Annotated in this window: 29 protein-coding genes and 1 pseudogene; 11 read left to right on the forward strand and 19 right to left on the reverse strand. The window is 64.0% G+C overall.

Annotated features, from left to right (window positions below):
- The first annotated feature begins 324 nt into the window (after positions 1-324).
- A complete protein-coding gene (locus tag PSO31014_RS20810) occupies positions 325-465 on the forward strand; it encodes a DUF3563 family protein (protein WP_150553356.1) in 141 nt (46 codons plus the stop codon).
- Between the two features lie 242 nt (positions 466-707).
- On the opposite strand, the gene PSO31014_RS20815 is transcribed toward PSO31014_RS20810, so the two are convergent.
- The 4 genes from PSO31014_RS20815 to PSO31014_RS20830 all read right to left on the reverse strand — a co-directional run bounded on the left by PSO31014_RS20815 (position 708) and on the right by PSO31014_RS20830 (position 3,217).
- Positions 708-1,172, reverse strand: a complete 465-nt coding sequence (locus PSO31014_RS20815; RefSeq protein ID WP_150553357.1) for a DUF995 domain-containing protein — start codon at positions 1,170-1,172, stop codon at positions 708-710.
- A gap of 245 nt (positions 1,173-1,417) precedes the next feature.
- A complete protein-coding gene (locus PSO31014_RS20820; protein WP_130026529.1) occupies positions 1,418-2,083 on the reverse strand; it encodes a DUF799 domain-containing protein in 666 nt (221 codons plus the stop codon).
- Positions 2,080-2,451 carry a DUF4810 domain-containing protein gene (locus PSO31014_RS20825; protein WP_150553358.1) on the reverse strand — a complete coding sequence of 124 codons (372 nt, stop codon included), beginning with the start codon at positions 2,449-2,451 and terminating at the stop codon, positions 2,080-2,082. Before PSO31014_RS20825 ends, PSO31014_RS20820 begins: the two co-directional genes overlap by 4 nt.
- A 124-nt stretch (positions 2,452-2,575) precedes the next feature.
- Positions 2,576-3,217: a CsgG/HfaB family protein gene (locus PSO31014_RS20830; RefSeq protein WP_150553379.1), complete on the reverse strand. Its 642-nt coding sequence runs from the start codon at positions 3,215-3,217 to the stop codon at positions 2,576-2,578.
- A 295-nt stretch (positions 3,218-3,512) separates the two neighbouring features.
- On the opposite strand from PSO31014_RS20830, the gene PSO31014_RS20835 reads away from it, so the two are divergent.
- On the forward strand, positions 3,513-3,989 hold the full coding sequence (locus PSO31014_RS20835; RefSeq protein WP_150553359.1) for a nuclear transport factor 2 family protein: 477 nt from the start codon (positions 3,513-3,515) through the stop codon (positions 3,987-3,989).
- A gap of 58 nt (positions 3,990-4,047) precedes the next feature.
- Here the strand turns inward: PSO31014_RS20835 and PSO31014_RS20840 are convergent, their stop codons facing one another.
- On the reverse strand, positions 4,048-5,358 hold the full coding sequence (locus PSO31014_RS20840; protein WP_150553360.1) for an Nramp family divalent metal transporter: 1,311 nt from the start codon (positions 5,356-5,358) through the stop codon (positions 4,048-4,050).
- A 19-nt stretch (positions 5,359-5,377) separates the two neighbouring features.
- Here PSO31014_RS20840 and imuA point away from each other — a divergent pair, with 19 nt between their 5' ends.
- From imuA to PSO31014_RS20860, 4 genes and pseudogenes are all read left to right on the forward strand, one after another.
- On the forward strand, positions 5,378-6,385 hold the full coding sequence (imuA, locus tag PSO31014_RS20845; protein ID WP_174976608.1) for a translesion DNA synthesis-associated protein ImuA: 1,008 nt from the start codon (positions 5,378-5,380) through the stop codon (positions 6,383-6,385).
- Positions 6,315-7,853 carry a Y-family DNA polymerase gene (locus tag PSO31014_RS20850; protein ID WP_174976609.1) on the forward strand — a complete coding sequence of 513 codons (1,539 nt, stop codon included), beginning with the start codon at positions 6,315-6,317 and terminating at the stop codon, positions 7,851-7,853. Before imuA ends, PSO31014_RS20850 begins: the two co-directional genes overlap by 71 nt.
- A 21-nt stretch (positions 7,854-7,874) precedes the next feature.
- Positions 7,875-11,183, forward strand: coding sequence for an error-prone DNA polymerase (locus PSO31014_RS20855; protein WP_150553363.1), 3,309 nt, complete (start codon positions 7,875-7,877; stop codon positions 11,181-11,183).
- Between the two features lie 148 nt (positions 11,184-11,331).
- A pseudogene (locus tag PSO31014_RS20860) lies at positions 11,332-11,529 on the forward strand (HigA family addiction module antitoxin); the annotation flags it as partial.
- Between the two features lie 57 nt (positions 11,530-11,586).
- Here the strand turns inward: PSO31014_RS20860 and PSO31014_RS20865 are convergent.
- From PSO31014_RS20865 to PSO31014_RS20890, 6 genes are all read right to left on the reverse strand, one after another.
- Positions 11,587-12,957, reverse strand: coding sequence for a nucleobase:cation symporter-2 family protein (locus PSO31014_RS20865; RefSeq protein WP_150553364.1), 1,371 nt, complete (start codon positions 12,955-12,957; stop codon positions 11,587-11,589).
- Between the two features lie 430 nt (positions 12,958-13,387).
- Positions 13,388-14,896, reverse strand: a complete 1,509-nt coding sequence (locus tag PSO31014_RS20870) for an HDOD domain-containing protein (RefSeq protein ID WP_150553365.1) — start codon at positions 14,894-14,896, stop codon at positions 13,388-13,390.
- 17 nt (positions 14,897-14,913) lie between these two features.
- Positions 14,914-16,686: a putative bifunctional diguanylate cyclase/phosphodiesterase gene (locus tag PSO31014_RS20875; RefSeq protein WP_174976610.1), complete on the reverse strand. Its 1,773-nt coding sequence runs from the start codon at positions 16,684-16,686 to the stop codon at positions 14,914-14,916.
- A 303-nt stretch (positions 16,687-16,989) separates the two neighbouring features.
- Entirely contained in the window at positions 16,990-17,742 is a 753-nt protein-coding gene (gene cuyB, locus PSO31014_RS20880; protein WP_150553367.1) for a cysteate racemase, read from the reverse strand.
- A gap of 77 nt (positions 17,743-17,819) precedes the next feature.
- The gene (locus PSO31014_RS20885; protein ID WP_150553368.1) at positions 17,820-18,722 is read right to left on the reverse strand and encodes a transporter substrate-binding domain-containing protein; all 903 of its coding nucleotides are present in this window, start codon (positions 18,720-18,722) and stop codon (positions 17,820-17,822) included.
- 191 nt (positions 18,723-18,913) lie between these two features.
- The gene (locus PSO31014_RS20890) at positions 18,914-20,170 is read right to left on the reverse strand and encodes a D-amino acid dehydrogenase (RefSeq protein WP_150553369.1); all 1,257 of its coding nucleotides are present in this window, start codon (positions 20,168-20,170) and stop codon (positions 18,914-18,916) included.
- 220 nt (positions 20,171-20,390) lie between these two features.
- Here PSO31014_RS20890 and PSO31014_RS20895 point away from each other — a divergent pair, with 220 nt between their 5' ends.
- Positions 20,391-21,350, forward strand: coding sequence for a LysR family transcriptional regulator (locus tag PSO31014_RS20895; RefSeq protein ID WP_150553370.1), 960 nt, complete (start codon positions 20,391-20,393; stop codon positions 21,348-21,350).
- Positions 21,351-21,365: 15 nt separating this feature from the next.
- Here PSO31014_RS20895 and PSO31014_RS20900 read toward each other — a convergent pair whose 3' ends face one another.
- The gene (locus PSO31014_RS20900) at positions 21,366-21,977 is read right to left on the reverse strand and encodes a hypothetical protein (protein WP_017231799.1); all 612 of its coding nucleotides are present in this window, start codon (positions 21,975-21,977) and stop codon (positions 21,366-21,368) included.
- A 75-nt stretch (positions 21,978-22,052) separates the two neighbouring features.
- Entirely contained in the window at positions 22,053-23,465 is a 1,413-nt protein-coding gene (gene dbpA / locus PSO31014_RS20905) for an ATP-dependent RNA helicase DbpA (RefSeq protein WP_150553371.1), read from the reverse strand.
- A gap of 171 nt (positions 23,466-23,636) precedes the next feature.
- Here dbpA and PSO31014_RS20910 point away from each other — a divergent pair, with 171 nt between their 5' ends.
- Together PSO31014_RS20910 and PSO31014_RS20915 are read left to right on the forward strand one after the other, a co-directional pair.
- Positions 23,637-28,670: an NAD-glutamate dehydrogenase gene (locus tag PSO31014_RS20910; RefSeq protein WP_150553372.1), complete on the forward strand. Its 5,034-nt coding sequence runs from the start codon at positions 23,637-23,639 to the stop codon at positions 28,668-28,670.
- A 236-nt stretch (positions 28,671-28,906) separates the two neighbouring features.
- On the forward strand, positions 28,907-30,127 hold the full coding sequence (locus tag PSO31014_RS20915) for an MFS transporter (RefSeq protein WP_150553373.1): 1,221 nt from the start codon (positions 28,907-28,909) through the stop codon (positions 30,125-30,127).
- Positions 30,128-30,142: 15 nt separating this feature from the next.
- Here PSO31014_RS20915 and pdxR read toward each other — a convergent pair whose 3' ends face one another.
- A complete protein-coding gene (gene pdxR / locus PSO31014_RS20920; protein ID WP_246176930.1) occupies positions 30,143-31,753 on the reverse strand; it encodes a MocR-like pyridoxine biosynthesis transcription factor PdxR in 1,611 nt (536 codons plus the stop codon).
- 266 nt (positions 31,754-32,019) lie between these two features.
- Between pdxR and PSO31014_RS20925 the strand changes: the two genes are divergently transcribed.
- Entirely contained in the window at positions 32,020-32,754 is a 735-nt protein-coding gene (locus tag PSO31014_RS20925) for a GNAT family N-acetyltransferase (RefSeq protein ID WP_425494896.1), read from the forward strand.
- 186 nt (positions 32,755-32,940) lie between these two features.
- Here the strand turns inward: PSO31014_RS20925 and PSO31014_RS20930 are convergent, their stop codons facing one another.
- The 3 genes from PSO31014_RS20930 to PSO31014_RS20940 form a co-directional block, all read right to left on the reverse strand.
- Positions 32,941-34,233: an NCS2 family permease gene (locus PSO31014_RS20930; protein WP_150553374.1), complete on the reverse strand. Its 1,293-nt coding sequence runs from the start codon at positions 34,231-34,233 to the stop codon at positions 32,941-32,943.
- A 91-nt stretch (positions 34,234-34,324) separates the two neighbouring features.
- The gene (locus tag PSO31014_RS20935; RefSeq protein ID WP_150553375.1) at positions 34,325-35,365 is read right to left on the reverse strand and encodes a porin; all 1,041 of its coding nucleotides are present in this window, start codon (positions 35,363-35,365) and stop codon (positions 34,325-34,327) included.
- A gap of 1,116 nt (positions 35,366-36,481) precedes the next feature.
- Positions 36,482-37,321, reverse strand: a complete 840-nt coding sequence (locus tag PSO31014_RS20940) for a metal-dependent hydrolase (RefSeq protein ID WP_150553376.1) — start codon at positions 37,319-37,321, stop codon at positions 36,482-36,484.
- Positions 37,322-37,478: 157 nt separating this feature from the next.
- On the opposite strand from PSO31014_RS20940, the gene PSO31014_RS20945 reads away from it, so the two are divergent.
- Positions 37,479-38,129 (forward strand): TetR/AcrR family transcriptional regulator, encoded by a 651-nt coding sequence (locus PSO31014_RS20945; protein WP_246176932.1) that lies wholly within the window; start codon positions 37,479-37,481, stop codon positions 38,127-38,129.
- A 100-nt stretch (positions 38,130-38,229) separates the two neighbouring features.
- On the opposite strand, the gene PSO31014_RS20950 is transcribed toward PSO31014_RS20945, so the two are convergent.
- Both PSO31014_RS20950 and PSO31014_RS20955 read right to left on the reverse strand, forming a co-directional pair.
- Complete coding sequence (locus PSO31014_RS20950) at positions 38,230-40,470, reverse strand: NADP-dependent isocitrate dehydrogenase (protein WP_150553377.1); 2,241 nt, start codon at positions 40,468-40,470, stop codon at positions 38,230-38,232.
- A 735-nt stretch (positions 40,471-41,205) separates the two neighbouring features.
- Positions 41,206-42,324: a hypothetical protein gene (locus PSO31014_RS20955; RefSeq protein WP_150553378.1), complete on the reverse strand. Its 1,119-nt coding sequence runs from the start codon at positions 42,322-42,324 to the stop codon at positions 41,206-41,208.
- Positions 42,325-42,417: the final 93 nt, after the last annotated feature.

Raw genomic sequence — 42,417 nt, forward strand, 5'->3', positions numbered from 1 at the left:
GAGCCTATGGATACCGCGACGAGGAATACTTCTTCCTCAAAATCCGCGCGGCTTTCCCCGGTAATCCACGATGAACCTTTTTTTATTTCCAGAATTTTGATACGACCGCTGCGACCGCATGCCGCAGCGGGGTGTTGCGTCACGTCGACAGTTATATATGTGATTGATTTTAAATAAAATTTTCATGAATTGACTGTATTCGAAGTGAGCCTCTAGCAGATTTTTGATGTTTTTCGCAAATAGGGGCTAACCCTTAACGGGAAAACCCTATACAATGCGAAGCACTGCTGCGATGCAGCACACTAAATGAATTGGAGAAACATCATGGTTGCCGCCCTGTTTGAAGTCGTGAACACTTGGTTTGAAACGGCTGAGCGTCGTCGTCGCGAAGCGTTCCTGGCTGAGTCGAAGGACATCATTGAACTGGAACATCGTATCCGCGCGCTCGAAACCGCCGGTTACTAAGCAAGGTTGTTGTAAGTCTTTCTGGACGAACGGTCGTCGCTGGCGCAATCAGGCAAGTCGTCGTCACAGCGGGCGATCCCCGTCATCCATGCGATGGCGTGCGACGGCGCCCAACCGTGAGTCCGGATGCCAATCCCTGCGGTTTCGGGGTTGGCGAGTGCAAGCCCGCCACTTTGGCGGGCTTTGTCGTTAACGTCCTGCCCTTTCGTCCTTCGCTTTCGCCGTACCCCGGCGGAACGTGTCTATTTCTCGATCCTGAACTCGGTGGCGAGCGCCGCGCCGTTGGCGAGCGAGGTCACGCCGTAGTACTTGTCGCCGACCTTGAACATGAAGCGGCACCAGTTCTCGGTCATCGCGCGCCACTCGAGGTTCACGCAATACGATCCGTTGTCGTTGACCGACCACGTGCCGGTGGCGTGAGCGACCTGGTTCGCGCGGCTACCCGACCCGACGCTGCCCTTGTTGTCGCTCGTGGCATTGAGCGACCCATTGGTGTCGTTGATCCATTTGCGCGTACTGCCGTTGTTGGCGAGATTGGTGATGTGCGCGCCGGGCATGAGCGAACGCAATTCGTCGACACTGAGTTGCTGGCCGTTGGCGCTCTTGATATCGGAGAGATGCATCGGGTCCGCGTGGGCGAACGACGATAGTGCGAGCAGGCCGGTGGCAAGGAATGCCGTGGCGGGGGAAGTGAAGCGGCGGACCATGATGACTCCCGGACGAAGCCTGCCAATGTTGCGTGCAGGCCGACGGAGCACGCGCCGCGATCGGTCGTGCGTGCCGTCAGACGTTGTCGTCCCGCATTGAGACGCGGTGTCGCTATCGGTCCAGATGATGCGCTATTACTATAGGCGACAAGCGGGCGTCTGCACAGACGCGTGCCGCCCGGGGCGCGCGGTGAGCGACCCACCGCCTCGTCCCGGGGCGCATGAGGTGGCCTCAGTCGGTGGCCTCAGTCGGTGCCGTACTTCGGAGACCGTGGGCCATAGAGCAGCCCATTGGCATGCCCGGCCGACAGCAGACGCGCATTGGCGGTGCCCGCGACCGTGTAACCGGCGTTCGACACACTGTTCACGATCTGCTTGACCGCTGCCGTGATCAGCATGCCGATCAGACCGCCGCCGCTGTTGTTGTTCCCCTCGTTGTTCGACGCGCTGGCTACCCCGCTCCACAGCTTGGCACCGTTGCGTAGATCGATGAGGTCGGCCGAGACCGTCACCACCGTGGCGCTGTCGAGCACCATGTACTTCGTACCGTACTGCGTGATCTTGAGGTAGAGCGCGGCGTCGGCCCCGAAGATCTCGCGCAGCTTGGCCGGACTGACCTGATGGATGTCGCCGGCCACGGTCAGGCCGTTCTGGCGAAACGACTCGTCGACCAGGGCGACGGGCATCACATAGTAGCCAGCCTCACCCAGCGGCACCGTGACCTGCGAGAGCACACTGTAGGTTGCATCGATGTCGGGCGAGTCGTTCAGCGGCGGCAACACCAGAATCGACTTCGGGCGGCTTTCCTTGAACGCGGTGTAATCGTACGGTTTGGCTTGATGAACCGCACAACCGGTCATGAGGGCGGCCAGCGCCGCTACCGTCATCCATTGGCAGAGTCGAACGATCATTGCTTGGCCTCCGGGGTCTTGTGCTTGAGGAGAAAGTCGATGTAACCGGCCGACTCGGGGAACAATTGCTTCTCGGTCTGGAATTCCTCGACCATCTTGTCGGACTTGCCCACCGATGCGTAGAGCAGACCCAGGTGAGCGTGATAGCCCGGCGGCACGGCGCGATTGGCGGCCTTGATCTTCTCGAGATCGCGCTCGAGCGCGATGATCTGCGCTTCCTTCGATTCTCCCTTGAAGTATTCGTAGACCTGCGGCTGATAGCTTTCCCAGTCGTACAGGGGCTTGGGCGGCGTGACGCAGCCCGTGAGCAGCGCGCCACCGAGGATGGCCAGCGCGGCGGCACGGCTGGATGAGAACTTGCGATTCATGGCGATAGAGATCCTGACAGGCAGGCGGCGGGCGAAGGCATCGCGCCCCGCCTGCACGTGACGTGCGAGGCCCGGCGCATCGAGAACGATGCGCCGCGCAGGCGACAACCAAGGCGTTTCGGGTTTACTTGCCGGGCTTCCAGGCACCGCTCTCGATGCCTGCGACCAGGTTGTTGACGGCTTCGCGCATGGCGAGGTCGAGGACCTTGCCGTTGAGCGTCGAGTCGTAGCCCGCAGTGCCGCCGAAGCCGATCACTTCGCGATTGGACAGCGCGAATTCTCCCGCACCGCCGCTCGAGAAAACGACTTCCGAGGTGGCGATATCGACCACGTTCAGGTTGACCTTGGCGTAGGCGATCTGCTCGCGGCCCCGGCCGAGAATGCCGAAGAGTTGCTTGTCGCCCACTTCCTTGCGGCCGAATTCGACGACGTCGCCGGTGATCACGTAGTCGGCGCCCTTGAGCGTTTGCTGGGTCTTCTTGATGTCGGCTTCCTGACGAATCTCGGCCATGTTGTCGCGGTCGAGCACGTTGAAGCGGTGGGTCTGCTGCAGATGGGTGATCAGGATGGTCTTGGCCTGACTGCCGAGGCGGTCGACATTATCGGAAAAAACGCCACGCATGTACGCGGAACGGTTGTCGAACTTGCCGACGGCGATCGGTGTGCGCACCCCGACGTAGGGACGGCTGGCACTTTCGACCTTGGCGACTTGCAAGGTGCGCGAGCTTTCGGTGGCGCAACCGCCGAGCGCGCCGGCGGCGAGCATGACGGCGCTGAGCAGCGCAATGCTGGACTTGCTTTTCTGCACGGTGATACCCCTGTATGTATTGTTACCCGGCGGGCGAGGCGCGGTGGCATCGATCCGTGACGGGCATCTGGTTCCCTTGCCGCTCGGTTGGCTTTGCTTTTTTCGAATTTGGTAAGGGGTGCTGATCTTAGCATGCAGCATTGTCGTGTTAGTGCGCCGACGGAGGTGTGCGCGCCCCTGCGCCAAGCGCCAAGCGCAGCTTGGCGATACACTCGCACGGCTTTCCCCTCATACTTTCGATAGGAGTGTTGTCATGGCCGACAGTGAAGCCCGCCCGCCGTTTCCGCCATTCACGCGTGAGACTGCAATTCAGAAGATTCGTATGGCCGAGGACGGCTGGAACTCGCGCGATCCTGCGCGGGTTGCGTTGGCCTATACGGTCGACAGCCGCTGGCGCAATCGGGCCGAATTTCCGCGCGGCCGTGAGCAGATCGTCGAATTCCTGACGCGTAAATGGCAACGCGAACTCGACTACCGGCTGATCAAGGAACTGTGGGCGTTTACCGAGAATCGCATCGCGGTGCGGTTCGCTTACGAATGGCGAGACGATTCGGGCGGTTGGTTCCGTTCATATGGCAACGAAAACTGGGCGTTCGACGCGCAAGGGCTCATGGCCGAGCGCCATGCCAGCATCAACGACTCGCGCATCACCGAAGGCGAGCGCCTGTTCCATTGGCCGCAGGGACGCCGTCCCGACGATCATCCGGGATTGACCGAACTCGGGCTGTAAAGCCGGCGGGCATGGCGACGGTGACGCTGACGCGCGTCGCGTCCCCGTTTGCGCGACCTCAGTCCAGCCCGACGATGAGCAGCAGGTTGATGGCGGTGATGACCGCGAAGAGGCCCCACGCGAGCACCTGTGCGGGACGCCCGAGCGTGTTGCCGTTCATCACGCGCGGGTCGCTCACCGAGCGGATGAGCGGCCACATGGCGAACGGCAGTTGCAGACTGAGCAGCACCTGACTCCACACCAGTAGCTTGCCCACGGCGCCGTCGCCGAGCCACAGCACGCCGATCAGCGCGGGCACGAGCGCCAGCCCGCGCGTGATCAGACGACGCTGATAGCAGGGGATCCGGGCGTGCAGAAAGCCGTCCATGATGACCTGCCCGGCGATGGTCCCGGTGAGCGTGGAACTTTGTCCCGACGCAAGCAGGGCGATGCCGAACAGGAAGGCCGCGGCGCCGCCCGCAAGCGGTGTGATGAGCCGATATGCCTGCTCGATATCGGTGACGTTGGTCTGGCCGCTGGCGTGAAATGCCGAACCCGCCAGTATCAGAATGGCCGCATTCACGCACATGGCGAGCACGAGCGAGACCCATGTGTCGATGCGCACCAGCGCGAGGGTGTCGCGCACGTCGCCGCGTTTGCCGCCGACCACCCGCCGCGTCTGCACGACCGACGAATGCAGGTACAGATTGTGCGGCATGATCGTGGCGCCGACGATGCCGAGCGCCAGCACGAGGGCATCGTGCCGGTCGTGGCTGGGCGCACCCGGCATGAGACCGGCGGCCACCGCATGCCAATCGGGCGGCACCATGGCCACTTGCGCGACGAAGCACAGCGCCATCGTGCCGATCAAGCCGAAGACGATGGCTTCGATCTGACGGAAGCCTTTGCCCTGCAGGCCGAGCACGATCATCGTGTCGAGCGCGGTGAGGACGATCCCCCAGGCGATCGGCACCCCCAGCAACAGCTTGAAGGCGAGCGCACAGCCCAGGACTTCGGCGATATCGCAGGCGACGATCGAGATCTCGGCGGTGATCCACTGGACGAGTCGTCCCGCCCGCCCGTAGCGCTCGTAGCTCGCCTGCGCGAGGTCGCGCCCGGCGACCAGTCCCAGCCGGGCAGCGAGCATCTGGAGAAAGATGGCGGCAAGGCTGGAGAGCGCCACCACCCAGAGCAGTGAATAGCCGAATTGCGATCCGGCCTGGATATCCGTCGCCCAGTTGCCGGGGTCCATATAGCCGATGGCGACGAGCAGGCCCGGGCCGGCAAAACGCTTGAGTTTGATCCAGCGGGGTTCGCGCGCGTCGATGACGATGCTGCCTTTGACTTCGGAAGGACAGAAGGGCGCGGTGGCGGTGGTCGGCAGCGGCATGAGAAAAGGAGATCGGTCGATGACGCCAACGGTAGCCGGGCCGGCGCCTGCCCGCAAGCGCGATCATGGCGGCGGCAAGGTTACGGATATCACGGCAGTGGCGGACGAACTGCTATACTGTACATTCATACAGTATTTTGGGTGCGCGATGACCCTGCCGCTTTCCTCTTTGCCTGCCGGGCTGTGGCGCGCCAGTGAACTGGCGCATTGCCACCGCGCTGGCCACACGACCGGCTTTGCCGTGCTTGACGCCGAGTTGCCCGGCGCTGGGTGGCCGCATGGCGCGGTGACGGAGTTGCTGAGCGAGCGCCCGGGAATCGGTGAATGGCGGTTGCTGGCCCCGGCGCTACGCGATCTCACGCAGGCGGGCCAGCCGGTGATGGTGATTGCGCCGCCGATGCTGCCGTATGCCCCGGCGCTGGCGGGATGGGGGATCGATCTGCGCTGGCTCAGTGTCGTGATGCGTCCGGTGCGTCCGGTGAGTCCGGCACGTCAGGCGCCTCGGGCGCGCGGCACGCGCGGCCTGAAGTCGGAGGATCGCGACATGCTCTGGTGTGCCGAGCAGGCCCTCAAAAGCGCGTGCTGCGGGGCGGTGCTCACCTGGCTTCCGGCCGCGACGCCCGAGCAGATCCGGCGGCTTCAGGTCGCGGCCGGTGGCGGCGAGACGCTGACCTGGGTGGTGCGAGGGCCCGCCGCCGCCGCGACCGCCTCGGCGGCACCGTTGCGATTGGGGCTTGCCGTTGGGCCGGGGAGTCGCCTCGGCGTGCAGTTTCACAAGCGGCGGGGCCCACCCCGTCTCGAACCGCTCTGGCTGACGTTGCCCGCGCCGTATGCGCATGTCTCGCAACCGGTGACGGGCGCGGCCGACGATGCGCGGCCGGGGCCTGTCAGGCCTGGTCCGGCACCTTCGTCCACACCGTCCACGGTGCCTTTGGTTTCTGTTTCCGGAGTCTCGCATGGCTTGCTGGATCGCCCTGCATCTGCCCTATCTGGCGCTCGAGATCGCCTCTCCGCTCACACCGGCTGACACGCTGACCGACACGACGGTCGTGCTGGCGCAGTCGCGTGTCTGGCAGGCGAGTGAGGCGGCGCAGGCCGCCGGCGTGCAACCCGGCATGCGCCGTGGCGGCGTGCTGGCGCTATTGCCGCAGGCACGATTCCACGATCGCGACGAAGCGGCCGAGACGGTCGCGCTCGAAGCGCTGGCGCTGGCCTTGCTGCGCTTCGGCCCCGACGTTGCCATCGCCTCGCCACAATGCGTGCTGATCGACGTCGCACCGAGCCTGCGCCTGTTCGGCGGTCTGGCATCGCTGGCGGCGCAGGTGTTTGAGAGTGCCGAGGCGCTCGGGCACCGGGCGTCGTTGGGCCTTGCCGCCACGGCCAGCGCGGCGGCGCTGCTCGCGCGTGCCGGCGCCCCTTGTGAGCCGCCGCGCTGGCCACCGACGCCACCGACGCCGATGACGCTGCCGCAATCCCTCGATTCCCGCTCGGTCGCCTTGTTGCCCGAGGCGCAGCCGTGGCTCGACTGGCTCGCGCAAATCGGCTGTGCGACGTTGGGCGAACTGCGCGCGCTGCCTGCGGCGGGCGTGAGGCGCCGCTGCGGTGCGGAACTGCCCGCTGCGCTTTCCCGGGCCTACGGCGAGACGCCGGAAGCCCCCGTCTGGTATCGCGCCCCGCCCCATTTCGAAGCGGTGCTGCCGCTGCCGTCGCTCACGCATGACGTAGACGTGCTGCTCTTCGGTCTGCGCCGTCTGCTCGCCCAACTCACGGGATGGCTGGCCGCCGGGCAACTGGCCACGCGCGCGCTCGCGCTGGTGCTCGAGCATGAGCCGCTTGGGCGGCAAACGCTGGCACCGACGTGTTTCGACATCCGCCTTGCCGAAGCGAGTGCGGCGCCCGCGCATTTGCTGTCGTTGTGCAAGGAGCGGCTGGCCCGCTCGCCACTGGTGGCCCCGGTGCTGACGTTGCGGCTCGATGTCACGCAGACGGCGCCCCACGTTCCGCAAAGCGGCTCGCTCCTGCCGGAGCCGGGACGCGCCCGGCAGGATTTTGTGCAACTGATGGAGCGCGTGGCGGCGCGGCTGGGCGACGAGCACGTGCGGCGTTTGCAGGTACGTGGCGATCACCGGCCCGAGGCGGCATTCGTCAGCGTGCCGTATGGGGTGTCCGGCAATCCTTCCCATGCCTCCCACGGCACGATGTCCGGCGCGGTCCGTCATCGGTCCGATGGCGAGTCCCTGTTGCCGCCGCGCCCGGCGTGGCTGCTCGATACGCCGCAACGCCTCGGCGTGCGTCAGGAGCGCCCGTGGCGGCAGGGGCCGCTACAATTGATGAGCGGTCCTGAGCGTATCGAAGCCGGCTGGTGGGAGCCGGGCACCGTCACGCGCGATTACTTCATTGCGGCCGATATCACGGGGGCGTTGCTGTGGGTGTTTCGCGAGCGGCCCGTGAATGGGGCGGATGCCGCGTGGTACTTGCATGGCCTGTTCGGCTGAGTCCGGCGGGTCCACTGTGCGATGAATTTCGACGATTTCCTGCCGTGGCAAGGCCCGACCGAAGGGCTGGCCGCCAATGACGAGCGTGCCGACGCGGCCGGCGCCGATCCGTCGGCGCCCCCCGATCCGCGTGCCGCCGACGACGGCAGCCTGCCTGCCTATGCCGAACTGCACTGCCTGTCGAATTTCTCGTTCCAGCGTGGCGCGTCGCATCCGGAGGAACTGATCGCGCGGGCCGCGCACCTGGGCTACACCGCGCTGGCGATTACCGACGAGTGCTCGCTGGCGGGTGTCGTTCGCGCACTGGCCGAGGCGGTGCAGCATCCGTCGGTGTCGTTGATCGTGGGCAGCGAGTTTCGTCTGACGCCCGAGGACAGCGCAGCCGCGCTGGGCAGTGTGCATCTGGTCGCGCTTGCGCAGCACCGCGAAGGCTACGGCAATCTTTCCGAGATGATCACACTCGGTCGCATGCGCGGTCCGAAGCGCGGTTATCGTTTGCATGCGCGAGACTTCAGCGCGCCGGCAACCGGGCAGGCGCATCTGCGGGGTCTGCCGGGGTGCCTGATGATCCTGGTGCCGGAGACCGGCGCGAGTCCCGAGCGCACGCTGGCCCAAACCCGCTGGGCGGCGCAGACGTTCGGCGAAGGACGCGTGTGGCTCGCGCTCGAACGCCATCACCGAGCCGACGACGATGCGCATCTGGCCCGGCTGCGGGCGATCTCCGCCGAGTGCGACGTGCCGCTCGTCGCCACCGGCCATGTCCTCATGCATGTGCGCTCGCGCAAGCCGTTGCAGGACACGCTCACCGCCATTGGACTGGGCAAGCCGGTGCAGGCTTGCGGATTGGCGCTCGCCGCCAATGCGGAGCAGCATCTACGCACGCGGTTGCGGCTCGCGTGGCTCTATCCGCCGGACGCCTTGGCGCAAACGGTCGCGATCGCCTCGCGTTGCCATTTCGATCTGCGCAGCCTGCGTTACGAGTATCCGGAGGAACTGGTGCCCGCCGGGCATACGCCGGTGACGTATTTGCATCAGGAAGTCGAGGCCGGCGCGGCGCGGCGCTATCCGAACGGGGTACCGCAGAAGGTGCGTCGTCTCATCGAAAGCGAACTGACGCTGATCCGGGAACTGGCGTACGAGCCGTATTTCCTGACGGTCTACGACATCGTGCGTTTCGCCCGCAGCCAGAACATCCTGTGCCAGGGGCGCGGGTCGGCGGCCAACTCGGCGGTGTGCTATTGCCTGGGAATCACGGCGGTCAATCCTGACGAGGTGCAGGTGCTGTTCGGGCGTTTTCTGTCGAAGGAGCGCAACGAGCCGCCCGATATCGATGTGGACTTCGAGCATCAGCGGCGTGAAGAGGTGATCCAGTACATCTACGACAAGTACGGCACCGACCGGGCGGCGCTGGCCGCGACGGTGATTTCGTATCGCATGCGCAGTGCGGTGCGCGACACGGGGCGGGCGCTGGGCATCGATCTGTCGATTGTCGAGCAGGTCGCGCAGAGTCAGCAATGGTGGGACGGTCGTGAGAATCTGCTCGCGCGCATGGCGGCACAAGGGCTGTCGCCCGACGCCCCGACCACACGGCTATGGGCCGATCTGGTCGCCCGGCTGATTGGCTTTCCCCGGCATTTGTCGCAGCACGTGGGCGGTTTCGTGATTTCGCGCGACAAGCTCTCGCGTCTGGTGCCGATTGCGCCGGCGGCGATGGAGAAGCGTTACGTCATTCAGTGGGACAAGGATGATATCGAGACGCTCAAGCTGCTCAAGGTCGATGTGCTGGCGCTCGGCATGCTGAGCGCGTTGCGCCGCACGCTCGATCTGCTGGGGGAATGGCGCGGCGAGCTGATCTCGCTGGCGGACATTCCGCGCGACGATCCGGCGACGTACGGCATGATTCGTCGCGCTGATACCGTCGGTGTCTTCCAGATCGAGTCGCGCGCGCAAATGAGCATGTTGCCGCGCTTGAGGCCGGACAAGTTCTACGACCTGGTGATCGAGGTGGCGATCGTGCGGCCGGGGCCGATTCAGGGCGGGATGGTGCATCCGTATCTGCGTCGCAAGCAGGGCAAGGAGGACGTGGTCTATCCGCGCGAGGAGATCAAGGCGGCGCTCGAGCGCACGCTGGGCGTGCCGATCTTTCAGGAGCAGGTGATGCAGATCGCGATGATCGCCGCCGATTTCTCGGCCGGCGATGCCGATCAGTTGCGTCGTTCGATGGCGGCCTGGAAACGCAAGGGCGGGCTCGAGAAATTCCAGACCCGCATTATCGACGGGATGCTGAAAAACGGCTATCCGCGCGAGTTTGCCGAGGCCATCTGCCGCCAGATCGAGGGCTTTGGCGAGTACGGTTTTCCGGAGAGTCATGCGGCAAGCTTCGCACTGCTCGCCTATGCGAGTGCGTGGCTCAAGTGTCATGCCCCGGAGATGTTCCTGTGCGGGTTGCTCAACAGTTTGCCGATGGGATTCTATTCGGCGTCGCAGTTGGTGCAGGATGCGCGACGACATCATGTCGAGGTGCGCGCGGTGGACGTTTGCGTGAGCGATGTCGAGTCGCGTCCCGAGGCGCGCATCGGGCGGTACGGCAATGCCCGCCGGCCGGCGGTGCGGCTGGGGCTGTCGCTGGTCAAGGGCTTGTCCGACGACGGGGCCCACGCGATCGAGCGTGCGCGTCGGCAGCGGCCGTTTACGGACATCGACGATCTGACCGCGCGGGCTGCGTTGTCACGTCGGGATCTCGACGCCCTGGCGGCTGCCGACGCGCTGTCGGCGTTGCTCGGCGGTCGGCGGCAGGCGCGCTGGGCGGTCGCCGCATGGCAGCCACCCACGCCGTTGCTGGGGGCGACGGTCTTGCGCGACGCGGTGCCGGGCAGTGCCGACGAGCAGGTGGCGCTGCCGCCGATGGCCGAGGGGCAGGGCATCGTGGCCGATTACGCGAGCACGGGGCTGACGCTGCGGCGTCACCCGCTGCTGCTGTTACGCGAGACGCTCACCCGGATGCGGGTGCGAACGGCGAGGGATTTACAGACCGAGGGCGTGCACGGGCGCCGGGTGCGCACGGCGGGCATTGTGACGGGACGGCAGCGCCCGGGCACGGCCAATGGCACGGTCTTCGTCTCGCTGGAAGACGAAACGGGCGTCATCAACGTGATTGTCTGGCCCGATCTGGTCGAATCGCAGCGCACGGCGTTGCTCGCGTCATCGTTGTTGGGGGTGGAGGGGGTATGGCAACGCGAGGAGCGAGTGACCCATCTGGTAGCACATCGTCTGGTCGATCTCTCGTCGATGCTCGGCGAACTCGCGATCTCGAGTCGGAACTTTCACTAAGGTGATTTCGATAGGATGAGGCGTCTTCGGCCCCCTGCCATGCGTTATTAATTGTGATCGAAAATTTCAAATGCAGAGATATGGCGTTGTTATTCAACGGATGCCGGGTGAGGCGCTGGTGCATGCTACAGGTCGACGGAGGCCGAAAATGACCCGACAAGTACCACTGGCAACGCCGGGCGAAATTCTCGCGCAGGACTGGCTGGGCCCGATGGGGCTTTCTCAATATGCGCTGGCGAGGGCCATTGACGTGCCGCCTCGCCGCATCAACGAAATTGTCCTGGGCAAGCGTGCGATTACCGTCGATACGGCGCTGCGCCTGGGGGCGTTCTTCGGCGTGGATGCTCTCCCCAACGACACGTCATCCGTCGCCGTCGCGCGCCGACGGATGTCATGCCATTGCTCAATGCGCGGCGTCGGCCTGCTTGCCGGCCGCTTGCGCGAGGGCGCTCGCTTCGGCTTCGCTGCGCAAGCCGTTGAAGTGCGCGTTGAGCAGCACCGCGCTGATCGACGCGAGCAGAATGCCGCTGTGGAAGAACGGAGCGAGCGCATGCGGCAGTTTCATGAAGAACTTGTCCGACGCCACAGGAATCATCCCCACGCCAATACTGATCGCGATGATGTACAGGTTGTAACGATTCTTCGACAGGTCCACCGTCGAGAGAATCTTCACCCCCGTGGCCGTCACCATGCCGAACATCACGATGCCCGCGCCCCCCAGCACGAACTGCGGCACCGACGCCACCACGTGCGCCACCTTCGGAAACAAGCCCAGCGCGATCAGGATCAGGCCCCCCATGGCACACACCCAGCGGCTCTTCACACCGGTCACGCCGACCAACCCCACGTTCTGCGAAAACGAGGTGTAGGGGAAGGTGTTGAAGATGCCGCCGATCATCGTGCCCAACCCGTCGACGCGCAAGCCGCGCACCAGCGTCTTCCTGTCGACCGGACGGCCGACAATGTCGCCCACCGCCAGGAACATGCCGGTCGATTCGATGAACGTCACGAGCATGACCAGCGTCATCGTCGCAATGGCAACCGGATCGAAGCGCGGCACGCCGAAATGGAACGGCATGACGAAGCCGAACCACGGCGCGTCGGATACGCCTGCAAACGACACCTTGCCCAGCGCCATTGCCACGATCGTGCCGAACAGAATGCCCAGCAGCACCGCAATGTTGGCAAAGAAGCCGCGCACGTACTTGGTGATGAACAGAATGCACAGAAGCACGGCGAACGATACGCCCAGATAGAGCGGGTTGCCGTAGTCGGGATTGCCGAAGCCGCCCGCTGCCCAGTTGATGCCCACGCCCATGAGCGAGATGCCGATCACGGTGATCACGGTCCCGGTCACCACCGGCGGGAAGAGCCGCAACAGCTTGCCGATGAGCGGCGCGATCAGAATGCCGATCAGACCCGAGGCAATGGTCGCGCCATAGATATCGAGCAACCCGAGATCGGGATTCGTGCCTATGGCGATCATCGGCGTAACGGCGGTAAACGTCACCCCCATCATGATGGGCAGACGCAAGCCGAAGATCCAGAGGCCGAGCGTCTGGATCAAGGTCGCGATCCCGCAGGCGAACAGATCGGCGTTGATCAGAAACGCGACCTGATCGACCGACATTTGGAGCGCACCGCCGACGATCAACGGTACCGCCACTGCCCCCGCATACATCACCAGCACGTGTTGCAGTCCCAGCGTGAACAACTTGGGGAGCGGCAGGCGCTCGTCGACCGGATGCACCGGTGCAGCAGCAGATTGCGTCATGTCTTCTCCTGGTCCGACGGTACGAATCGATTTACATGGTGGAACCGAGCGTAAATTTTTTACCGAGGCGCAGCGAGTGCCGTCAAAAAGCAGAGCGGACGGTCGGGGATGCGTCGTGATCGACCCCCGAGCGGGCGTCATGGGGAAAAATTGAGGAATCGTGACAGGGTACGCCGGTTGGCGCCGCAGCGGGCGACTTCCCGGAAAGCCTTATGCCGTATGGTCGAGACGTCGCGGGGGAGTGACTGGCGGGAGAGGGTGGAAAGCGAGCGGTCGCGTGCAAATCGTCCAGCGCTGTGCGGCACACGTCGGCCGGGTGCCGAGGATCATATCGAATCCGCAATACTAAAGATTGCAATTGACGTATGAATCTCGGCGACACCGCGATATCGGGATATCGCCCCGCCGCAACGCCGTGAGGCTGCGCGACTCAGTGTGTGCCGGTCGTGCCGGAGGCCTTGCGCGCGAGCATATCGCTGGGATTGGCGGTACTGCCCGCGCCGCCGTTTTGCTGCGCAACGCTCTCGAGCTTGTTGGAGATCTCGTTGCCCATGTGCTGCAGGAATTCCAGCTCCTTCGCGCCGATGCCTCCCGCGCACAGCGCGCCGCCCCAGTCGCCGTAAAGCAGCGCCACGGTCTGGTTACGTTGGCGAACTGGCAGCAGGAAGAACGACTTCACGTTCGCGAAATGCTCACGGTGCCACATCGGAATACGCGGCACGATACGCGGTTCGCGGGCGTTGTCGATCAGAATCGCGCGACCGTTGGTCAGTGCCAGATGGAAGACGTCCGGCTCGAAGGCTTCGGGGAACGACAGGCCAAGTACAGGCTGCACGTCGCGACCGATGCCGAAGCGCAGCTCGAACGACTTGCCCGCCGGCACGCGCACGAAGGCCGCGCAGTTGGCGAAGCCCAGCGACTGCATGATCGCTTCGAGCGTCAGGTTGAGCAGACCGACCGCGTCGGTCTCGCCCGTGGCGGCCCGCACTTCCGAGAGACCGTCCGCCAGTCGTCGCGCCGAGTCCAGCGGCTTGCCCGCCGGCGGCTGGCGCGTGCTCGATGCCTTGGTGCTGATCGCGATGAATTCCTGGTGGCTCGTATCGCGCACCATTTCCTCGCCCACGGATACCACGTCTTTCACGTCCAGCGCGAGACGATCGGCATAGCGCTCCGCCAGCTCGGCCAGACGCTCCGGGTCGGCCCCGCGCGTGAGTTCCGTCACCATCTCGTTGGACATGTTCGCCACGGCACACAGCCAGTCGCTATGCGAGAGCGGGGCGTCGCCCTCCAGATCGATCGGACGCATGCTCGTCGCGATCGACTCCGGCAAGCCCCACTTGCGGGCCGCCGCTTCGGCCAACTCCGGGAACGAGATGGCGAGCACCTGTTCGCAGGCGTCGCTGTCGCTGATGCCTTGCGCTGCGGCGAGGGTCTGGATTTCCGCCCATTCGGCCGGGAAGCAATAGGTCACGAGCAGTCGTGCGACATGGTGCAGCAAGGTGCAGACTACGGCTTCCTCGCCGTCACGAATGCCATTCTTGGCGGTGATGTCGCGGGCGAACGCCCCGGCGAGCGTGGCGCGCGCAAGTTCGCGGGCCATGTCGTCGCGCTGTGCGGCGACTTCGCCGAAACCCTCGAGCAGCTTCAGGCTCAGGGCGAGGTGGCCGATCGTGTCGACACCGAGAATCATGATGGCGCGCGAGACCGTCGTCACGTTGCAGCCGAACGGCGCATACATGGCGGAGTTGGCCAGGCGGATCACTTTCTGGGTGAGGGCGAAGTCGGAGAGCACCGACGCCGCCAGGTCGGCCGTGCTGGTGTTCTCGCTTTGCATGGCGCTCACGATGCCGCTGACGGAGCGCTGCAGCGACGGAAATTCGCCGCGCTCAGCCAGGCGCTGCCACAGCAATTCGAGCGTTTTTTCTTTGGTCAGGCTCATGGTAGCGGGTTATCCGGTCAGTGGCCGGCATCCACAGTGAGACGCCCGCTCGCAAAGGCCGCCTCCAGTTCTCCCGCGGGCAAGGCCTTCGACACCAGCCAGCCCTGGATGGAATGGCAGCCGCGCTCGATCAGCATCTGCCGTTGCTCTTCTGTCTCGACCCCTTCGGCGACCGCCGACAGACCCAGCTCGCGCGCCAGTCCCAGGACCGCCGTCACAATCGTGCGGTCGTTCGATGACGTGGGCATGTCTTTCACGAAGCTGCGGTCGATCTTGAGCGCGGAGAGTGGGAAACGCTTGAGGTATCCCAGGCTCGAGTAACCCGCGCCGAAATCGTCGACGGAGAAGCGCACGCCCAGCGTCTGCAACTCGCGCAGCACCAGATTGGCTTGTTCCGGGTCGCGCATCAGTACGCTCTCGGTAATTTCGAGCACCAGCCGGTGCCCTTCCACGCCCGAATCGGCAATCGCTTGCCAGACCAGGCTCGGGAACGACGGATGGTGAAATTGCTGTGCCGAGACGTTGACCGACATGTACAGCCCGTCGAGCCGGGTGCGATCCCAGCGCGCGAGCTGCATGCAGGCGGCGCGTAACGCCCAGCCGCCCAGCAGGTTGATCAGGCCATTGGCCTCGGCCAGCGGAATGAATTCGTTCGGTGAAACCGGGCCGAGCGCGGGATGCCAGCGCATGAGCGCCTCGACCCCCTTCACGTTCAGCGAGATCGGATCGCAGATCGGCTGGTAGTGCAGGCTGAATTCGCCATTGTGAATCGCCTCGAACATCGCCGATTCGAGCGAGAACGCCTTGCGGTGCAAGTCGCCCAGATCGTCCGTATAGACGAACAGGCCGTTACGGCCGCGATCCTTCGCGCAGTACATGGCGGCGTCGGCGTGCTTGATGAGCAGGCCGGCCGAGTCGCCATGGCGGGGAAAAAACGACACGCCGATGCTCGTGGTGAGGTGCAGCAACTGGTCGCCAATCTGGAACGGTTGCTGCACCGCCGAGAGCAGGCGCTTCATGATGCCGCCGAGCGCCTGTTCGTCGTCGCAGCCGGGCAGCACGAGCACGAACTCGTCGCCGCCCATGCGCGCGGCCATGTCCGTCTCGCGGATCTGCGCGATCAGCCGTTGGCCGGCGTCGCACAGGAGCTGATCGCCCACGTCGTGGCCGAGCGAGTCGTTGACCTTCTTGAAGCCGTCCAGGTCGAGCAGGGCAACGGCAAAGTTCGGCCCGCCTTCACGCGCGTGCTGGATGGCTTCGGTAATGCATTGATGAATGTACTGACGATTCCCCAGCCCGGTCACCGCATCGCGCACCGCCAGATCGGACAGGCGTGCTTCGTTTTCCTTGAAGGCGGTGATGTCCTCGCCGTGCACAACGAACGTTGCGCTCGTCCCGGCGATACGGGGCGTGTACTGGGCAATACGCAGACGCATCCAGACCCGGTCCGTCAGACCACGCAGCAGGCGCACGGTGCACTGCTGGGGGCCGAGCATCTGGGCGGCGGAGAAGGCATCCTGCAGCGTCGGCACATCTTCGATGCCGGTCAGCTCGAAGAGCGTGGCGTGGTCGGTGTACTCGCGCGAATATTCCAGCAAGCGCAGGGAGGCTTCGGCAATGAAAAGAAAACGGCCGTCGGCAGCAACGTGGGCCGAGAGTCCGCCGGTCAGCTCGACCAGCGCCCGGGACAATGCCGGGGCCGGCGCCGGGGCATGAGCCTCGGCGATTGCCGGTGCCAGGGTCGAAGGCTCGACCAAGGACACGCCGGCGGGGAGTCGATCTGAACTCATTGTTGTTGTCTGTGCATGCATCACGTCGAGCGCGCTGCGACCCATGTGCTTCCCCGTTCAGGCAAACGCGCTCATGGCCGAACCTTGGTCCGGCAGGTGTCCGATGGATTGTGGGCCATTATAGCTAAAGACGCCAGCGATTTTGGTAGCGGGAATCCCCGATTCATGCCGCTTTCCACACGTTTTCTCACGTAGGTTTTTTTCTGACAAGGCAATCGGGGATTATTCCTGCGCGGCGGCTGGCTTGTGGCCGGTATTTCCTCGGAAATGCCCGTCAAATGGCACGTCCGCACATCGGGACATTCACTGGCGTGATTTTCCCGTGGGCGTCTCGTGCGCGAGCGACCAGGCGATGCAGGCGCGGGCAAGGGCGGCCGAGGCGTCCAGGCCGAAGCGGCCCAGCGGTGTTTCACAGGTGGCCAGCGCCACCGGGATTTCCGTACAGCCGAGAATGACGCGTTGCGCGCCGGCTGCCAGCAGGGTCTCCATCGCCATCGCGAGGGCCTCGCCGCCGCGACGACTCTCCCCGGCCTTGGTGAGCCGGATGCCTTCGTTCACGAGCGCCTGGTGCGCAAGCGGTTCGGCAACCTGAACGAACCGATAGCCCAGCGCTTCGAGTCGTGGCCGGTACACGTTGGCGTGATGGGTGCCTTCGGTGGCCATCAGGCCGATGGGGGCGCCGGGGGCGACGCATTGGGACAGTTCGCCCGCGACGGCTTCGACTACATCGAGCACGGGCAGCCGGGTGCGATGACGCAGTGCGTCAAGCCAGGCATGGGCCGTGTTGCAGGCAATGGCAATGCAGCCAACGCCAGACTGCTCCAGCGCGTGAACGCCGTCGAGCATGCCGTCGAGTGGTGACGCGCCGTCGTGCAATAGCGCCTCGGTGCGGTCGGGGATCTGGGGCACCGAGTAGAGAATGAACGGGATGTGATCCTGATCGCGGTGGGCCGGATGTTGATCGACGATCTTGCGGCAGAGATCGATGCCGGCGGCGGGGCCCATGCCGCCGAGGATGCCGAGCGTGGCGTGCGAGTTCATGGTGATGAGCATCATTCAACGGTAACGGCAAGCATCGGGATCGCGCGCGGGGGCAGGGGCCGTGGCCCCGCCCCGCACGGCGTCCGACAGGATCAGTCGTAAGCCTTGGTGATCGGATCCTTGAACATGGCGCGCATCTCAGCCGTCATCGGATAGTGCATATTCTGGTTCTTCGGCGGCACCGGTTCCATGAACCACTTGTTGTACAGCTTCTCCATCTCGCCAGACTTCTCCATGTTGGCGATGACCGTGTCCACGACCTTGGTGAACGCCGGATCATCGTGGCGCAGCATGCACGCATAGTTTTCGAACTGGAGGTTCGGACCGACGACTTCGTAGCCCTTGGCTTCGTCGGCCGACAGGGCGGCGCGCTGGCCGTAGAGCAGCGGCTCGTCCATCACGAAGGCCACCGAGCGGCCTTGCTTGACGGTCAGGAAGCCGTCCGAGTGATCCTTCGTCTGAATCAGGTTGAAGCCGACCTCACCCTTCTTGCCCGAGAGAATCCGATCGGCAGTCGTGCCGGCGGTCGTCGCGATCGTCTTGCCCTTCAGGCTGTTCAGATCGGTGATGCCCGAGCCCGACTTGGCGATCATCTTGATCGAGTACAGGAAGATGTTGTGCGAGAAGCCGACTTGCTTCTCGCGCTCGAACGTGTGCGTGGTCGAGCCGCATTCCAGGTCGATCGTGCCGTTCTGCACCAGCGCGATACGGTTCTGCGACGTGATCGGCGTTTCCGTGACCTTCAGGTTCGGCAGGTTCAGGTCTTTCTTGACGGCGTCGACGATCTTGAGCGCAATTTCCTGCGAGTAGCCGATCGTCTTGCCGGCGTTGTCCGTGTACGAGAATGGAATCGACGACTCCCGCACCCCGAGCGCGATCACGCCGGTGTCCTTGATCTTCTTGAGCGTGCCGGTCAGTTCCTGCGCGCTCGCGGTGTGCGCGAACAGGGCGGCGGCGGCGCTGACGAGCAGCAGGGGAGCAAACAGCTTCTTCATGGTCTCTGTCCTATCGGAAGTGAATGGCACGGTGGTCCGCGCCGTTGGTATGTCAACTGCCAAAAACACTGGTATAACCCGACACGTCCTTCCGCTGTTCCCCACGGAAACGACGCCCCGCAATACCCCGTAACGCCCCGTGTCATGACGGCGATCGACCCGGGAGGCCGGCTATGTTCGATCAACGCGATTCACGCGGCCAGCCGGGCAAACCCTGCCAGATCGACCGCGGGACGCTTGCCGCCGATGGCATCGGCAATCACGCGTGCCGCGCCCATCGACAACGTGAAGCCCAACCCGCCATGGCCAACGTTCAGCCACAAATTCTCCAACGTATCCGCGCGCTGGAGGATCGGGCGGCCGTGCGGCGTGGCCGGTCGCATACCGGTCCATTCCAGCGGGGCCCGCTCGCCGGCCAATGCGGGAAACAACGCCGCCGAGAGCGTGCGCAGCGCCTGGATGCGCCGGGCCGCGATGCGATAGTCGTACCCCACGAGGTCGGCCATGCCCGCCACTCGCAGATGCTCGCCGAGGCTGGCGTAGACGACCTTGTTGTCGGCGTCCGTCACCGATACCTGCGGGCGCGCGTCGACCGGGGCGTGGCGATACGTCAGGCTGTAGCCCTTGAGCGGGTAAAGCGACACCGACTCACCGACCTTGTGCAGCAACGGCATCGCCGCCAGGCCGTTGGCGACGACACAGGCATCGACGGCCACGTCGCCCATGCGGGTGCGAATCGACCGCACCGTGCCGCCATGCACATCGAAGCCGGTCACTTCGCGTTCATACAGCAGCTTGCCGTCGGCGTGCGCACCGACGATCCGCGCCAGTTCCATGCATAACGACTGGCAGTCCCCGGTGCCTTCGCCCGGCGTGTGAATTCCGCCGGCCAGCTCACCGGCGATCGTCTCCAGGGCGGGCTCCAGCATGGCGCATGTCGCGGCGTCGACCCGTCGCTGTGTGTAGCCGAGTCCGTTGGCCAGTTCGAGCGAGCGTTCGGCGGCGGCGAGCTTGTCCGCATCGCGGTACACCACGAGCTTGCCGCTCAGTCGGTAATCGAACGACACCGATTCCCGCGCCAGAAATTCCTGCATCACCGCACGGCTGTGCAGGCCGAGCGAGAGCAAACGCAATGTGGAGCTGGCGTTCGCCTGCGCATTGCAATGCTTGACGAATGCGATCGACCAGCGCCAGAAGTCCGGATCGAACGACGGCTTGATGCGCAGCGGCCCGGTGCGAGAGAACAGCAGCGAGGGCAACTGCGAAAGTACGCCGGGGGCGGCCAGTGGCGACACGTACCCGTAGCTCAGTTGGCCACCGTTGGCGAAACTTGTCGCCAGACCCGGACCGCGTCCGGCGTCGATGACCGTGACCGCATGGCCTGCGCGCAGCAGTTCATACGCGCTGGCGAGGCCCACGATGCCCGCCCCGATGACTCCAATATGCATAGCGATGAATGACAACCAAAAACGTCAGGGAATGCAAGGCGGGAAAATATTCGGCGTGGAGAGCGAGGCCTCGCGGCCGTGTTTTCCCCCTACCTTTGCTACGCAGTGTAGGGCGAGAAAATTCGGTAACCTATGCGGATTTGAGGCAGCATATGTCTTTTGGCTATAGGGTCGGCACCACCGCCGATCCGCTTTCCGCGACACGGGGACGACGTCAGGCATGAAATTGCGGCATATCGAGACGTTTCGCGCAGTGGTACTGACGGGCTCGGCCAGCGGCGCCGCGCAATTGCTCAACGTCTCGCAACCCGTCGTCTCGCGCGTGTTGCAGCATGCCGAACAGCAACTCGGGTTCAAGCTGTTCGACCGCGTCAAGGGCCGGCTCGTGCCGACGGCCGAAGCGCGTCGCCTCTATCCCGATGTCGAACGCATCTTCAGCGATCTGGAACGCCTGCGTACCACGTCGCGCAATCTGCGCCAGCATGGCGTGGGCCATCTGCGCATTGCCGCGACACCGAGTCTTGCGCAGAGCCTGTTGCCTGCCGCCATCGAGCGCATGCGGCGCGCGCATCCCGATGTGGTCTTCGAACTCATTACGCACCATACGACCGAGATGATCACGGCGATCCTCACCTCGTCGGTCGATGTGGGCATCGTGTCGGCCCCGCCGATGGCGGCCGGCATCGTGAGCCGTCCGGTGGCGCAGGGGCATATTGTGCTGGCGGTGCCTGCGGCGTGGCCGAAGCTCTCGCGACGCGGGCCGGCCAGTGCCGATGCGCTCGCCGGGCGCGATCTCATCAAGCTGCACGACGACACGCCGCTCGGTGCCCTGATCAACGAACGTCTGGAGCAGACCGAGTTGCTGCAGGACGCCGAAGTGATGGTGCAGACCTATTCGCTCGCGGCGGCGCTTGTCGAGCACGGTCTGGGCTACGCGCTGCTCGATCAATTCACGGCGGCCAGTGCCCATGAGCAGGCGCAGCGCCTGTATCGCGTGGCGCCGGCCATCGAGTTTCCGGTGGAGATGCTGCGGCCGTCGCACGAACCCGAGTCAGTGCTTGCCGACACCCTGCGGCGGCATCTGGCGGACGTGGCCAGCGAACTCAGCGCGCGAGCCGAGGCGTTGTGCGAAGGGCGCGAGATCGTTCTGGCGCCGGGCACGGACATCGACGAGCCGTAAGCGTGCCGGCAGGACTCACCGGCAGCCGGGCTCGCTCTTCACTTCGAAATAGGTAAACGGTTGCGGCTGGAGCTTGCCGGCCAACGACGGATAGTTCGCCTGCACGAAGCGCCGCGCGCCCGCCATGTCGAACTCGGTGCGCAGCCAGAGCTTGCCGTCGTGGCTATCGAGCATCAGGGTGCCCGCGTAGATCACATCGCCCCGCTGGACCTGCACCGTCGGCACCTTGCGGCCCTTGCAATAGCGAAAGCGATAACTCTTGTCGGCCGGCGTGAATTCCATCGGACCGAAGCGCTCGTTGCGCATGAGCGGCGAGACGCGCATGGCCACGAAGCCACGCGTCGGCGGATTGCTGTTGAGGGTGCGCGTGACCTTGCCGCCGACGATGCCATTCACTGTCTGTGAGAAGTCCGAGTAATTCCACGGCCCCCAGGTACTTTGCAGTGGCGTGTCGAGGCCAACGATGACGATCGCGTACTCGTCGAGCGTGTCTTCGGTGAGGACAGGGTTGGGCGGCACGCCCTGGGTGCTGCAGGCCGTCAGCCAGCCTGCGGCAAGCGCGGCGAGTGCCGAGCATCGCGCACGGCGCGCGACGGGAGAGAACCACAGGGTACGCAGTGACCTCATTGCAGCCTCCTTGCCGCGCGCGGCGCGCAGGGGACGATCCGAAAACGGCGGCGGACGCCGGGGTCTGACCCGCCCTTAATCCTGCAGGAATCTTACCTTGACCTTGCGGCCCTTGACGCGGCCGTCGGACAACTTGCGCAACGCCACCGGGGCGATGTCTCGCTCCACCGCAATATACGTGAAGTTATCCAGAACGTTGATTTTTCCGATCTGGGTGGCGGCAAAGCCGGCTTCGCCGGTGAGGGCGCCGAGCACGTCGCCCGGACGGATCTTGTCTTTCTTGCCGCCCAGCATCTGGAGCGTGACCATTGGCGGCAACAGGTGCCCGCCGCCCGACGGCGTGAGTTCCTCGAGCTTGTGCCACGGCACTTCGTGGCCCAGCGCCGCTTCGAGGTTACCCACGCGGCCCATCTCGTTCATGCTTGCCAGGCTGAAGGCCCAGCCCGCTTCGTCGGCGCGGCCCGTGCGGCCGATGCGGTGCACATACACCTCGGGGTCGGGCGTCACATCGACGTTGATCACGGCTTCGAGTTGCGTGATGTCCAACCCGCGAGCGGCCACGTCGGTGGCGACCAGCACCGAGCAACTGCGGTTCGCGAACTGGATCAGCACGAGGTCGCGCTCGCGCTGCTCCAGCTCGCCGTGCAGCGTCAGGGCGTGAAAACCTTCGGCGCGCAGCACGTCGGTCAGATCGCGGCATTGCGCCCGCGTATTACAGAACGCGATGGTGCTGACCGGCCGGAAATGATCGAGCAACTGGCCCACGGCGTGCAGACGTTCCTCTTCGCGCACTTCATAGAAGCGTTGGCGAATCTTGCTGGCGTCGTGCTTCTCCGTGAGGCGAATTTCGCGCGGCGTGCGCAGCAGGCGTTGTGCGAGCTTCGCGATGCCCTCCGGGTAGGTGGCGGAGAAGAGCAGTGTCTGGCGCGAGGCGGGCGTTTGACGTGCCACCGTGGCGATGTCGTCGAAAAAGCCCATGTCGAGCATGCGATCGGCTTCGTCGAGCACCAGCGTCTTGATGCCGGCGAGCGAGAGCGTGCCGCGCTCGAGGTGATCCATGATGCGCCCCGGCGTGCCGACGATCACGTGCGCGCCGTGGGCGAGGCTTTCCGCCTGCGGACGCAGTGGTGCGCCGCCGCACAGCGTCAGGATCTTGATGTTGTCCTCGGCGCGCGCGATGCGTCGCACTTCCTGCGCCACCTGCTCGGCGAGTTCTCGCGTGGGACAGAGCACGGCGGCCTGCACCGCGAAATCGCGGGCATCGACGCGCTGGAGCAGGCCGAGCGAGAACGCGGCGGTCTTGCCGCTGCCGGTCTTGGCCTGGGCAATGAGGTCGTGGCCGGCGAGCATATCGGGGAGGGACGCCTGCTGGATGGGTGTCATCGAGGCGTAACCCAGCCGTGCGAGGTTCTCCTGCATGGCGGGAGAGAGCGGCAGGTTCGAGAAGGGGGCGCTGTCGGTGCGCGAATCGGTGGCTTTTGAGTTCATGCGCAATTATACCGGGCCAACCGGGCCAACCGGGCCAACCGGGGCCGCCGAAGTCGGCGCTGACCTCGGCGCTGACGCGGGGTTAGGGATCGCGCCGTTGCCAGTCCGGGGCTGGCGGGCGTAGCATGGCTTTGCTTGTCGATGTCTGGTCCATTCCCGCAGAGGTCGTCCATGCCCGTGAATCCGGAAGAGAAAGTCCGTCAGCACATGACGGAAGTCGTCGCGATGGCCCGTGAGCGTGCGCCCGACGTGGTTGGGCTGTTCGAGCCCTTCGTGCGGCATTACTACGGTCTGGCCGATGCCGAGGATGTCGTCTCGCGCAGTGTCGACGACCTGTATGGCGCGGCGATGGCACATTGGCAACTCGGCCAGAAGTTCGTCAGCGGCGAGCCACGCATTCGCATCTACAACCCCACGCTCGATCAGCACGGCTGGCATTGCAGCCATACGGTCGTCGAGATCGTCAACGACGACATGCCGTTTCTCGTCGACTCGGTGACGATGGAGATCAACCGGCAGGGGCTTGCACTGCACTCCGCGTTTCACCCGGTCTACCGCATCATGCGCGACGGCGCGGGCAAGCGCCTCGCCGTGTCGCCGGGCGGCGGCCTTGGGCAGCCGGTGTCCGCCGGCGAGCGAGTGACGGGCGATAACGGCGACAGCGGCACTAACGGCGGCGACTTCGGGGCGCTGCTGGCGTCGGGCGCGTCGGCGCAACGTGGTGGCGATGCGAGCGCCGACGGCGGACGTTTCGAATCGTATATCCACATCGAAGTCGACCGTTTTTCCGAAGCGGATCGCCTACAGGCATTGGCTGACGGTCTGCAACGCGTGCTTGGCGACGTGCGCGCAGCGGTCGAGGACTGGCGAGCGATGCAGGCGGCCGCGCATGCGGCGATCGAGTCCCTTCGGCTGCGGGCAGAGCAAACGAGCGTGAGCCCGCAGGAGCGCGCGGAGATTGACGAAGCGCAGGCGTTTCTCGACTGGATGCTTGCCCGTCACTTCACGTTCCTTGGTTATCGCGATTACGCGCTGGTCGTGCGCGACGGCGAGCACTACCTGCAAGGTGTGGTGGGCACGGGGCTTGGCGTATTGCGCGAGGCCCGCCGCGATGCCAGCACCCCCGACGAAACGCGGCTGTCGCCCGGCGCCATCGGTGTGGCCCAGACGCGTACACCGATCTTCTTGACGAAGGCCAATTCGCGGGCGAGCGTCCATCGTCCCGGCTATCTCGATTACGTGGGCGTCAAATGTTTCGATGCGCAGGGGCGCGTGTGCGGCGAGCGGCGCTTCCTCGGGCTTTACACGTCGAACGTCTACATGGTGCCCGCCGACGAAATTCCGCTCGTGCGACGCAAGGTCGCCGAAGTGATCGGGCGCACCGGCTTCCTGCCGAACGGACATCTGGCCAAGACGCTCGCCACGATCCTCGAACAGTATCCGCGCGACGAACTCTTCCAGATCGACGTCGATCCCCTGGCCAATATTGCGCTGGGCATTCTCCGATTGCAGGAGCGTCAGCGCACGCGGCTGTTCGTGCGGCGCGACCGCTTCGATCGCTTTGTATCGTGCCTCGTCTTCGTGCCGCGCGAGAAATTCAACACCGATCTGCGCGTACGTGTGCAGAACCTGTTGCAGGCGGCGTATCACGGGACCAGTGTTGAATTCACGCCGCAGCTCTCCGAGTCGATGCTCGCGCGCATTCACATCACCGTACGGACCGAGCCGGGCAATGTGCCGGATGTCGACGTCAATGAACTGGAAGCGCGCATCGTCGAGGCGACCCGTCGTTGGCAGGACGATCTGTCCGACGCGCTGCGCGAGCAGTTTGGCGAAGAGCGCGGCACGCGCGCACTTCGGCGGTACGCGCAGGCGTTCCCCGCGGCGTATCGAGAAGACTACGCCGCGCGCATGGCGGTGCGCGACGTCGAATTGATCGAGCCGCTGCTGAGCGTCGGACACTCGGTGTCGGCCGAGGCTTCCGACGCCACGCCGCTGGCCATGCAGCTCTACCGGCCGCTGGAGGCCGCGTCCGGCACGCTTCGCTTCAAGATCTACCAGGCGGGCGAGCCCATCGCGCTCTCGCGCAGCCTGCCGATGCTCGAGCACCTCGGTGTGCGCGTCAACGACGAGCGCCCCTATCGGATCGAGCCGACCGACACCGGCGTTGTCTGGATGCACGACTTCGGCATGACGAGCCTCGACGGCGCGGATGTCGACCTGGAGCACGCCCGTGTGCGCTTCGAGGAGGCGTTCGCGCGCATCTGGGCGGGCGACGTCGAGAACGACGACCTCAACCGGCTGGTCTTGCGCGCCGGGCTGACGTGGCGCGAAGTTCGCATTCTGCGCGCCTACGCGAAGTACATCCGCCAGGTAGGGTCGACCTTCAGCAATGCGTACATCGAGAACGCGCTGACCGGCAATCCGTCGATTTCCGGCATGCTCGTGCGGTTGTTCCTGGCCCGCTTCGATCCGGGGCTGGCGGCGCAGGCTCGCGCGTCGCAGGCGGAGCGGCTACGGGCGCAAATTCATGCGGCGCTCGAAGACGTTCCCAACCTCGACGAGGATCGCATCCTGCGCCAGTTCCTTGGCGTGCTCGAAGCGACCTTGCGCACCAACTACTTCCAGACGGACAAGGACGGCGTGACGCAGAAGCGCTATCTGTCGTTCAAGTTCGATCCGTCGAAGGTGCCGGGGCTGCCCGAGCCGAAGCCGATGTTCGAGATCTGGGTGTATTCGCCGCGCGTGGAGGGCGTGCATTTGCGGGGAGGGCGTGTGGCGCGTGGTGGCTTGCGCTGGTCGGATCGCCGCGAAGACTTCCGTACCGAGGTGCTGGGTCTCGTCAAGGCGCAGATGGTGAAGAACACCGTCATCGTGCCGGTCGGCTCGAAGGGCGGGTTCGTGGTGAAGCAACCGCCATCGCCAGGCGACCGGGATGCCTATCTGGCCGAGGGGGTGGCGTGCTACCAGACATTCCTGCGCGGACTGCTGGATCTGACCGACAACTACATCGACGGCCAACTGGTGCCCCCGTTGCAGACCGTACGTATCGACGGCGACGATCCCTATCTCGTCGTCGCGGCCGACAAGGGGACGGCGACTTTTTCCGATTACGCCAACGCCATCTCGGCGGAATATGGATTCTGGCTCGGCGACGCCTTTGCGTCCGGCGGCTCGGTCGGCTACGACCACAAGAAGATGGCCATCACGGCGCGCGGCGCGTGGGAGTCCGTCAAGCGGCATTTCAGCGAGATGGGCGTCGACACCCAGACGCAGGACTTCACCGTGGTGGGTATCGGCGATATGTCGGGCGATGTCTTCGGCAACGGCATGTTGCTCTCGAAGCACATCCGGCTCGTGGCCGCGTTCGACCATCGGCACATCTTCCTCGACCCCACGCCCGATGCGGCGACGTCGTTTGCCGAGCGCGAGCGCATGTTCCAACTACCGCGGTCCAGTTGGGCCGACTACGACACGCGGCTGATTTCGGCGGGCGGCGGCGTGTTCCCGCGCACGGCCAAAGCCATTGCCCTCTCTGCGCCGGTGAGGGAACTGATCGGCACCGAGGCCACCGAGATGGCGCCGAACGACCTGTTGCGCGCGTTGTTGAAAGCGCCGGTCGATCTGCTCTACAACGGCGGCATCGGCACGTACGTCAAAGCGAGCACCGAGACGCATGCGCAGGTGGGCGATCGTGCCAACGACGGCTTGCGCGTGAATGGCGCGGAACTGCGCTGCAAGGTCGTGGCCGAGGGCGGCAACCTTGGGCTGACGCAACTCGGACGCATCGAGTATGCGCAGCAAGGCGGTCGCATCAATACCGATGCCATCGACAATTCGGCCGGTGTCGATTGTTCCGATCACGAGGTCAACATCAAGATTCTGCTGGGCCTGGTGGTGACCGATGGGGAGATGACACTGAAGCAGCGCAACACGTTGCTCGCGGAGATGACCGAGGAAGTCGGCACCCTTGTACTGCGCGACAACTATTTGCAGACGCAGGCGCTCTCACTGGGCCGCTTGCGAGCGGTGGCGTCGCTCGACGACGAGACGCGCTTCATGCGGTACCTTGAGCGGGCACAGCGGCTCTCTCGCGCCATCGAGTTCCTGCCCGACGACGAAACGCTAGAAGCGCGGCGTGCGTCCGGTGCGGGGCTGACCTCCCCGGAGCGGGCAGTCCTCATGGCCTACAGCAAGATGTGGCTCTACGACCTGCTGCTGGCAAGCGATCTGCCCGACGCCGATTTTGTTGCCGACGAACTGCCGTCGTACTTTCCCAAGCCGCTGACGAGCCGATGCGGCCCGGCGATGTTGCGTCATCCGCTCAAGCGGGAAATTCTCGCGACGATGCAGGCCAATGCGCTCGTCAACCGGGCGGGGGTGACGTTCGTGCATCGACTCAGCGAGGAAACCGGCGCTGAGCCGGCCGATGTCGTGCGGGCCAGTCTGGCGGCACGCGGGGCCTACGACCTCGACACCTTGTGGGGCGAGATCGATGCCCTTGACGCGCGCGTCTCGCACGAAACGCAGGCGTCGCTCTTTGCCGCGATTGCGCAGTGGCACGAACACGCCACCCTATGGTTCTTGCGGCGGCGTGTGGCCGACGTGCCACAGACCGTCGAGCGCCTGCGCGGTGTGCTCACGCCCCTCCTGCCGACACTCGACACCCTGGTCAGTGGCGCGGCCGCCGACGATGCGCGCGCCAGATGCCAGACCATGATCGATGCAGGCGTGCCGCCGTTGCTTGCGCAAACGGCGGCGGGCGTCGGCGCGCGGGTGGCATTGCTCGACATTGCCGAAGTGGCGAGCACCAGCGGGTGCGAACAGTCGCTGGCCGCGCAGGTGTATTTCGCCCTCGACGCGCCACTTGGCTACGGCTGGCTCCAGGCGGGGGTGTTCGGCCTGCCGATGCAGACGCACTGGCAGCGCCTCGCGCGGGCCACCTTGCTGGAAGAATTGTCGGTATTGCGCCGTCGACTGACGGCGAGCGTGCTGGCGAGCGGCGAGGGGGTGCGCGAACCGGGTAATGCCGGCGAGCCTGCCGACCCAAGCCCGGCGGGCAAGCGCGTCGCCCACTGGGAGACGTTGCATGCAGACGCACTCGCGCGCTACCACCGTGTGCTGGCCGATCAGGTGGCGGCGGGTAACGCCGACCTTGCCATGTTGTCGGTGAGCCTGAAAGCGTTGGCGGAAGTGGACCGCTGAGCCGAACAGGACGGCCGCCCGCGGGCGTCGTGGGGGCCGTCCGCGCCGCGGCTGGCGGATACGCGACGGGCTGTCGTCGGAACTCATCGCGGGATCATTTTTAAGCGTTTACACAAAAGACGTGAAACCGCGTATGATCCGGGAAAACCCTAGGATTGAGTTGCCCCGCGTGCATGCTTGCCCGTCGCGCGGGGTGGCGCGTCCTGGGGTTTCGGCGATTCCTGAACTCCTGCGCAATGCCCAACGACACCCGCCCCGCGAACCCACCGTTCGCCACGACGTTGCAGATCGTCTCCACCGTGTTCTTCACGTTCCTCTGCTATCTGACGATCGGTTTGCCGCTCGCGGTGTTGCCGTCGTTCGTCCACATCGATCTCGCTTACAGCTCGGTCATAGCCGGGTTGGCCATCAGCGTTCAGTACCTTGCGACGCTGCTCTCGCGCCCTTACGCCGGGCGGACTGCCGACGCCTGGGGCCCGAAACGCACCGTATTGTGTGGACTGGTGGCTTGCGGCGCCTCCGGGTTGCTCGTGGCCTTGGGCGGCGTGTTTTCCGGCGTGCCGTGGCTGGCGCTCCTCACACTGATTCTTGGACGTCTCGTGCTTGGCTTCGGTGAGAGCTGGGTATCGACGGGCGCGATCATGTGGGGCATTGGCCAGGTGGGTCCGTCGCACACCGCACGCGTCATCTCGTGGAACGGCGTGGCGACCTACGGCGCGCTTGCGCTGGGCGCCCCGCTTGGCGTTGCGCTCGACAATGCGTATGGCATCCAAATGCTTGGCGCGGCGATTGTGCTGGCGGGCGTTGCTGGCCTGCTGCTTGCGCGCATGAAGCGTGCGACGCCCGTCATCCATGGAGAACGTCTTGCATTCCGCGCCGTACTCGGCCGCGTGTTGCCGTTCGGCATGGGGCTTGCGCTGGGCTCCATCGGGTTTGGTGCCATCTCCACGTTCATCACGCTTTACTACGCGAGCCATCACTGGGACAACGCGGCGCTGGCGTTGACCGCGTTCGGCGTGTGCTTCATGGGCGTACGACTGCTCTTCGGCAGCAGTATCGGACGCTTCGGCGGTTACCGTGTGGCCATGATGTCATTCACGCTCGAGGCATTCGGCCTGATCGTGCTCGGGATCGCGCCCACGGGATTTACGGCGTTGCTGGGCGCGGCGCTGTCGGGCGCGGGGTTCTCGCTCGTGTTCCCGTCGTTGGGCGTGGCCGCTGTCAATCTGGTTCCGGCACAGAACCGTGGTGCGGCACTGGGGGCGTACTCCGTATTCCTCGATGTTGCGCTTGGCGTCACCGGACCGGTGGCGGGCCTGATCGTCGGGGCTTACGGCTATGCCGAGGTCTACCTGTGTGCATCCGTGGCTGCGGTGGCGGCCGTCTTGCTCACGCTATGGATGGCGCGAGCCGAGCAGGCGCGCGACGCCGACAAGAAAGCCGTGCAGACGGCGTAATCGCTGGCGGCGGGGTCAGTCGGCCGCCACCGTCTCCAACGTCTCTCGCTGCTGCGCCGCGACGATCGCGGCGAGCCGCTGGATCAGGCTGGGGATGCGTGCCGCGTCCGTATCGCCGTAGCCGATCACCAGACCGTTATCCGTCGGTTGTGGATCGAGTGCAAAGCTCGACAGGGCGCGGGGGCCGATGCCTTCGCGCTGTGCGGCGGCCACGATCGCCTTGTCCGGGAATGCGGGATCGAGCCGCACCGTCAGGTGCAGGCCGCAGCGCTCGCCAATCACCGCATACGCCGGGTCGAAGTGGGTGGCCAGCGCGTTGCGCAATGCCGTCTGACGTTCCCGATACAGCCGTCGCATGCGACCCAGATGCCGTGCAAACTGGCCGCTGCGGATGAATTCCGCCAGGGCCAGTTGTTCGAAGCGGTGACCGCCGCGCAAGAGTTCGTCGAGGGCGTCGCGGGCTTGCGTGGCGAGCGCGGTCGGCAGAATCAGAAAGCCGAGGCGCAGCGCGGGAAACATCGTCTTGCTGAACGTCCCCACATAGACAACGGGGGCGTTGGGCACCATTCCCTGCATCGCGGCGATCGGTTCGCCTTGATGGCGAAACTCGCTGTCGTAATCATCTTCCAGAATCCAGGCGCCGTGGCGCCGCGCCTGCGCGATCAGATCGAGGCGGCGCGAGGCCGACAGCACACTGCCGAGCGGATACTGATGCGACGGCGTGACATACACCAGTCGTGGCGGCGAGCGTTCCCACTGTCCTTCCGGAATCACGATCCCCTCATCGTCGACGCGCAGTGCGTGAAGGCGAACATCGGCCGAATGGAAAGCGGCCTTCGCGCCGCGATAGCCTGGGTCTTCCATCCACACCGTATCGCCGGGATCCGTGAGCAGCCGGACGCAGAGAATCAGCGCCTCGTGGGCGCCTTCCGTGATCACGACTTGAGACGCATCGCAACGCACACCGCGCGAGATCCGCAAGTGTGCGGCAATGGCGTCTCGCAGCGCGGGTTCGCCGAGGGGATCGCCGTAGTGATAGTGGCGGGGTTGGGCTTCACGCATGACGCGTTCGAGCGTGCGTCGCCAGGTACTGGTGGGAAAGCGGGTGAGTGCGGGAACTCCGGGCGTAAACGGCAGGGGCGTCTCGTCGGCGCGGGCGGCGTGTCGCGTCGCGGGCAAGCGTTGGATGCGGCGTGAGGGGCGTGGTGTTGGGGGATCGTCGGGGGCGTTGGGGGGCGTCGTCACTGGGTCTTTCGCTTTCGGCGACTTCGCGCTGGCGGTACGTGCGGCTTTGGCGGCGAAGAGTGGATCGAGAGGGAGTTGGGCTACGCGGGTGCCGAGCCGGTGGGGCACGATAAAGCCTTCGGCGGCCAGTTGGTCGTAGACGATCGAGACCGTGTTGCGTGAAATGGCGAGATCTTCGGCGAGCGTGCGCGAGGCGGGCAGACGGGCGCCGGCGGGTAGACGGCCTTCGAGAATGGCGTGTTTGAGGCGGGAGAGGAGTTGTTTCTGAAGCGAGGTGCCAGCGCGCCCGAGTCCGGTCGTCAGGGGGCTGTCGAACAGTGCGGCGACGTTTTCCGGGGCAGGATCGAGAGTGCCGGAACGGGATTTCGGGAAGGCGGACATGGCAAGAGAAGGTGGGAAGGGAAAACGGGGAAGCGGTGTTCAGGGATGACCGAGGGCGTGTGAGGCCGGACCGGCGCCCCGTCCCGCTGCGAGTTGGGTCACTGTCTGAGTGGCGGGGCGGGGCGCCGGTCTGGCTTGCCGAGCGGTGGAGTGAGCATGTGGCACCATGAGATTATCAAAGAGTGGTGCTTTTCATCGTACCACCGAAGCGATACTTTAGACGTCATGACTTGCGTGTTGCGCCAACTTCCGGAGATGAGCGAGAGATGAGCGAGATGACTGACGCCCCGAATTTCAACGAATACGACCAGCCTATCGGTGCAGCGCTGCCGGACTGGAAGTCGAGAGCGCAGCCGCCGCGTGCGCCGATCGATGGGCGATACTGCCGGATCGAGCCGATCGACGTGGAGCGTCATGCGAAGGACCTGTACGACGCGTACGCCAGTGCCGCAGACGGTCGCGACTGGACATACATGAGTGGGGGGCCGTTTCCGGATTTCGACAGCTACTACGCGTATGCGACCAGGATGGCGGCGTCCAGCGACCCGTTGCATTACGCGGTCATCGATCGGGAGACGGGGCGGGCGGTGGGGACGTTGGCGCTCATGCGCATCGACGCGGCGAACGGAGTGATTGAAGTCGGGCACGTGGCGTACTCGCCGTTGCTCAAGCGCACGCGTGCTGGCACGGAGGCGCAATACTTGCTGATGCGTCGGGCGTTCGACGAGTTGGGGTATCGCCGATACGAGTGGAAATGCGACGCGCTCAATGCCCCGTCGCGGCGGGCGGCGGCACGTTACGGGTTCACGTTCGAGGGCATATTCCGTCAGGCGATCGTCTACCGGGGTCGTAGTCGCGACACGGCGTGGTTCTCGATCACGGATGGCGAATGGCCGGCCATCAGCCGGGGGTTCGAACAATGGCTTTCGGCGGAGAACTTCGACGCGCAGGGCCGCCAACGCACGGGGCTTGCCGAATTGATATCGGCGGCGAGGGCGTGAGCGGCGGGTGAGGTTGGTCGCGCGAGGCGGGCGATAGCGGGAGCCGCGCGAACGCCGGCAACTGCGACAACTGCCGCGGCGGTGGCGACAGCGGTGACCGTCCCCCTTCATTCATTGGCATTCAAAAGCAAACGGCCCGCCGGGGATGCTCCGGCGGGCCGTCACGCTATCGGGACATCGTCTCGATCAGCTCGGGAAGAACGCGTACTTCAGCACGAAGAGCACGGCGATCACCCAGGCGGCCGGGTGGACATCCTTCGCGCGGCCCGTGAAGAGCTTGAGCACGGCGTACGAGATGAAGCCGAAAGCCAGACCGGTGGCGATCGAATACGTGAACGGCATGGCGAGGGCGGTCAGGGCGGCCGGGGTGGCTTCCGTGATGTCGTCCCACTCCACGTCGAGCAGCTCGCGCAGCATCAACCCGGCCACGTAGAGCAAAGCCGGTGCGGCCGCGTAGGCGGGCACCGAACCGGCCAGCGGCGCGATGAACAGGGCGAGGATGAAGAGCGCGGCAATCGTGAGTGCGGTGAGGCCGGTGCGTCCGCCCGCCTGCACACCCGAGGCGCTTTCCACGTAGGCCGTCGTGCTGCTCGTGCCCAACAGCGAACCGAAGAAAATCGCAATCGAATCGGCGAAGAGCGCGCGGCCGAGGCCTTTGTAATGCGTGCCTTCCAGCAGGCCGGCCCGCTTTGCCACGCCCATCAGCGTGCCCGTTGCGTCAAACACTTCCACCAGCACGAAGGCCAGAATGACGTGAATGAAGCCTGCATGCAGCGCGCCCGGGATGTCGAGTTTGAGGAACGTCGGGGCGAGGCTCGGCGGCATGGCGAATACGCCCTGGAACTGATTCAGTCCCAACACCATCGAGAGCACCGTCACGGCCAGAATGCCGATCAGGATCGCGCCGCGAACGCGCAGGGCGTCGAGCACGGCAATCAGAAAGAAGCCGAAAATCGCGAGCAGGGCTTGCGGGGCGTGGAGATCGCCCAGGCCGATCTTCGTTGCCGGATTGGCGACGACCACGCCGGCGTTACCGAGCGCGATGATGGCGAGGAACAGACCGATACCGGCGGCGATGGCGCATCGCAACGATTTGGGTACCCCGGCAATCAGCCAGGAGCGTATGCCCGTCACCGTCAGGATGATGAACAAGCAGCCTGAGATAAACACCGCCCCCAGGGCCTGCTGCCACGTGTAGCCCATCGCGCCCACGACCGTAAAGGCGAAGAAGGCGTTCAGCCCCATGCCCGGTGCCATGCCGATCGGGTAGTTGGCGATGAAGGCCATCACCACCGAGCCGATCGCGGCTGCGAGGCAGGTCGCCACGAACACGGCGCTCTTGTCCATGCCCGTCGTGCCGAGAATATTGGGGTTGACGAAGATGATGTACGACATGGTCAGGAAGGTCGTGAGACCCGCCACCATTTCGGTGCGTACATTGGAGCCATGCTCCTGGAGTTTGAAGAATTTGGTCAGCAACGTGCTCTCCTTGTGCCTTTGTTATGCCGTTGTCCGTGTGCAGCGGGGGCGCGCGCATTGTACTTTGCGCGGGTCCGTGCAGCGGAGTTTCTCAGAACTTGGTTCGCATGCCCAGCCCAAAAGTATTCCCGGCCTCCAGCCCGGATACCTTGTCGTTCAGGTAGGCCACGTATAGATCGGTGCGCTTCGAGACGTTGTAGTCATAACCGACGGCCCAGGTATTTCGGCTGACGTCGTTCTGGCCAGAATTCTTCGTATAGGCGTACGACGCGATCACGCTGCCTGCGCCGAGCGGCACCGACACCCCGAACTGAGCCCCGTTCGACGTCAGGTTGCCCCCGGTGATCGTGTTCTTGATGTACTGATATTGCCCGTAGAGTTTGACCACGTGAAAATCGTAGGTCAGGCCAGCCTGGAGCGCTTGCTGATTGCGAAAGCCGGTGATGCCGGCCTGATCGTTGGGCGTCGAATCGAACTTCACTTGCTGATACGCGAGCGTGGCGGCGAGCGGGCCGTGAAAATACATCGCGGCGGCGCTCCACTTGTTCTGCCCGGTCTCGCCGGCTTTGTTGCCGAAGGCATACGACACGCTGGCCCCGAGCCCCTTGTAATCCGGCGTGGCGTACATCACGGCGTTGTTCCATCCCGAATCACCGACGATGCCTTGACCGGCGAGGCCGAGGAACGTGTGATAGACCATCGGGCTGAACGTATACGAGTCGACGAAGGGATTGAACAGAATCGTCGAGACGAAATACGACGTGGTAAGTCGGCCCATCGTGACCGTACCGAGCGTATTCGACTGCAGGCCGACGTAGGCATTCCGGGAGAAGAAGCTGTCGCCGGTGAAGCGTCCGTAATGTCCGGTTTGCGGCAGGAAGAAGTCCTCCAGCGCAAAGATCGCCTTGAGGCCGTCGCCGAGATCTTCCGTGCCCTTCATCCCCCAATACGACGTGGACATCCCGCCGCCGGCCTGCGTCCAGGCGCGTTCGCCGCCGGGCGTTTTGACCGCTCCGGCCCAGGCGTCGACCTGACCGTAAAGCGATACGTTCGATTGCGCGTGGGCGACGCCCGCGGCTCCGCAAACCGCGAGGGCGAGCGCGCCCCGCAGCCAACCTGCTGCCTTGCTCATGACTGTGTCTCCGTCTCGTTTTAATTTATGCGTGCCTCTGAACTTCGCTTCTCACCGAAGGGTGCAAGGGGGCACGCCTGAGTCATTGACACACTGACTTCACGTTGCGCAGGTATCGGTGCTGCTTTGAGGTGTGATTATTATTATCAAGATGCCGCTTGTGGCATATCACTCGGCGTTGATACTCGGTATTCCGTTGTTGGGGTGACGCTTGACCCTCGCACCCCGCTGCGGTCGGCCGCCGGGCCGGTACCCGTTTTCGTCGCTCCACGAAATTCGCTTTGGAAAACGGGTACCGGCCCGACGGCGCGAAACACGCCAACCCATCGTCGCAACCTCCCCATCCACCCACCCCGCCACCATCGCCACCCCCACCGTCACGACGACACCGCCGCTTCATGCGCCCAGGCTCTCGCCGACCGTCCCCACGTGCTGCGCATCTGCTGGTGACGGTCGGCGAGACCCTCGACATTCCATCAGTCCCTCGCCTCGCCCAGTCCACAACGGCCGTGGCTACCGACAACGCTGCAACACCATGCGTCCAACCAGCCCACGCAACAATTCGCGACGACATCGCAATACCCGGTGCGATCAAGTGTTTCGGTGTGGGCCTAATCAGGGAGAGAAACAGCGCGCGGCGACGACATCACGGTACCTGGCGTGGCCAGGTGTTTCAGAGTGAGCCTACTCAGGGCGAGAAAAAACTCACGACGAAGACATCACGATGCGGGCGTGGCGAAGTGCTCCGGATGCGTCCAGACGGAGCGTGAAACATTTCGCGATGAAATCACGAAACCGGGCATAGGGAAGTGCTTGGGGGATGTCGAGGCTCTCGACGATCGTCACCAGCAGATGCGCAGCACGTGGGGACGGTCGGCGAGAGCCTGGGCGCATGAGAAGACGGTGTCATCGTGACGACGAGGTGGGGGAGTGCGGTGAGGTGGGAAGTGGGGAAGGGGGCGACGATGTGTAGGCGCGTTTCGAGCTGTCGGGCCGGTGCCCGTTTTCCAAAGCGAATTTCGTGGAGCGACGAAAACGGGCACCGGCCCGGCGGCCGACTGCAGAGGGATGCGAGGGTCAAGCGCCAAGCAGCACGACCAAAGCATCGAGCAAAAATCAGCGAACCGCCCGCCAGTTGGCCTGATGCGCCGCCAGCCACTTTTCGGCGAGCGACGGATCGCCGTGACGGTTCGGATGAAACGAGGGCGCGAGGTACTTGAGCATTGGCCCGGTGCTGCGCCAGACGACACCATCGCGCCCGAAGAACATCGTGGCGAAACCCCACCACGTGCGGGGCTTGAAGAGGGTGCCGTCATGCCAGAGGTTATTGATCGTCTGCGCGTGGCTCTCAACTGCGAACATGAACAGCACGTAGAGATACGTGAGAACGCGTTGCCGTTCGCTGCCGCCGAGTGCGCGATAGAGATCGAACGCCACAGCCTTGTGCTCCGTTTCCTCGGCCGCGTGCCAGCGCCACATCAGGCGCATCTTCGGTTCGGCCTTGGCGAGCCAACGGTCGTAACGAAGGGCCCCGTCGCCGAATACCGCCGTGCAGTGCTCGTAGGCGGCCGTCACGGCCAGCATGTACATCGGCGAGAGCTTGCGGCGGCGCGCCCACTGAATGCGTGTTGTCGCCCAGTTCTCCCAGTGATTGATCAGTCCCTGCTTCGCCAATTGTGCGTTGTACTGACCATGCAGGTGCCGATGCGTCGCTTCCTGTCCGATGAACTGGGCGATGTCTGCCCGAAGTGTGTCGTAGCTCGCATCGGCGGGCAGGCGGTCCATCGTGTCGCGCACCGAGTCGATGAACGATTGCTCGCCGACCGGGAAGCTCATCGACAGCGCGTTGTAATACATGGTGCGGTAGGCATCGCCGCTGTGCCAATGACGCGCGAAGCCATCGGCCAGATCCACAGTCAGTTTGCGTACGGTCAGGGCAGAAAGGTCGTGGCTCATGGTGTCTTGCCTCTGCGGCGATGTTGAGGGATTCGCGGCACCGAGTTGGCGCGGCAGGCGCGGTCCGTTGCCGTCTCTTGAGTTTTGCGGCGAATGTGAGCATTATTCATTTTTCAGGCGCTTTGCCGCAACTCGCTTCCCGCTCAGGTTTTTCAATATGGTCACAGCCAAGCCGCCCGCGACCCAGAACGCCCCGTCCGCCATGCGAAAGCGGCCGATGCAGGCACGGGCGCAACACACCGTCGAGACCATTTTCGAGGCCACTGCTCAGGTTCTCGACGAAGAAGGCGAGGCGGCGCTCACAACCAATCGCATTGCTCGCAAGGCCGGCTTCTCCATCGGTACCCTGTACCAATACTTCCCGACCAAGGAGGCGATTCTGCTCGCGATGATCGCGCGCGAACGGCGCCGCGTGATGGACGAACTCAACGAGCGCATCGCCCGTGCGGCGGACGAGGGTGCCGACCCGGAACGCGTGATTCGCGAGCGGTTGCGGGTGCTCATCGAAGCCTTCGGCGCAGGCGGGCGCGTGAAACGCTCGCTCATCAAGATGGCGTGGCAACTCGATCACCACGAGAACATCATGCAAGCCATGCGCGAGGCGGCCGAACATATCGCCGTCGCCATGTCGCGGCGCGACGCGCCCGAAATGCGTCCACCCACCGCCGCCACCGTCTTCGTGCTCACGCGGGCCGTCATGGGCACGCTGCGCTCGGCGGCGCTGGAAGATTCTCCCTTGCTTGGCACTCCAGAGTTCGAGGACGAGCTTTATCGGCTGTGCTGGGGGCTATTGCGCGCCGAGGGCTAAGGCAACAAAAAAGCTGGCGGATGCCAGCTTCTTTGTGTGTACTGCCGGGCGATCCTTGCAGACCGCCCGTCGTTCGACCTACGTCGTCGTTATATCGTCATTACGCCTTTGCGATGCTTTCCAGCGCGGCGTTGAACGTCTTGCTCGGACGCATGACCTGCTCGAGCTTCTCGAAGTCCGGCTTGTAGTAGCCGCCGATGTCCGTCGGCTTGCCCTGAACGTCGGCGAGTTCACCCACGATGGCCTTCTCGTTCTCGGTCAGTTGCTTGGCGAGCGGTGCGAAGTGCTTGGCCAGATCGGCGTCGTCCTTCTGCGCGGCCAATTCCTGTGCCCAGTACATCGCCAGATAGAACTGACTGCCGCGGTTGTCCAACTGACCGGTCTTCGGCGACGGCCCCTTGTTGTTGTCGAGCAGGGTACCCGTGGCCGCGTCGAGCGTCTTGGCAAGAATCTTGGCGCGCGGGTTGCCCGTCTTGATGCCCAGGTCTTCCAGCGAGACTGCCAGTGCCAGGAATTCACCCAGCGAGTCCCAGCGCAAGTGGTTCTCTTCCACCAGTTGCTTGACGTGCTTCGGTGCCGAGCCGCCGGCACCCGTTTCGTACATGCCGCCACCGGCCATCAGCGGCACGATCGACAGCATTTTGGCGCTGGTGCCCAGTTCCATGATCGGGAACAGGTCGGTCAGGTAGTCGCGCAGAATGTTGCCGGTCACCGAGATGGTGTCCAGACCGCGAATCACGCGTTCGAGCGTGTAACGCATGGCGCGCACTTGCGACATGATCTGAATGTCGAGACCGTTGGTGTCGTAATCCTTCAGGTACGTTTCGACCTTCTTGATCAGCTCGGCTTCGTGCGGACGGTACGGGTCGAGCCAGAACACGGCCGGCATGCCCGAGTTGCGCACGCGGTTCACGGCAAGCTTCACCCAGTCACGGATCGGCGCGTCCTTGACCTGGCACATACGCCAGATGTCGCCGGCTTCCACGTTCTGCGAAAGCAGCACTTCGCCCGTGGCGATGTCGACGATGTTGGCCACGCCGTCTTCGGCGATTTCGAAGGTCTTGTCGTGCGAGCCGTACTCTTCCGCTTTCTGAGCCATCAGGCCGACGTTCGGCACCGTACCCATGGTGGTGGGGTCGAAGTTGCCGTTGGTCTTGCAGAAGTTGATGATTTCCTGATAGATGCGCGCGAACGTGCTCTCCGGGATCACGGCCTTCGTGTCCTTCGGACGGCCGTCGGCGCCCCACATCTTGCCGCCGATGCGGATCATGGCCGGCATCGAGGCGTCGACGATCACGTCGTTCGGCGCGTGCAGATTCGAAATACCCTTGGCGGAGTCGACCATCGCCAGTTCCGGACGATGTTCGTGGCAGGCATGCAGGTCGCGGATGATCTCTTCACGCTGCGTGCTCGGCAGCGATTCGATCTTCTCGTACAGATTCACGAGACCGTTGTTGACGTTCACGCCCAGTTCGTCGAACAGCTTGCCGTGCTTCTCGAAAGCTTCCTTGTAGAAGATCTTCACGGCGTGGCCGAACACGATCGGGTGCGAGACCTTCATCATGGTGGCCTTCACGTGCAGCGAGAGCATCACGCCGGTCTTGCGCGCGTCTTCCATCTGCTCTTCATAGAACTCGCACAGCGCCTTCTTGCTCATGAACATGCTGTCGATGATTTCGCCGTCGAGCAGCGCGACCTTCGGCTTGAGCACGATCGTCTTGCCGCTCGTGGTGACGAGTTCCATCTTGACATCACGAGCGCGGTCGAGCGTCATCGACTTTTCGCCGTGGTAGAAGTCGCCATGCTTCATGTGGGCCACGTGGGTGCGCGATGCCATGCTCCACTCGCCCATGCTGTGCGGGTGCTTCTTGGCGTAGTTCTTGACGGCGAGCGGGGCGCGACGATCCGAGTTGCCTTCGCGCAGCACCGGGTTCACGGCCGAGCCGAGGCACTTCGAGTAACGCTTCTGGATGGCCTTCTCTTCGTCGGACTTCGGGTCTTCCGGAAAGTCCGGCACCTTGTAGCCCTTCGATTGCAGTTCCTTGATCGCGCTCTGGAGCTGGAACACCGACGCGCTGATGTTCGGCAGCTTGATGATGTTCGTATCCGGGTCTTGCGTCAGACGACCCAGCTCGGCGAGGTTGTCCGGCACGCGCTGCGCTTCCGTCAGGAACTCGGGGAATTCTCCGAGGATACGAGCCGCGACCGAGATGTCGCTCGTCTCGACCGACACGCCAGCCGGTGCCGTGAACGTACGAATGATCGGGAGGAAAGCGCTGGTGGCCAGAAGCGGTGCTTCGTCGGTCAGGGTGTAGATGATGCTGGGTTGCTGCGTACTCATCGCTGGTCTCGGATTCAAGAAGCAGGGAACGGTGGGGGAGCGCTGCCGACTGGGGTAACAGTCAGCTAGCCATGACGAATTTTTCCGATTGTGACACGGGTCGGGGGCAAAACTGAAATGCCTTTTCGTAATGTGAATGCTTGAGTCTTATATAAGACTGGCACTGAAGCGCCCATGAATTCGTGGAAAACCCCGTAGGATGGGGCGCTGCTCACCGAAGCCAGGGGCATGAAGCGAGCGGAAAAGCGATCAATTCAGATTGTTTTTTATTTTCAATAGATAGAATCTATCGAAAATGAGTGCGGCATGGACTCGGTAGCGCGAGATTTCGTGAGGCGTGCGTGCCGGTTATCCGCATTTCCCCGAGAGGCCGAGACAGAGGGCCTCAGCCTTTCGTGGCTGGAGACATGTGCATGCGGCATGTCCATGCACTACGCGTGTCCAAGTCTGAAATATGCGGGGGGAAGGGCGGACGCGGTTGCAAGTAGAGAGATGTGGGCGCTTTGTCGTCAATAGCATGACAGTCACGCGCCGGGCATTGCGTATTGGCGTATTCGATTCGGACGCCCAATGCAAAAAGGGCCGACGCATCGTCGGCCCTTCGAATCTGGTGGTGGTACAACGACCGTGGTTGATAAAAATATCCTTGTAAATCAATGTCGATTTTTGATTGTGGACATTTTATACCCTCATGCGTACCCCGTTACCGCGAAAGGTACATGCTCGTTGCCGAAGTTACCCTACTCGCCTCCTCTTGCGTAGCTCGCCCAACCGCGGGTCTGTCTCGACCTCGGGTAGTCCATCCAACCATTCAATCAGGTCGCTTGTCTTATCTGGCCAGAACTGAGGATTGTCGTCCAATATGGTCCAGAGAAGATCCAGTGAGGCTGCGGGATTCTGCTTAACGACGGCTTCATCGATTCCGATCATTGCCATTGCAGCTTGATGCCCATTCACCCGTGTGAGCCTCGGAATTGTGAGCGCCACGATCTCAGGAAAGTGGGAAGGTACTTCGAATGCAAGTTCTGCGAGGCGTCCGGATATGAGGCGCGAACGCACGGCCAGTTGTTTGGGCCATACGTTCTGAAGGAAATCTAAATAGCGCTGCGCTAGCGGGCGTTCCGGACCATTCATCCACAACTTGAAGTGACGAAGTACGTCGAGGCGCAAATTCTCCGACGAGTGAATGAGTGCTTCGCGGAATTCCGTACTCGTGATTGCGCTCGGTTCTGGAGAGGTCTTTAGCGGTTCTAACCAACCTAGAAGCAGCATGCCTCCTAGTTGCGCAGCATGTTCGCTGCGGAGATTTGGCTGTCTCGAGAGGCGTAGCAGGGATTCTTTCATCAACAAATAGAGCGCTTCCTGCGGCTGGCGAGCTCCCCAAAAGAAGCCTGACCAGAAGGCATCTGCGTCGTCGTCGACCTCGCGTGAAATCGGCAAGATCTTCGCGCAAGTCCAATCGGGAGCAACGTGGAATAGCCAGGTAAGCTGCCGCCCGAAAATAACCAAGCAATAGCGCCGGTGATCACCCGGTAACGCTAACAATTGTTCGAGCCGCGTCAAGACTTCGGGTACCCCGACCTGTGGGTCGCGGAACAATGCTTGAGCTAGTACGCCCGCCGGGCGGTTGATGCTCTCATCTGCCCATCTACGTCTTGTGCTAGGGGCATAATTTTCTGAGGTGTATTCATGCAGCGAAGCAGTTAGCGCTGCCCACAGACGGTAGAAGGTCGAAGGACTCTCTGACGCAAGTGCTCGGCTGTGCGCCAAGATCCAATCTGCGGACTGATTTAATATTTGGCATAACTCGGCGGTGGATAGCTTGAGCAATCGCTGTGCAATCGAGTAGCGCATGCGTGAGGACTCACTGGGCGGTCTCAAGAGTCAAGTGCAACGTTGAGCTAACCCAGCGGTTTCCAATTCCTTGGCCATTGCTTCCTCGGGGGT

Source organism: Pandoraea soli (assembly GCF_902459595.1).
GTDB classification, from domain to species: domain Bacteria; phylum Pseudomonadota; class Gammaproteobacteria; order Burkholderiales; family Burkholderiaceae; genus Pandoraea; species Pandoraea cepalis.

Bases quoted from the DNA above. Each gene is read 5' to 3' on its own strand.
- PSO31014_RS20840 (WP_150553360.1), bottom strand. From the start codon at position 5,358: ATGCCGCTGCCGACCACCGCCACCGCGCCCTTCTGTCCTTCCGAAGTC.
- PSO31014_RS20865 (WP_150553364.1), bottom strand. From the start codon at position 12,957: ATGACGCAATCTGCTGCTGCACCGGTGCATCCGGTCGACGAGCGCCTG.
- dbpA (WP_150553371.1), bottom strand. From the start codon at position 23,465: ATGAACTCAAAAGCCACCGATTCGCGCACCGACAGCGCCCCCTTCTCG.
- PSO31014_RS20935 (WP_150553375.1), bottom strand. From the start codon at position 35,365: ATGAGCAAGGCAGCAGGTTGGCTGCGGGGCGCGCTCGCCCTCGCGGTT.
- imuA (WP_174976608.1), top strand. From the start codon at position 5,378: ATGACGCCAACGGTAGCCGGGCCGGCGCCTGCCCGCAAGCGCGATCAT.
- PSO31014_RS20910 (WP_150553372.1), top strand. From the start codon at position 23,637: ATGCCCGTGAATCCGGAAGAGAAAGTCCGTCAGCACATGACGGAAGTC.
- PSO31014_RS20915 (WP_150553373.1), top strand. From the start codon at position 28,907: ATGCCCAACGACACCCGCCCCGCGAACCCACCGTTCGCCACGACGTTG.
- PSO31014_RS20895 (WP_150553370.1), top strand. From the start codon at position 20,391: ATGAAATTGCGGCATATCGAGACGTTTCGCGCAGTGGTACTGACGGGC.
- PSO31014_RS20950 (WP_150553377.1), bottom strand. From the start codon at position 40,470: ATGAGTACGCAGCAACCCAGCATCATCTACACCCTGACCGACGAAGCA.
- PSO31014_RS20850 (WP_174976609.1), top strand. From the start codon at position 6,315: ATGGCTTGCTGGATCGCCCTGCATCTGCCCTATCTGGCGCTCGAGATC.
- PSO31014_RS20815 (WP_150553357.1), bottom strand. From the start codon at position 1,172: ATGGTCCGCCGCTTCACTTCCCCCGCCACGGCATTCCTTGCCACCGGC.
- PSO31014_RS20945 (WP_246176932.1), top strand. From the start codon at position 37,479: ATGGTCACAGCCAAGCCGCCCGCGACCCAGAACGCCCCGTCCGCCATG.
- PSO31014_RS20955 (WP_150553378.1), bottom strand. From the start codon at position 42,324: ATGCGCTACTCGATTGCACAGCGATTGCTCAAGCTATCCACCGCCGAG.
- PSO31014_RS20825 (WP_150553358.1), bottom strand. From the start codon at position 2,451: ATGAATCGCAAGTTCTCATCCAGCCGTGCCGCCGCGCTGGCCATCCTC.
- PSO31014_RS20900 (WP_017231799.1), bottom strand. From the start codon at position 21,977: ATGAGGTCACTGCGTACCCTGTGGTTCTCTCCCGTCGCGCGCCGTGCG.
- PSO31014_RS20830 (WP_150553379.1), bottom strand. From the start codon at position 3,217: ATGCTCGCCGCCGGCGCGCTCGGCGGTTGCGCCACCGAAAGCTCGCGC.
- PSO31014_RS20925 (WP_425494896.1), top strand. From the start codon at position 32,020: ATGAGCGAGATGACTGACGCCCCGAATTTCAACGAATACGACCAGCCT.
- PSO31014_RS20890 (WP_150553369.1), bottom strand. From the start codon at position 20,170: ATGCATATTGGAGTCATCGGGGCGGGCATCGTGGGCCTCGCCAGCGCG.
- PSO31014_RS20820 (WP_130026529.1), bottom strand. From the start codon at position 2,083: ATGATCGTTCGACTCTGCCAATGGATGACGGTAGCGGCGCTGGCCGCC.
- PSO31014_RS20855 (WP_150553363.1), top strand. From the start codon at position 7,875: ATGAATTTCGACGATTTCCTGCCGTGGCAAGGCCCGACCGAAGGGCTG.
- PSO31014_RS20875 (WP_174976610.1), bottom strand. From the start codon at position 16,686: ATGAGTTCAGATCGACTCCCCGCCGGCGTGTCCTTGGTCGAGCCTTCG.
- PSO31014_RS20810 (WP_150553356.1), top strand. From the start codon at position 325: ATGGTTGCCGCCCTGTTTGAAGTCGTGAACACTTGGTTTGAAACGGCT.
- PSO31014_RS20940 (WP_150553376.1), bottom strand. From the start codon at position 37,321: ATGAGCCACGACCTTTCTGCCCTGACCGTACGCAAACTGACTGTGGAT.
- PSO31014_RS20885 (WP_150553368.1), bottom strand. From the start codon at position 18,722: ATGAAGAAGCTGTTTGCTCCCCTGCTGCTCGTCAGCGCCGCCGCCGCC.
- PSO31014_RS20870 (WP_150553365.1), bottom strand. From the start codon at position 14,896: ATGAGCCTGACCAAAGAAAAAACGCTCGAATTGCTGTGGCAGCGCCTG.
- cuyB (WP_150553367.1), bottom strand. From the start codon at position 17,742: ATGATGCTCATCACCATGAACTCGCACGCCACGCTCGGCATCCTCGGC.
- pdxR (WP_246176930.1), bottom strand. From the start codon at position 31,753: ATGTCCGCCTTCCCGAAATCCCGTTCCGGCACTCTCGATCCTGCCCCG.
- PSO31014_RS20835 (WP_150553359.1), top strand. From the start codon at position 3,513: ATGGCCGACAGTGAAGCCCGCCCGCCGTTTCCGCCATTCACGCGTGAG.